The sequence below is a fragment of the Brevundimonas basaltis genome, assembly GCF_014202075.1.
GTDB lineage: Bacteria > Pseudomonadota > Alphaproteobacteria > Caulobacterales > Caulobacteraceae > Brevundimonas > Brevundimonas basaltis.
On sequence record NZ_JACHFZ010000006.1, the window covers coordinates 55,581 to 105,720 of the forward strand.

A 50,140-nucleotide genomic window follows, 5' to 3' on the forward strand; every position below is an offset into this window, starting at 1 on the left:
TGGCTCGATCGATCCCGCCGCGTCAGACTATCGGGCGCTGAAGGCGGACGGCTTCGCCGGCTACCGGCTGGTGCTGGACGGGCTGGTCGAGCGGCCCTTGTCGCTCAGCCTCGCCGAACTGCGGACGCGGCCGGCGCAGACCCAGATCACCAAACACGACTGCGTCGAGGGCTGGACCTCGATCGGCGAATGGACCGGGGTGCGACTGGAAACCCTGCTGGACGAGGCGGGGCTGAAGCCCGAGGCCCGCTACATCGTCTTCCACTGTTTCGACGCCCTCGATCAGCGCGAGGACGGCGAGCGCTATTACGAGAGCATCGACCTGATCGACGCCCGGCACCCGCAGACCATCCTCGCCTGGGACATGAACGGCGAGACCCTGCCCGTGCCGCACGGGGCGCCGCTGCGGCTCAGGGTCGAGCGCCAGCTGGGCTACAAACACGCCAAATACATCCGCCGCATCGAGGCGGTGGAAAGCTTCGCCCACATCGGCCGCGGCAAGGGCGGCTATTGGGAAGACCGGGGGTACGAGTGGTACGCGGGGATCTGAGTGACACCTGATCGACGCCAGCGGGTGTCTCGCTTGTCTTTCGTGTCGCGGAAGATGTCCCGATTGTAGCGAGCCAGGTGTCTCGGGTGTCTCGCGCGAATTGTCTTGGTCAGCCGGATCCGGATCCGCGGTCTGCAATCGGTCGCTTCAGCCCTCGGCCGGCTCTTCCGTGCGCTTTTTCATCATGGCGTCGAAGCTGTCCCAGACACCGGCGGCGCCGTGCCACGAGCCCTTGGTGGCGGCCTTGGAGTATTCGGTGGCGCGAGCCTCGAAGAAGTTGGCGTGTTCGACGCCCGACAGCATCGACTGGAGCCACGGCAGCGGATTCTCCTTCGCTCCGAACAACTCGGGCAGGTGCAACTGGCGCAGGCGCCAGTCGGCGATGAAGCGGATATAGGCCTTGATGTCCGAAGGGGTCATGCCGTTGACCGGCCCCATCTCGAAGGCCAGGTCGATGAAGCGGTCCTCCATCTCGACCACGGTGCGGCAGCATTCGACGATGTCGTCGGCCACGGCCTTGGTGACGGCCCCCGTCTCCTTGTTGAAGGCGTGGTACAGCTTGATGATGCCCTCGCAGTGCAGGCTCTCGTCGCGCACCGACCAGCTGACGATCTGGCCCATGCCCTTCATCTTGTTCTGGCGCGGGAAGTTCATCAGCATCGCGAAGCTGGCGAACAGCTGCAGCCCTTCCGAGAAGCCGCCGAACATGGCCAGCGTCCGGGCGATGTCGCCGTCGGTGTCGACGCCGAACTTGCCCATGAAGTCATGCTTGTCCCTCATGGCCTCGTATTCCATGAAGGCGCCGAACTCGCTCTCGGGCATGCCGATGGTCTCGAGCAGCAGGGCGTAGGCGGCGATGTGGATGGTCTCCATGTTGGCGAAGGACGCCAGCATCATCTTGACCTCGGTCGGTTTGAACACCCGACCGTAGCGCTCCATGTAGTTGTCCTGGACCTCGATGTCCGCCTGGGTGAAGAAGCGGAAAATCTGGGTCAGAAGATTGCGTTCGCTGTCGGTCAGATTGGCCGCCCAGTCCTTGCAATCCTCGCCGAGCGGCACCTCCTCCGGCATCCAGTGGACCTGCTGCTGCTTCTTCCACATGTCGAACGCCCACGGATAGCGGAACGGCTTGTAGGCCGCCGAGGCGGTCAGCAGGCCGGGGGTGGAGGTCTGGATCGGGGCGTGCGCGTTCATCGAGGCAACTCTGTCGGCGAATCCGGAAGGAGGCGTTCACCATGCGGGCGAGCCGCGCCGGCGCCAAGCCAGAATGCGGCTATATTGCGATCACTTTTTCTGAGACCGCTAGATGTGGTAGGCGCGGCACAGACTTCTGGGGAGAAGCTGGGGACGGAACGGCGGCGTCCCCCGGCCACGCTTCTCTACATACGGTGGCCTGCAGAGGATCACCGATATGTGAGTGGAGGTCCAACCTTGGCTGTGAAAGGTCGAAGGGGTTCGGCCCGCCGGACCGGCCCGCATCCGTGAGGGATACGGGCGACCCCCGATCACAGAAGGGCGACGCCGCAGCGGTTTCGGCCGGCGACGCCAGGCTTCTTAAGGCAAGGTGCAGTCATGAATTCGATCAAGATTTTAGCTCTGACGGCGGCATCCGGCGCGGCATTGCTCGGCGCGCCAGGCCCGGCGACGGCGCAATCAGAGCCCTTGATCGGTCAGGTCTCCCTGTTCGGCACCAATTTCTGCCCGCGCGGTTGGCTGGCCGCAGACGGGGCCGTCCTGCCGATCGCGCAGTATTCGGCTCTGTTCTCGCTGTTCGGCACGACCTACGGCGGAGATGGCCGGACCACCTTCGCCCTGCCGGACCTGCGGGACCGGGCGCCGGTCGGTGAGTCCCGAACCAATCGGCTCGGGTCGCGCTCGGACACGCGCGGCGCTGGTCAACCCAACGCCTCGCAGGGCGGCGTCCTGGCGATGAGATGGTGTGTGGCGGTACAGGGGGTGTTCCCCGGTCGCTCATAAGGTGGCGCGGTTTCGCTGACGCCCGGCCGCTTCGGTTCGGAAAACAACCATCGCCCGAAGGCGGGCCGGGCTCAGGCCGCGGCTTCGACCTCGCTTGCAGCCGGCAAATCCCCCGCGAGGGCGCGTGAGACGATAGCGAACAGCGACGCCTGGCTGACCGGCTTGGGCAGGTGGGCGTTCATGCCGGCGCCGAGGCAGCGGATGACGTCCTCGGGCATGGCGTCGGCGGTCATGGCCACCACAGGCACGGCGCCGTGGGCGTCGGGCAGGGCGCGAATGCGGCGCGTGGCCTCAAGCCCATCCATGCGCGGCATGCGGACGTCCATCAGCACAAGGTCGAGTTCATGGGCGGCGGCGGCGTCCACCGCCTCCTGCCCGTCGCAGGCCTCGACCACCTCGCAACCGAAAGCCCGGACCATGATGCGTGCGACCTCGCGGTTGACCGGATGATCGTCGACGACCAACACGCGGGGCGGACGGGACGGCGCGTCCGACCCCGCGCCGGCGGCAGGATCGGCGCCGTCGGCATAAGCTGGCTGGGCCGACGTCGGGGACTCCGTCGCCGCATCCGCAGCCCGGGTCAGCGGCAGGTGAAGGGTGAAGGTCGAGCCCTCGCCGGGACGGCTTTCGACCTCGATGCGGCCGCCGAGGCGGCGGACGTGGCGGGCCGCCAGCGCCAGGCCGAGGCCCACGCCGGCGTGCAATCGGCTGGTCGAGGCGTCCGCCTGGGAGAAGGCCTCGAACAGTTCGGCATGGTGGTCGGGTGCGATGCCGCAGCCGGTGTCGGAGACGCGAATGACCACCCCCTCGCCGGCGCGGTCGAGGCGAACGTCGACGCCGCCCTCGGTGGTGAACTTGACCGCATTGGCGATCAGCGGGTGCAGGGTCTGACGCAGGGCGCGGCCGTCACAATTGAAGCGCGACCGGGCGGGCAGGCGGTCGTCGATGGTCAGGACCAACCCCCGGGCGTCTGCAGCGGCGCGGCTGGGCACCATCGCGTCGCGGACGATAGCGGCGATCTCAAGCGGCTCGGGCGACACGGCATGTTCACCGCGGGCGAAGTCGAGAATATCCTCGACGAGCATCAGCAGACCGTCGCTCGACTCGCGGATCTGGCGCGCCTGGCGCACGGCCTCGGCGTCCAGGTCGGACCGGTTGGCCAGCAGGTCGGCGAAGCCCGCGACGCCGTTCAGCGGGGTCCGCATCTCGTGGCTCATCATGGCGAGGAACCGCGCGCGGGCGCAGGCGGCGTCCTCGGCGACGCGGCGTGCTTCCTGGGCGGCGGCGGTGCGGGCGCGGAGGCAGGCCTCGAGGCGTCGCCGCTCGGTCATCACCGTGCTGATCGGCAGGACGGTGATGACCATGGCCAGCAGGAAGAGATTGTAGACGCCCAGGCTGCGCACCATCGCGGGAATGCTCTCGAGGCCGGGCAGCTCGGCTAGCCGGGTCAGATGGACCGGGCCATGGCCCATCAGGGTGGCCGCGCCGCTGAGCACAGCGACGCCGATGAGGGCGGCGGCCGACCAGACCGGCGACAGGCGCAGGCTGATCAGGGTCATCGGCAGGAACACGAGGAACATCAGCGGCGTCTGATTCTGCCAGAACACCGCGCCGGTCACCGCCAGGGTCAGGGCGATCAGACCTACGCCCTCGGCGTTTGACGCCCGCGCCGATCCGGCGAAGCGATGGCGGCGGGCCAGCAGCAGCAGGATGGGCGTGACCAGGAGCAGGCCCAGCACCTCTATGGCGATGTAGTTTTGCAGTTCGAACAGCCAGATCGCCAACGACCTGGAGGGGCCGATCAGTGCCAGCAGAGCCGTGGTCGCGAGGCCCGCAGTCACTGTGGCCGGTAACACGGCCAGCAGGGCGAAACGGGCCAGGCGTCCGGGCCGGCGCAGATCGAGCGCGGCGCCGCAGACCCGCCGGGCCAGCACGGCGGCGGCAAAAGCCATGCCGAGATTGAGCACGACATTGGCGATCAGATAGAAGCCGGGAACGGCGCGCATGCCGTTCACCAGCATGTCCAGCGCGGCGCAGGCGCCCAGTACCGCGAGGGCGGGGCGCCGATGCAGCTGCAGCAGGGCCGCCGTCGCAACGCCATTGGCCAGCCAGATGGTGGCTGCGCCGAACCGGGCCATGGCCCAGTAGCCGACAGCGAGGGCCGCGGCGTAGAGGACGACATAGGCCAGGGCGGGCGGGCCGGCGACCCGACCCGCGTCATGCCTGAACAGACGCCAACGACCTTGCAAGAAGACCCCTCCGGTCACTCTGAACCATCATCGGTAAGGCCAACCCGTAAACAAATCAGATGCATGGCGCACATTCCACGAAGGAACCCCCGTCCAACCGCGACCGTTTCCATTCCCTCGCCGCGTGGGTCAGGAGACCATGTCAGACACCGTCACCGACCCCAGCTTTCATCCGCCCGAGGCGGCCGTCGCCTTCTACGAGGAGGCGTTGGGCCTGCTGAAGGAGAGCGGCATCCCCTTCCTGCTGTCCGGCACCTATGCGGTGACGGCCTATACGGGCATCCGGCGTCCGACCAAGGACCTCGACGTGTTCTGCAAGCCCGGGGACTATCCGCGCATCCTCGCCTTCTTCCAGGCGCGGGGCTTCCGCACCGACGTCGAGGACGAACGCTGGATCGCCAAGGTGTGGAAGGACGAGACTCACTTCTTCGACGTCATCTTCGCCATGTCGAACGGCACCATCGCGGTCAGCGACAGCTGGTTCGGCGAGGACACGATCGAGGTCTACGGCCACGAGGTCGGCATCACCCCGCCGACGGCCCTGATCCTGTCCAAGGTCTTTATCCAGGACCGCTACCGCTACGACGGTGCCGATGTGAACCATGTGATCCTGAAGCAGTCGGAGGCGATCGACTGGAAATTCCTGCTCGGCCAGATGGATCTCTACTGGGAGGTGCTGATGGCCCACCTGCTCAATTTCCGCTTCGCCTATCCGACCGAACGGGACCGGGTGCCGCGCTGGCTGATGACCGAACTGACCGGGCGGTTGCGGGCCCAGGTCGACCTGCCGGCGCCGCGGGTGAAGGTCTGTCGCGGGCGGTTGTTCAGCCCGCGCGACTATATCGCCGACATCACCGAATGGGGCTTCGGGGACATCGTCGGCAAGGGACTGGAGGAGCGCCATGAAGCCACGCATTGACGCCCATCCTGATCCACAGACGCCGCAGCCTGGACTCGGGGCGGGTCCGTCGAAGAAGCTGCGCGTGGCCGCGGTCGGCGATCTGCATGTCGGAGAGAACCACGAACGGCCGCATCGCGAACTGTTCGACCGGGTGCACGAGGACGCCGACGTGCTGTGTCTGTGCGGCGATCTGGTCAATTTCGGCAAGACCCGGGAGGTCGAGGTCCTTCTCGAGGACCTGCAGGGCTGCAAAATCCCGATGGTCGGAGTGCTGGGCAATCATGAGCACGAATGCGGTCGGCCCGACGAGGTCACGGAGATGCTGTGCGAGGCCGGCGTGAAGATGCTCACCGGGCAGGCCTATGAGATTGACGGGGTCGGGTTCGCCGGCGGCAAGGGCTTCATCGGCGGCTTTGGCCGCTACATGCTGAGCCCGTTCGGCGAGGCTTCGATCAAGTCGTTCGTGCAGGAGGCGGTGGACGACGCCAACCACATCGAGAACTCAATCCGCATGCTGAGGACTGAACGGTCGGTGGTGCTGCTGCACTATTCCCCGGTGGTGGATACGGTGATGGGCGAGCCGCCGGAAATCCACGCCTTTCTCGGCTCGTCGCGGCTGGGCGAGACGATCGACCGCTACGACAATATCAGCCTGGTGGTGCACGGCCACGCCCATCGCGGCGCCCCCGAGGGCCGCACCAATAAGGGCGTGCCGGTCTACAACGTGGCTCTGCCAGTGCTGAAGACACTGGGGGATAAGCCCTACCGGGTATTCGAGGTCTGAAACGCCGTCCGGGGCTCGAAGCGGCGCCAGATCGCCCACAGGAGCAGGGCGAACCCAACCCCCAAGACGTCCGCCAGGAGATCGCCCCAACTGGCGTCGCGGCCGACCAGCCCCTGAACCAATTCGACGGCCGCGCCGAGGCCGATGGCCGCCGCCGCCGCCCACAGGCGGGGCATACGGCGGATCAGGACGCCGAAGCTCCACAAGATCAGGCCGAAAACAATGAAATGGGCGGCCTTATCCCAGATCCCGCTGGCCGCCTCGACGCCCCCGAAGGGACCGATCATCAGGGTCAGAGACACCAGCAGTATGGCGACCGCCGCGAGGCGGAGAACAAAGGTCATGCGGGCCGTATCTGCAGGAGAGATGCTCGCTGTATATCAGCCCGCCCAACAACCCAAGCTTCCGTCACGGCGGGCTTCCACTCTTGAGGTCCGGGAGCGCAAGGTCAGCTAAAGGCGACGAAGATCAGGGCGACGACGGTGACGTCGACGGTGCGGGCGAGGAAGGTCAGCATGGCGGCGGTCCCGGAAGGCGGCGTTTGAGCCTTCCATCAGCAAGGACCGTGCCGGAGACTCAGGCGTCCGTATCGCTGGCCTTGCCGGGCTTGGGCCGCCGTTCAGCCGAGCCCGAATAGGCGTTTCCAAGGTAAGTCGAGCGGGCCGCGTCCAGGACAGGCGGCCCGCCCTTGAGGCCGCGCCGCTGGCCCGTCTGTCCCATCATCTGGGCGGCGAAGGTGGCGGCCGAGGCGTCGGACGTCGGGGCGGGGGCAGGTCTTGCCGGGGGCTCGGCAGGTTCGGCGGGGACGTCGACCGGCACGAGATTGCGGGACGCCGACGCGGCCCGGCGCTCTGCGGCGCGGCGGTCCCGTTCGCGGCGATCGTCGCGGCGCCGCACCGGGTCGACGGGGCGGATCTCGTCGGTCACGTCAGCCGCCCTTCTTTCCGGACAGGCTGTCCAGCTGGGCGCGCATCTGGTCCATCTGGCGGCGCATTTCGTCCAGCGGATCGGCAGCGGCCTGTTCCGGCGGCGGGGCGGCGGCGGGACGGCCGGCGCCGGCCGCGTTGAAACCGGGCCATATCTTCATGGCCTCGGCGAACATGGCCATGTTGCGCTTGACGGCCTCGTCCAGCAGGCCGGCCCCGGGCGCGGCGCCGAAGGCCTTCGAGAACTGGCCGCGCATCTGCTCCTGCTGGCGGGTGAAGGCGTCGAGCGACATCTCAAGATAGGAGGGCAGCACACCCTGCATCTGGCCGCCATAAAAGCCGATCAGCTGGCGCAGAAACTGGACCGGCAACAGGGCCTCGCCGCGGCTTTCTTCCTCGAAGATGATCTGGGTCAGGATCTGTCGGGTCAGGTCGTCGTTGGTCTTGGCGTCATAGACCACGAAGTCGACGCCCTCGCGCACCATGCGGGCCAGGTCCTCAAGCGTGACATAGGCGGATGTGGCTGTGTTGTAGAGCCGCCGGTTGGCGTATTTCTTGATGACGACGGTGTCGCCGGCTCCGGACTTCCTGTCGGCCACGCGCGGTCCCCGTTCCTGTTGCACCGCCGCACTATGCTGCGCTGCGCACTGGAATGTCTAGCCGAGTGCGGCGGGGGCCAGCACCACGCCGACCAGCACAGCCGCCCAGTGGGTCATCGCGCCGGTGACGACGAAGCCGTGCCATATGGCGCGGCGAAATTTCACCTTGGGGCTGATGAAGACGAAGACCCCGGCGGTGTAGATCAGGCCCCCGATGACGAGCAGGGCCAGGGCGATTGGATGAACCGTGTCGATCATCGGCTTCAGCGCCACAACCGCCAGCCAGCCGAAACCGATATAGACCGCGCTCCAGAACGCGTCGGAGATGCGCGGGGCGATCAGTTTGACGAACACGCCGCCGAGCGCGATGGCCCAGACCAACAGGGTGAAGCCCAGCGCCCAGCCGCCCTCGAAGCGCTGGGTGGTGAACGGGGTGTAGCTGCCAGCGATCATCAGAAAGATGGCGGCCTCGTCCATCCGGCGCAGGATGGGGCGAGCGGCGCACGGCCGGGTCTGGTTGTAGATGGTCGAAACCGTCAGCATGACGATCAGGCACAGGGCGTAAGCGGCCGTGGCGACGACGGCGCCGACGCCGGAATAGAGCGCCGCCAGGACGGCGAGGACAACCCCGCCAACCGCAGCGAGGGTCAGGCCGACAACATGGACCACGAGGTCGGCTGTCCTTTCGGCCGGCGTCCGGTAATGCTCGATCATGTCGAGTTCGTCGGGGACGCAGACCCGGCTGAGAATTTTCTTCATCCGCATGAGCATGGCCCCATCAAGCCTTTCGCTCCGTTTTTCGTTCCCGCGACTGTGCGCGAAGGGCCATGACCATTCGCTGAACGATGGGGCCGAGGGTGACGAAAGCTTCGGGATGCGGCAGAAACGGCACGAATTCTTTCCCGCGGCCTAACGCCTCCCCCTTCGCGGGGCCGCTTCCCCGAGGTCAGTCAAATGTCAGTTGAAGTAGTCATCGTCTCCGCGGCGCGCACGCCGGTCGGGTCCTTTCTCGGCGCCCTGTCGTCCCTGCCCGCGTCGAAGCTGGGCGAGGTCGCCATCCGCGCCGCGCTGGAGCGGGCGGGGGTCGAGGCGGCCGATGTCGACGAAGTCATCCTCGGGCATGTGCTGCAGGCGGCGGCGGGGCAGGGACCGGCGCGGCAGGCCGCCATGGCCGCCGGAATTCCGAAGGAGGTCCCGGCCTGGAGTCTGAACCAGATCTGCGGCTCGGGTCTGCGCGCCGTGGCCATCGCCGCCCAGCAGATCGCGCTGGGAGACGCCCGCATCGTCGTCGCCGGCGGGCAGGAAAGCATGAGCCAGGCGCCGCACGCCCAGCATCTGCGGACCGGCCACAAGATGGGCGATGTGGCGCTCGTCGACACGATGATCCGCGACGGGCTGTGGGACGCCTTCAACGGCTACCACATGGGCCAGACGGCCGAGAACATCGCCGACCGATTCGACATCGGCCGCGCCGATCAGGACGCCTTCGCGATGGCCAGCCAGAACAAGGCCGAGGCGGCCCAGAAGGCGGGGCGGTTCGACGCCGAGATCGCCCCGGTGACCATCGCCTCGAAGAAGGGCGACGTCGTCGTCGACAAGGACGAGTACATTCGCCACGGCGCGACGCTGCAGGCGATGGAGACGCTGCGCCCGGCGTTTTCGAAAGACGGATCGGTCACGGCGGCCAACGCCTCGGGCCTGAATGACGGCGCCGCCGCCCTTGTGTTGATGAGCGCCGACGACGCGAAGGCGCGCGGGCTGGAGCCTCTGGCCCGGATCGTGTCCTCGGCCACGGCGGGCGTCGATCCGGCGATCATGGGCACAGGTCCGATCCCGGCCTCGAGGAAGGCGCTGGAGAAGGCCGGCTGGACCGTCGCCGACCTCGATCTGGTCGAGTCCAACGAGGCGTTCGCGGCCCAGTCGCTTTGTGTGCTGCAGGAGCTTGGGCTCGATCCGGACAAGGTCAATGTCAACGGCGGCGCCATCGCCATCGGCCATCCGATCGGGGCCTCGGGCGCGCGCATCCTGACCACCCTGCTGCACGAGATGAAGCGGTCGGGCGCGAAGAAGGGCCTCGCCACCCTGTGCATCGGCGGCGGCATGGGCGTGGCGATGTGCGTCGAACGGCCCTGACACGGGCCGCCTCTGACAGCCTCAGGCGGCGTTGGCGGCCTTGCCGGCGGATTTCAGCTTTTCCTGATGCGCGCGCATGCCGGCGGCGATCAGTTCGGCGGCCTCGCCGGCGTCGCCCCAGCCCTTGACCGTGACCGACTTGCCCTTCTCCAGATCCTTGTAACGGGTGAAGAAGTGCTCGATCTGCTCCACGAGGATGGCGGGTAGCTGCCGGTAGCTGGCGATGTCGGTGTAGTAGGGGTTCAGCTTGTCGACCGGCACGGCGAGGATCTTCTCGTCGCCGCCCGCCTCGTCTTCCATCTTGAGCACGCCGATCGGGCGCGAACGAATGATGCAGCCGGGCACCACCGGCGTCGGGTTCAGCACAATCACGTCGCAGGGGTCGCCGTCGTCCGACAGGGTGTGCGGGATGAAGCCATAGTTGCCCGGATAGTACATGGCGGTGTGCAGGAAGCGGTCGACGAACAGCGCGCCGGAGGCCTTGTCCATCTCATACTTCACCGGCAGGCCGCCCTGCGGGATCTCGATGACGACGTTGACGTCCCAAGGCGGGTTCGGACCGGCGGGAATGGCGTCGATGTTCATGACGGACTCGTCTATGGTGCAGTGCGGCAACGGGGAGGCGGGCGTGATAGGCGCGCAACTTGCCCGAAGCAAGGCGCTCGTGTCCCGGACGGTTCCGCGGGCCGCGCCCGCTTCATCGGTCGGGAAGGAACGGTGATGACGATTTACGACGGCCTGGCGCTGGCTTTTTTCTTCATGTGCTGGCTGGGCTACGGGCCGTTGCTGGCCCTGCTGGCGCGGCGCAGCGGCTCGCTGAACGACGACATGCTGGTGGTGCGACGGGTCTGGATGACGGCGATGGCGCATCGCGAGATCCGCCTCGTGGACAGCCAACTGCTAGGACATTCGATTAACTCCGGCGGCTTTTTCGCCTCGACCAACCTGTTGTTGATCGCGGCGGTGGGCAGTGTCCTGTTCGGCGGCGACCAAGCTCTGCAGGGCGTCGCTTCGATCGGCGAGGCGGCTCCGACCCTGCTGCTGGAAGCCAAGCTGGCGCTGGTGCTGGTCTGTCTCGCGCGCGGCCTGCTCGATTTCATCTGGTCGATCCGTCAGATGAACTACGCCCTCGCCCTGATCGGCGCAGCCCCGGAACTGCACACGGAGGCGGACCGGGTGGCGCTGGGCGAGGCGGCCGGCAACCTGCTCAATCCGGCTCTCAGCGCCTTCAGCCAGGGCGTTCGTGGCTATTATTTCGCCCTCGCGGCGGCGGCCTGGCTGTTCGGACCGTTGTGGCTCGCGCTGGGCGTGGCGGCGGCCTTCTGCCTGCTGGTGTGGCGGCAGGCCGGGTCTCCGGCGGCGCGGGCGGTGCGCAACGCCCGCCGTCTGCTGGAACCGCATCTGCCGGAGCGGTGAAGCCGCTTCGCAGTCGCGTAGGCCCCGGGCACGATCTGACCGCTGGAAACGGTTACGACCATGAGATAGGGACGAAGATTGCCGTTACATTGCGTGAACGCAGGTGCGAACCAGGCAGTTGACGCATTGTGCAGCGCACACTAACTTGATCTTCGACGTCCTCGCGGCGTCATGCCCTTTCTGGGCGTTTCCTCCCTAAAGACTTTTATGCCGCGCCTTCGGGCGCGGCTTTTTTTATGCCCCGGCGACTACAGGCGGATCGACCAGCAGGGCTTCGATAACCCGCGCCACCCCGGCGGCGCAGCGCGACCAACCCACGCCCGGCTCCATCGTCGTCTCGTCGAGATAGAGGGCCCGGTTCAGCTCGATCTGAACGGCATGGAAGCCGTCATCCGGCCGGCCCCAGCGTTGGGTCGTCCAGCCGCCGGAATAGGGCTGGTTCAGCGCCACCCGCCAGCCCAGAGCCTCGAACGCGCGCCGCAGCTGCCGGGTCAGATCCGCCGTGCAGGACGCACCGTGCCGGTCGCCCAGCACCACGTCCGGGCCGCGCGCCCCGCCGACGCCCTGCGTCGCCCGCGCCGGCATCGAATGCCAATCGACCAGAAACGCCGCGCCGTGCCGCGCGTGGGCCGCCCGCATCAGCCCGTCCAGGGCGGCGTGGTAGGGCGCATGGACCCGGGCGATCCGGGCCGCGGCCTCGTCCGCGCCCAGACGGCGGCCGTAGAGCGGCCGACCGTCACCGGTCAGGCGGGGGATGACGCCGTAGCCGGCCGCGGCGCGGGGCGAGGCCGTCCGGCCATCCAGACCCTCGATCAGCACCGGATCGAGGTCGTCCGGGTCGCGGTTCAGATCGACCCAGGCGCGGCCCATTAGGCCCAACAGCAGGGTCGCGCCGCGGGCCTGTCCCGGCGCGATCAGCCGGTCGACGAGAGCGTCCTCGGCGCTGCGCAGGCTGGCCCGACCCAGGCCGGCCGCCGTTCCCATGTCGCCGGGATAGATGTCGCCCGAATGGGGCGAGGCGAACACGAACGGACCGGGTGTCGCGGGGGCACGCAGGATGAAGGGCGCCTCGTCTACCTCGACCACGCCCTGTTCAAGACTGTCCGCCATGGTCGAATCCATAGCCTGTTTCGCCGATCGATCCACAGCTTCGCGGGCGCCCGACGTCTCGCCATACCGGGGATTTTCATGGCGGGTTTACCGATCGCGTCGTAGCGTCGACCCAACAAGACGGGGCTGACACTTCATGGCGCGCATTCTTCTGGCCGAGGACGATCATTCGCTGCGCGGGTTCCTGACCCGCGCGCTCGAGCGGGCCGGCCATTCAGTGGTCGACTGCGAAAATGGCGACGACGCCATCGACGCCCTCGATCAGGGCCCGTGGGACCTGCTGCTGACCGACATCGTCATGCCCGGGGCCGACGGCATCGAGGTGGCCCGCGTCGCCGCCGCCCGCCAGCCCGGCATCCGCATCATGTTCATCACCGGCTTCGCCGCCGTGGCCCTGTCGGCCGCCCAGGCCAGCCCGCAGGCCAAGGTGCTGTCCAAGCCCGTCCACCTGCGCGATCTGGTCGGCGAGGTCGAGCGGATGGTCGCGGCCTGACACAAGAACGCTAACGCTCGCGACGCGGTCGCTCGCTGCTTGAGCGCGGTGTTGGTTTTGGGCCTTGCGAAAAGCGAAGGGGCCGGGTTATAGACCGCGCCTTCCTGCCCCCGGGGTGACCCGGGGCCGTCTCGGCGGACGCGTAGCTCAGCGGGAGAGCACTTCGTTGACATCGAAGGGGTCACAGGTTCAATCCCTGTCGCGTCCACCATCTTCCTCCCCTAGACTCTGGCGCATCGCCTTCGGGCCGCCGTCGATTCGGGGACGACCTTGCCCAGTTTCCATGAATTCTTCGCCGGCGGCGGCATGGTCCGGGCGGGGCTGGGTGACGGCTGGACCTGCCTGTTCGCCAATGATTTCGACGTCCGCAAGGGCTTCTCCTACCAGGCCAACTGGGGCGCGGGCGGCGAACTGACGGTCGGCGACATTCGCCGGATCGACGCGGCCGACCTGCCGGGCGAACCGGATCTGGTCTGGGGCAGCTTCCCTTGTCAGGACCTGTCGCTGGCGGGGGCCGGGGCGGGTCTTGGCGGCGAGCGGTCCGGCGCCTTCCACGCCTTCTGGGGCGTCATCCGCGGCCTGATCGAACAGGGCCGGGGGCCCCGGCTGGTGGCGGTCGAGAATGTCTGCGGGACCCTGACCTCGCGCGGCGGGCGTGATTTCGAGACCATCTGCCGGACCTTCGCCGATGCCGGCTATCGCTATGGGGCCCTCGTGATCAACGCGGACCTGTTCGTACCACAGAGCCGGCCGCGCCTGTTCGTGATCGGGGTGGCTGACGGGGTCGACGTCGCGCCGGAACTGCTGTCTCCGGAACCGGTCGAACCGTTTCACACGCGGGCGATACGGCGGGCGGCGGCGACGCTGCCCGAAGCCGTTCGGGACCGGCTGCTGTGGTGGAACCTGCCCACGCCGCCGCGCCGGACCGCGACCTTCGCCGACCTGATCGAGGATGAGCCCGACAGCGTCGGTTGGCACAACCAGGCCGAGACGAAACGACTGCTGGACCTGATGTCGCCGGTTAACGCCGCGAAGGTCGAGGCGGCCCGCCGCGCGGGGCGCCGCATGGTCGGCGGGGTCTATCGCCGCACACGGGTCGAGCACGGAGAGAAGGTCCAGCGCGCCGAAGTGCGGTTTGACGACGTGGCCGGCTGTCTGCGCACTCCGGCCGGAGGGTCAAGCCGCCAGATCATCCTTGTTGTAGACGGTCCCCGCGTCCGGTCGCGGCTGGTCTCGGCGCGCGAGACGGCGCGGTTGATGGGTCTGCCGGAAACCTATGTCCTGCCCCGCAACTACAGCGACGCCTATCACCTGACGGGCGACGGGGTCGCGGTTCCGGTGGTGCGCCATCTGGCCAGGCACCTGTTCCAGCCGCTGGCGGCGGCGCCGACGGTGTCGCGTGAGGCCGCCTGAGGCCCGGCCGTCGTGATCGCGACCCATGCCGGGGGCTCGGCCGCCCCGGCTTGATAGTAGGTCGCCTGCGGCGATGCGGGACCCAAAGGCGGCCGTGGCGGTTGTCCCATCATACATTGCGAGGAGAGACGACCATGGAAACCCTGTCCGGAGCCGACGTCCCCCAGGCGCCGGCATTCGCCCCCGACCTGTCAGCCGCGCCGGTCGCAGACGACCAAGTGCAGCAATTGGCCCGAACCTTCGCCGTCACCCCCGAGGCGGCCCGGCTGGCGGTGGCGCGCGTCGGAACCGATTTTCGCGCGCTGCAACGCGAGCTTGGAGGTCGTCGCTGATGAGCACGCGCAATGGAATCGACCAGGGCCGATCGGTCCATGACAATGCAGGGTTGGGCCAGCACAGGGTCGGGGAGGCGGGCGCCCCGCCGCGACAGAAAACTGCGCGGCCCCCCTCGGCCGGCGGACCGGGCGCCGGCTCCGGCGACGACGCGGCGAATAGTGTAAAAACCGGGCGCGACGCCTGACACCGGGGCCGGACCGCGCTGGTCCGCCGGTCCCACCCCGCCGCGGCAACGGCTGGCTCCGTCCCGCTCCCCCTGCCCCGACGCCAATCATCGGCGCGCCCCGCTGAGGTTCGCCGGGATGTCGGGCGCCGAATCCCACCGCAACTCTTCCAAGGGCACTATGTCGGGCGCGCCTCATCTGGACCCGAGGCGCTGGCGCGGGCATTGGAGGCCCATGACTTTTCCGACTCCCTCCCCCGCCGACTGGAAGGCGCTCGCCGAGAAGGGCCTGAAGGACCGGCCTATCGAGAGCCTCGTGCACCTGGATGCTGACGACCTGGCGGTGCGGCCGCTGTATGGGGCGGCGACCGGCGTGCAGCCGTTGTTCGCGCCGCGGCCGTCCGACGCCGACGGCCGGGCCTGGGACCTGCGCACCCTCGTCGAGGGTGATGACCCGGCGGCCGTCAATACGGCGCTTCTCGCTGATCTCGAGGGCGGCGCCGCCTCGGTAGTGCTGAGGGGCACCGTCCTGGCCGATTCCGAGCCGCTGTCGGCGGCGCTGGACGGGGTGGCGCTGGAACTGGCGGCGGTCGGCCTCGAGGCCGGGCTGGACGGCCCGGAGGCGGCCAATGCGCTCGCGGTGGCCGGCAAGGGCTCGCCGCGCGCCCGGCTGATGTTCCACATGGATCCGGTCTCGGCCTTCGCCGAGACCGGGGAGGCGCGGCGCTCGATGGAAGAGCATCTGGTGCTGGCCGCCAACACCGCCGCCCGGCACGCCGGCGCCTATCCCGAGGCGAGCTTTTTCCTCGCCGGCGGACGCGTCGTGCACGAGGCCGGGGGCTCGATCGGCCAGGAACTGGCCTTCGCCGCCGCCAACGCCGTGGCGCTGGTCAAGGCCGCCATCGATGCGGGCATGACAGCGGAGCAGGCGTTGAAGGGAACCGTGCTCGGCGTCGCCGTCGACCAGGCGTATTTCGACAGCCTCGCCAAGGTCCGCGCCCTGCGCCTGATCTGGCGTTCGCTCAGCCGCGCCTTCGGCGCCGAAACGCCCGCCGTCATCGAGGCGCGCTCGTCGCGGCGGATGCTGTCCGCGCGCGACCCGTGGCCCAATCTGCTCAGGCTGACGGCCGCCGGGTTCGCCGGAGCGGTCGGCGGCGCCGATGCGGTGGTGGTGGATGCCTTTTCCCGCTCCAACGGCCGTCCCGACGCCTTCGCCCGGCGTCAGGCGCGCAACACCCAGCTGGTGTTGATGGAAGAGGCCCACATCGGCCGGGTCGACGATCCGGCGGCGGGGTCGTGGTTCCTCGACCAGCGCACCCGAGAGCTGGCCGAGGCCGGCTGGGCCGAATTCCAGATGATCGAGGCCGAGGGCGGGATCGTCGAGGCTCTGCGCGGCCATGTGATCCAGCCGCGGGTGGCCCGCGCCCGGCAGTCGCTCGAGGCGGCGCTGTCCAACGGCGCGGCGCAGATGGTGGGCGTAACGAAATTCGTCGACGCCGATCCCCGTCCGGCCCCGGTCGAACCCGAGGCTTCGATCGTACCGGAGGGCGGCGGCGACGCCTGCGTGCCTCTGACCCCCATCCGCCTCGCCGCGCCCTTCGAAGCGAAGGAGGCCGGACGATGAGCGCTCCCGACTTCTCCAAACTCGACCTCGACCTGTCGCCAACCGGCGCCGGCCCCGACCGCGAGGCCTGGAAGACCCCCGAAGGCCTGACTATCGCTGCGTCCTACGGCGCTCCGGCGATCGAGGGCCTCGACTTCATCCATGGCCTGCCGGGCATCGCGCCCTATCATCGCGGCCCTTATCCGACCATGTACGCCTCCAATCCGTGGACGATCCGTCAGTACGCCGGCTTCTCGACGGCGACGGAGTCCAACGCCTTCTATCGCCGCAACCTCGCCGCCGGTCAGAAGGGCCTGTCGATCGCCTTCGATCTGGCGACGCACCGGGGCTATGACAGCGACCACCCGCGGGTGAAGGGCGATGTCGGCATGGCCGGTGTGGCCATCGACAGCATCTACGACATGCGCACCCTGTTCGACGGCATCCCGCTGGACCAGATGTCGGTGTCGATGACCATGAACGGCGCGGTTCTGCCGGTGCTGGCGCTCTACATCGTCGCGGCCGAGGAGCAGGGGGTCGCCCACAAGGACCTGACCGGGACCATCCAGAACGACATCCTCAAGGAGTTCATGGTCCGCAACACCTACATCTACCCGCCCGAGCCGAGCATGCGGATCATCTCGGACATCTTCGCCTGGACCGCCGAACACGCGCCGAAATTCAACTCGATTTCGATCAGCGGCTATCACATGCAGGAGGCCGGGGCCTCGGCCGACCTCGAGCTGGCCTACACCCTCGCCGACGGCGTCGAATACATGAAAGCGGGCGTCGCGGCCGGCATGCCGATCGACCGGTTCGCGCCCCGGCTCAGCTTCTTCTGGGCCATCGGCATGAACTATTTCATGGAGGTGGCCAAGCTGCGCGCCGGTCGCCTGCTTTGGGCCGAGGCGGTGTCGAAATTCGGCGCGACCAATCCGAAATCGCTGTCGCTGCGCGCCCATTGCCAGACCTCCGGCTGGTCGCTGGCGGCCCAGGACGTGTTCAACAACGTCAGCCGGACCATGGTCGAGGCTATGGCCGCCGCGGGGGGGCAGACCCAGAGCCTGCACACCAACAGCCTCGACGAGGCCCTCGCCCTGCCGACCGATTTCTCGGCCCGCATCGCCCGCAACACCCAGCTACTGCTGCAGATGGAGACCGGCCTGACCCGGGTCATCGACCCGTGGGGCGGCAGCTTCTACGTCGAACGCCTGACCCACGAACTGGCCGAAAAGGCGCGCGTCCACATGGCCGAGGTCGAGGCTTTGGGCGGCATGGCCAAGGCCATTGAGGCCGGGCTGCCCAAGCTGCGCATCGAGGAATCGGCGGCGAAGACCCAGGCCCGGATCGACACCGGCCAGCAGACCGTGGTGGGGGTGAACAAATACCTCGCCGACCACGTCGACGACATTCCGGTGCTCAAGGTCGACAACGCCGCCGTGCTGGCGACCCAGATCGACAAGTTGAAGCGGCTTCGGGCCGAGCGCGACGAGGCGAAGACGCAGGCTGCGCTGGACGCCCTGACGGCGGGTGCGAAGGGCAACGCCAACCTGCTGCAGCTTTCTGTCGAGGCGGCCCGTGCCTACGCGACGGTCGGCGAGATTTCCGACGCTCTGGAAGCCGCCTTCGGTCGCCATGCCGCCTCGGTGAAGACCGTGTCCGGTGTATACGCCCGGGAGGCCGGCGATGACCCGAAGATCGCCCGCGCCCGCGGCATGGTCGCCGCCTTCGTCGAGAATGACGGCGGCCCGCCGCGCGTGCTGATCGCCAAACTGGGTCAGGACGGCCACGACCGCGGCCAGAAGGTCATCGCCACCGCCTATGGCGACCTCGGCTTCGAGGCGACCGCCGGCGCATTGTTCCAGACCCCGGCCGAGGCGGCGAAGGAGGCGGTCGAGCGCGGCGTCCACGCCGTTGGAGCGTCGTCGCTGGCCGCCGGCCATCTGACCCTGGTGCCTGAGCTGAAGGCCGAACTGGAGAAGCTGGGCCGGCCCGACATCATGATCGTGGTCGGAGGGGTCATTCCGCCGTCAGACGTCCAGACCCTGATCGACATGGGGGCGGCCGCGGTCTACCCGCCCGGCTCGGTCATCGCCGACACCGCCATCGACCTGATCGACAAGCTCAACCGGCGCCTCGGCTACGCCCAGAAGGCCTGAGTATCAGGGACGGTGGGCGTCCGGCAGGGCGGCGATCTCTGCCTCGGTCAACACGCGGCTGACGCGCGCGCGGCAGCTTCTGACCGGGGCGGAGGAGGCGGGCAGGGTGATCCGCGCCCAGTCGCCGGTGCAGATGCGGCCGCCGGCCAGTCCGCCGACGTCCGGCGTGATCGCCAGCCGGTGGGTGAAATCCAGATCCGTGCAGCCGCCCGACGAGTTCAGTTCGAAAACCTGGTTGCGGATGGACCGGATGTAGAGCTGGCCGACGCCTCCGGCCCGGAAATTGCGCACCTGGTCGCCGTAGAAGCACTGGTGTTCCGGACCGGCGGCGGCGGGCATCCCCATGCCTCCGTTCGGCGCGCACGAGGCGGTCAGGGCGACAGCCGCGGTGACGGCGGGGTAGGTCAACAAGCGGGTCATGTTCGGTCTCCGGATCTCTGATTGCGGCCCCGTCCGATGTTAACCGTCTGCTTCCTGCGAAGGTTGCGCAAGGGGGCCGCGTCCCGGGAACCGCCCCGGTGCGACGCGTGCCGCCAGAGGCGCGGGAAGCGGCGATGGCGTCCCGGTCGCCAGCGCCGCGACATGTTCAGCCAGCAGCGGCGCCACGCAGAAGCCGCGCGAGCCGAGTCCTGTCAGGGCGAACAGCCCCGGGGCCAGTCGTCCAGCCAACGGGAGGCGGTCCGGGGTGGTGGCGCGAATGGCGGCCCGGCTGCGAATGCCCCCCGCTGCCGCGACGCGCGCCGCCAACCCCGGGAGGCGAGCGCCCAGAGTGTCCAGGTTGCGTGCGCTGGCGTTTTCCGTGACGTCGACCGCCGTCTCGCCCCGCTCGTGCGTGGCCCCGAACAGCAGGCCGTTCTCCGTCGGAGCGGCGTAGCCCCCCCACGCCGCGGCGGGGCTGGTGACCCCGACCATCCACTCGGCCTGTCCCCGCACCGGCGCCAGGGGCAGGGTCGGCTGCAGCGCCGCCGCGCCCCAACCGCTGGCTGCGACAACGACCTCCGTTTCGAGGATGTCGCCGCCGGCCGCATCGAGCAGCCGCCACCCCCCCGCCGTCGGCTCGATGCGGTCGACCCGCGCGGTGACGAGGTCCGCCCCGCCGAGCCAGGTCTGGAGCACCGCGGCCGGGTTCAGCGCCATGGCGTCCGCCATGAGCAGGCCCCCGGTGTCGACCGCCTCGCCCAGCCGCGCCGTGCAGCCGGCGGCGTCCAGCGGCGTCATCGCGCCCTCCGGCCAGAGGTCCTGCGCCGCCACCTTGGCGAAGCGCCCGGCGTCGCGCGGCGTCTGCTCGAGTTGCAGAACGCCATCGGCGATGATCGCGCCCGGAACGGCGGCGTAAAGAGCGCGGGCCCGGGACAACGCCTGGGCGTGCAGGGCCGCGATGCCGACATCTCCTGCGTCCAGCCGCGGCGTGACCAGGGCCGATGGAAAGCCCGAGCCGCCCTCCCCGGCCGCTGTCTCCTCGATCACGGTGCAGGTCAGGCCGAGGGCCGTGAAGGCTTTGGCTAGGGCAGCGCCCGCAATGCCCGCGCCGATGATGGCGACAGCGGGAGACGTCGATGGTTCAGGCTTGCCGGGGAGATGCGCTTCCAGCCGCTCGCGCTTGCGGCCGTGACCGGGGCGCTTCTCCACCACGAAGCCGCGCGCCGCCAGCCCGCGCCGCACCGCCCCCGCGACGGTGAAGGTGGCGACCCGCGCCCCCGGCGCCGATCGGGCGGCGACGCCATCCAGCACCGCGTCCGACCACATCCCCGGATTGGCCGCCGGGGCGAAGCCGTCGAGGAACCAGGCGTCGGCGCGTCCGGACCATTGCGCCAGGGCCTGGGCCGCCTCGCATACGGCGAGGTCGAGCGTGGCGTTGAAAGCCGGCAGGTCGAGGCGGTGGAAACCGGACGCCGCCGCAGGCCAGGCGTCCAGCAGGGCGTGCGCGGGTTCGGTCAGTTCCGGCCAGGTTCCGAGGGCCCGGGCGGCCTCGTCGCGGGCCAGTGGGAACCCTTCGACCGAAAAGATATGCAACCACCCCCCCGGGGGGGCCTCGCGCCGCCACAGATCCAGCAGGACGGCGATGTTCAGTCCGCTGCCGAAGCCCAACTCGGCGACGGTGAAGCGGGCGCGACCGCGCCACGCCTCCGGCAGACCGCAGCCGTTGAGGAATACCGCCCGGCTTTCGGCCAGACCGTCCTCGCGCGAGAAATAGACATCGTCGAACCGGCCGGATCGCGGGGCGCCGTCCTCGGTCCAGATCAGCCGGGGCGAGCGGTCAGTCATCGCTCAGGCCTTGCCCTGAATGCTGTCCAACGAAAAGGGGCCGCCCCGCAGGACGGCCCCGACGGCTTGTTTGTTTCGTCCGGGGTCAGTGACCCTCGACGGGCGTGGTCGGCGCGGTCGCGGGCTCGGTGGTCTGGGCGGCGGCCGAGGCCTCGGCGGCTTCGGCGGCCGCCTTGGCGTCCGCGGCGGTCTGCTCGAGGGTCGCGTCGACCGCGGCGGGATCGGCCACGCCGGAAGCTTCTGCGGCTTCGGACGCAGCGTCGGGGGCGGTGTCTTCGGACTTGTCGCCGCAGGCGGCGAGCGTCAGGGCGGCGGCCGAGGCGGCGATCAGGGCAGCGATGCGCATGGGGATATCCTTCGTTCGGTCGGACGACAGTGTCCCGGAACCCGAGATACCGACGCCGGCGGCGGGGCCGCAAGTGAATTTGCCGAAAGGGGTTGGGGTCAGCCCCTCACGCAACGAAAAAGGGCCGCCCGAGAGGGCGACCCTTTCCGAACGAACCCGAAGGTTCGTCAATCCGTCACGCTTAGTGAGCGGCTTCCGTGGCCGGGGCTTCAGCCGGGGCCACAGCGGCGTCGGCGGCCGGGGCTTCGGCGGTGGCGTCGGCGGCCGGGGCCATGGCGGCGTCAGCAGCCGGGGCTTCGACGGTGGCTTCGGCGGCCGGGGCTTCTTCGGTGGTCTCGGCGGGCTGGCAGGCGGCCAGGGCGAGGGCGGCGGCCGAAGCGGCGATCAGGGCGGTGATGCGCATAGTGTTTCTTCCTTCAGAAGGGTCATACGAGGGCATGAATCCTCGCAGTCCCGAGATAACGACTTCGTGAGCGGATACGCAAGCGAATTCTCACGGGTTCGTGAACACCCGTCATCGGATGAGCGACGGGGGCTGTCGTGCAGCCCCGTTCCAACCCGAATCCCCTACATCGGCGGCGGGGAAGAGGTCGCCGGCGAGGTCGAGCCGTTGGGCTCGGGTGGCAGGGTGGGCGGGGTCTTTGCAGGCGGGATGTGACCGTTGTCGGGATTGGCCGGCGCGACGCCCTCGGGCGTGGCGCCCATCCCGTCCGATGGCGCCATGGTTCCCTCCGTTGCGGGCGCGGCGGCCGAGGTTTCGGCGCCCGTCGCGGCCGCGTCGTCCGCTGTTTCGTCCGCGGCGGGGGCGCAAGCGGCCAGCGCCAGCGCGCCCAGGGCAGCCGTGGTGAGGATTATGAGCTTCATGGCGGGTCTCCGAATGATCGCCCGGGCGAAGAAGCCGCCCGCTCCCACGATCGGTCCGAAGGAAACCAGTGAGGCCGCCGGCTGTTCCCGGTCGCGTTATCCCCGGTGATACGCCGTGATGGGGCCGTGTCTTCGGGGTCAGGCGTCGGCGGGCGCGCCTTGTAGCGATTCTTCCATCTCGAGGAAGGAGGGCTGGGCGGAAGACGGGATGTCGCCGCGGCCGATTTCGACCGAGATCTGCGCCGCATTGCCGTGCAGGTGGGCGACCAGAACCGACTGGATGATCTTGTAGTAGGAAGCGTCACCGTCCGTGACGTCCTTGAGGCGCGCCGCCAGGGGTCCGACCAGACCGTAGGCCAGGAAGACGCCGAGAAAGGTTCCGACCAGGGCGCCGCCGATCATGCCGCCCAGAATCTCGGGGGGTTCGGTGATGGCCGCCATGGTCTTGATCACGCCCAGCACGGCCGCGACGATGCCGAGGGCCGGGAGGGCGTCCGCCATGTTCTGCAGCGCGTGGGCGGGTCCGAGAGCCTCGTGATGATGCTTCTCCAGTTGCTTTTCCATGACGTCCTCGATCTGGTGCGGGTCCTCGAGGTTCATGGTCATCATCCGCAGGGTGTCGCAGATGAAGTCGGTGGCGAAGTGATCCTTCAGCACCTTGGGATATTTCTGGAAGATGGTGCTCTCGGCCGGCTTCTCGATATGGCTCTCGAGGGCGATGACGCCCTTCGATTTCATAGTCTTGGTTAGTTGGAACAGCAGGCTGAGCAGGTCCTTGTAGTCCTGCTTCTTCCATTTGTTGCCGCCGAACATCCGGCCAAAGCTGCCCACCAGCCCCTTCAGGGTCGCAGGTGAGTTGGACATGACGAGCGCGGCGATCGCCGCGCCGCCGATCATCATCATCTCGTAGGGCAGGGAGTGCAGGATCACGCCCATCTTGCCGCCGGCGATGGTGTAGCCGCCGAACACCATGCCGAACAGGAGGACGATGCCGATGATCTGGAACATGAAAGGTCGGGCCGTCCTGAACGTGTGGGAGGCCGACCATCGCCGTTAATGATTAAGGGGCGGTTGCGACCGGCGGTTACAGTCGCGTCTCGCCGTTCAGGATCGCCGCGAGCGCCGCCTCGCTCATTTTCGTGTAGCCGCTGCGGCCGCCGCGGACGTAGAGCGGTCCATCGACCTTCGCCGGATCGAACCCGTCGGCCACGAGGTCCATCTTGCGGTACTTGAAGGTGCCGGTCGTATCCGCGGCCTTGATGATGCGCACGAACGCCGGCTGGGCATAGGCCGGCAACTCCTGCTCAGCCCAGTCGGCGAAGACGCGGGCCCCGAACTTGCCGTCGATGACCAGGGCGACCATGCCGGCCTTGCCGTCGTGGCCCGGCACCGGGACGCCGTAGGCGATCACCTCCTTCACGCCCGGCGCGTCGGCCAGCCGCTGCTCGACCTCGGCGGTCGACACGTTCTCGCCCTTCCAGCGGAAGGTGTCGCCGATCCGGTCGATGAAATAGGCGTAGCCCTCGCTGTCCTGCTTCATCAGGTCGCCGGTCCGGAACCAGCGGTCCCCGCGCACGAACACGTCGCGCAGGATTTTCTTCTCCGACGCCGCCTTGTCGGCATAGCCGGAGAAGGCGTGGCGGGTATCGTCACCGATGCGGCCGATGGCTTCGCCGACCTCGCCCGCCCTGGCCAGTTGGCACAGGCCGTCGGGGCCGCGCACCGGTTCCTCGGTATCGATGTCGAACCGCACCAGGCGGAAATTGATCTGTTTTTTCAGGAAGCCCGGCGCGCGCCCGATCGCCCCCGGCTTGCCGTCGAAATTGAACAGCGAGACATTGCCTTCCGTCGAGCCGTAGAATTCGAGGATATCCGGCACCGCGAACCGCTTCTGGAAGTCATTCCAGACATCCGGGCGCAGGCCGTTGCCGAATGCCAGGCGCAGCTTGTGGGCCCGTTCATCCGGGTTCTCGGGGCAGTTGACCAGGTAGCGGCACAGTTCGCCGATGTAGACAAACAGCGTCGCGCCCGAACTCTTCACGTCCGGCCAGAAACTCGAGGCCGAGAAGCGTTTGCGCAGCACCAGCTTGCCGCCGTTCAGAAGGGCGGGGCCGATGCCGACGAGGCCGCCGGTCGAATGATACAGCGGCAGGACGTTGAAAGTGATGTCTTTGTCCGTGGCGGCGGTGGCTCCGGCGAAGGCGCGCATATAGGTGCGGGCCCGGGCGTGGGTGACCTTGGCCGCCTTGGGCAGGCCGGTGGTCCCCGAAGTGTAGATGTACAGGGCGGTGTCGCGGTTGGTAAGGCCCGATCGCACCGACCGTGCCGGGCGCACCGAGGAGCCGCCGCGGACCGGCTTGTCGAGGCCGCGGCGCTCGTCGGCCTCGTCGGCGTCGGCGAGACCAAGGACCCAGAGCATCAGGTTGCGGCCGGCGTGCGGACGCGCCTCCTCGACCCGGCGCCAGCAGTCGGTGTCGGTGACCACCTGGGATGCGTTGGAGATCGACAGGCAGTGGGCGAGGGCGTGGCCGGTCAGGTTGGTGTTGATCAGGGCGGTGGCGACCCCGACTTTTGAGAACCCGAGCCAGGCCGCAAGGTATTCCGCCCGGTTCAGCATCACCAGGGCGATGGTGTCGCCCCGCTTCAGCCGCCGGCTCTGGGCCCAGTGGCCAAACCGGTTGGCCATGGCGTCGAGTTCTCGAAACGTCAGCGTCAGCCGGTCGTCCTGAATCGCGACGTGGTCGGGAAATTTGTCGACGGCTTCTTCCCAGTCGTCACAAACCAGATCGACGCCGTCGAGATCGATCGGCTTGATGCGCTTGAGCAGTCGGCGCAGCCCCTTCGCGAACCGTATGTCGCGCCGGATGTTCGCCAACAGCCCCATCGTTCCATCCACTCCGTCGCAAAAAACCGCCCTACCCGAAGGTGATGAACAAGCCGTGGGGCCCGGTCAACCGGCGGGGGAATCCTGAGAGGCGTTGCGGGCCGACTCATGGCGGTTTGTCCGCGAGCGTGGCGCCGAAGCGCCGGTTACGTGACGTCAGGCTCTCGATATATTGCGAAAGTATATCCGCGCCACAAAACAGTACCACAGCAGGCGAAACTGTGTTCACAACAGTGTTTCTTGGGGGCGTAGCGTGGTTAGTGGAACCGCGATCTTGCAAAATGGTTTTGCTTCCACCGAAATGGAGCAATCAGCATGACCATTACCTACCCCCATGATAGATCTATTCCGAACGGCGCCCTCTCCGAGGCTGCGCACGAGGAGCCCTACATCCCCGTCTACGCCCGCACCCGCTCCGTCCGGGGCCGCAAGGGCGGCGTGAAGTCGTGGATGATCCTCGCCCCGATCGGGGTGCTGGTCCTCGGCGGCGCCGCAGTCGCGCTGGTGATGGGCGAGAGCGAAGAAGTCGCCCCGGTTCCGCTGGTCGAGCCGGCCGCCACCGGACCCGTGTTGCCGACCCAACCGCTGGTCAACGAGATCGCGCCGGTCGAGACCCCGGCCGGCACGCCGATCGAGGCGGCCCCGACTCCCGCTGTGCGCGCCGCGCCCGCGCCGACGCCCGTTCGCCGCGCCGCGGCGACTCCGGCCCGCCGCGCTGCTCCGGCTCCGGCGACACGCGAGGCGCCCGCCGAACCCGCCGGTCCGCAGCCCTACACCTCGAGCCTGAACACGACCCCGCCGACGACCGCGCCCGCGACTCCGGCCCCGACGCCCCCGCCGGTGATCATCATCCAGCCCCAGTCCTGATACCGGTGCGATCCGATGACAGCCCCGGCGGAGCGATCCGCCGGGGTCTTTTCATGGCTGCCGGGGGAGCGAAGCCGGCGACACGCGCCAGATCACGTTGCCGACGTCGTCCGCCACCAACAGGGCCCCGCGCGCGTCGAACTCAACCCCGACCGGCCGTCCCATGGCCTGGTCCCGCTCATTGAGGAAGCCTGTCAGGATGTCCTCGGGCCCGCCCGCCGGGATGCCCTCGGAGAAGGGCACGAACAGGACGCGATAGCCGTTGCGCGGATTCCGGTTCCACGAGCCGTGCTGGCCGATGAAGGCGCCACCGCGGTAACGGGCGGGGAACAGGTCTCCCTCGCCGAACGTCAGCCCCAGAGACGCGGTGTGGGCGCCGAGGGCGTAGTCCGGCTTCCGGGCCCGGGCGACCATGTCCGGATTGGCGGGCTCGACCCGTTCGTCGACGGTCTGGCCGTAGTAACTCCATGGCCAGCCGTAGTGGCCCCCGGGCGTCACAGACGTCATGTAGTCTGGCACCAGGTCGTTGCCGAGCTCATCGCGCTCATTGACAGCGACCCAGAGTTGGCCGCTGTCCGGTTGCCACGCCATGCCGACGGGGTTGCGCAGTCCGGACGCGTAGAGGCGTCGGGCGCCGGTCGCGGGATCGATCTCGAGCACGGCGGCGCGATCGACCTCTTCGTCCATTCCGTTCTCGCCAATGTTGGAATTGGACCCGACGCCTACGTAGAGCCGTGATCCGTCCGCGCTGGCGACCAGACTCTTGGTCCAGTGATGGTTCCGGCCGGCAGGCAGTTCGGCGACCCTGCGCGGCGGGGCTGTGATCGAGGTCTGGCCGGTCTGGTAGGGGACGGCGACAATGGCGTCGGCGTTGGCGACGTAGAGGGTGTCGCCGACCAGCGCCATGCCGAACGGCGAAAACAGGTCCTCAAGGAAGGCGGTCTTCGTCTCGGCCACGCCATCGCCGTCGGCGTCGCGCAGCAGGGTGATGCGGTCGGCGCTGGGGACTCCGGCCCCGGCCTTCTTCATGAACAGGCCCTGGAAGAAGTCTCGCAATCCGCCCCTCCTATCCTCCGGTTTGGGCGGCGCGTTGGATTCCGCCACGAGAACATCGCCGTTGGGGAGGCGATAGAGCCAGCGGGGATGGTCCAGCCCGGTCGCGAAGGCCTGGACCCGGAACCCGGGCGCGGGCGTGGGCATGCGGCCCTCGGGCCAGCCCACCGCCTCGGCGACATTGACGACCGGGATCAGCGATCGTTGGGGCCGCGGCAGCACGGGATCGGGACCATACCCCGCCAGCGGATCGAGGGCCTCGCCGCCGCTGCAGCTGACAAGGGCCAGCATAAGGGTGGACGTGACGAGGAGCTTCAGGCGGACCATGGCGCCCTCCGGGGTTGGCTCGGACCAGACATTATACGCCTTCGTGGAGCCCGTGGCCCAATTCGGCGACTGAGCGTCAACGAACCCGGAGATCGCGCGGGGGGCGGATGCGCCGGAATCGGGCTTCGATGAAAGAGAACGTCCCGAAAGCGATGAAACCCAACGCGATAAGGCCGACGATCCACTCGCCGGCAGTGCGTTGTTCAACCACCTCCAGCGCCGCCCCGAAGCTGGTCACCTCCGCCGCGCGGGCCCGCCACCCTGCGAGCACCACCAGCCCGGCCAGCGGAAGGTAGGCCAGGCCACGCGCGACATGGCCGATGCGAGCCAGGGGGGTCACCCGGCGGCAAGTCGCGACTGAACAGTCGAGGTATTCACTGAAGTCTTCCCGCCATGCCTTGACGACATTGCCGACGCCGATGCCGAAGATGGTCAATCCGACCGCGATGAGCAGCCAGCGGCCGAACGGGAGATCGAGCACCATGCTGGCCCGCTCCTGACTGCGGGTCACGCCTTCGGAGGCCTCGGGCGCCCGGGGGCCCGCGAAGAGGGTGAAGGCGGCGAAGGTCAGGGCGGCGTAACTCAGCCCGCTGAACAGCTGCCCCGACCGGGTCCCCAACCCGTGCAGGGACAACCCCTCATGGTCGGCGTCGAACACCGACTGCAACATTCTCCACACGACGAAGGCCGCCAGGCCCAGACCGACCAGCAGCATCCAGACCCGCCCCAGCGGTTGTTGCGACAGCCACTCCAGAGCACCCCTGACGCCGACCGCGTCCCCCACCATGTCCAGGGTCGCGAACAGGACCAGAAGACCAACGGACAGATAGACGAAGCCGCGGGCGCCATAGCCGATGCGGGCCGCCAGCTCGAGCAGGTCCTGCAGCGGAGGGACCCGACGCAGCAGGGAGGAGCGCTTCCGGCCGGCGTCGCCGATGCGGGCCAATCGATGTCTGAGAGAGGAGAGGGGGCTTGGCATCGGGACGCTAACCCCTGAATTCGAATATGGCTCCGCTGGGACCTCGCCGCCCTTGAGGTGCGGCGGCCGGACGCATATCTGCTGCCGCTCAGGGAGGGCGCGCATGCAGCCTGTGATCTCAATCGAAGGTCTGACCAAGATCTACAAGTCGGGTCTTCAGGCCCTGAAACCCATCGATCTGACCATTCGAAAGGGCGAGATCTTCGCCCTGCTTGGTCCCAATGGCGCGGGCAAGACGACGTTGATCTCGGTGGTGTGCGGCATCGTCACCCCGACGACCGGAACGATCGTGGCCGACGGCCACGACATCCAGTCCGACTATCGCAGCGCCCGCGAGAAGATCGGTCTGGTGCCGCAGGAGCTGACCACCGACGCCTTCGAGACCGTTCTGGCGACGGTGACCTTCAGTCGCGGTCTGTTCGGCAAGCCCCCGAACCCCGGCCATATCGAAAAGACGCTGCGAGACCTGTCGTTGTGGGACAAGCGCAACGACAAGCTGATGACCCTGTCGGGCGGCATGAAGCGGCGGGTGATGATCGCCAAGGCTCTGAGCCACGAACCCGACATCCTGTTCCTCGACGAGCCGACCGCCGGCGTCGACGTCGAACTGCGCCGCGACATGTGGAATCTGGTGCGCCGCCTGCGCGACCAGGGCGTGACCATCATCCTGACCACCCACTATATCGAGGAGGCCGAGGAGATGGCCGACCGGGTCGGGGTGATCCTCAAGGGCGAGCTGATCCTCGTCGAGGACAAAACGGCCCTGATGAAGAAGCTGGGCAAGAAGACCCTGACCCTGAACCTGCAGGACCCGCTCGAGGCCGTGCCGCCGGAACTGGCCGAATGGAAGGTCGCCCTCAGGGACGACGGCCACGAGTTGGAATACGTCTTCGACTCCAACCTCGAGAAGACCGGCGTGCCGTCGCTGCTGCGCAAGCTCAGCGACCTGGGCATCGCCTTCAAGGACCTGAACACCCGTCAGAGTTCGCTCGAGGACATCTTCGTCAGCCTCGTCCACCGCGATACCGGAGCAGCCGCATGAGCCTGACCTTCAACGGCTACGGCGTCTGGGCGATCTACCGCTTCGAGATGGCCCGCGCCCTGCGCACCATCTGGCAGTCGCTGGTCACGCCGGTGATCACCACCTCGCTGTATTTCGTGGTCTTCGGCTCGGCCATCGGCAGCCGCATGACCGAGATCGACGGCGTGCCCTACGGCGCCTTCATCGTGCCGGGCCTGATCATGCTCAGTCTGTTCACCCAGTCGATCTTCAACGCCTCCTTCGGCATCTATTTCCCGAAATTCACCGGCACCATCTACGAACTGCTCTCAGCGCCTGTTTCCCCGCTCGAGATCGTCCTCGCCTATGTCGGTGCGGCGGCGACCAAGTCGGCGGTTCTGGGCCTGATCATCCTCGCCACGGCGTCCCTGTTCGTGCCGCTGCAGATCCTGCACCCGGTCGAGATGCTGGCCTTCCTGATCCTGATCTCGACCACCTTCAGCCTGTTCGGCTTCATCATCGGCATCTGGGCCGACGGCTTCGAACAGCTGCAGATGATCCCCATGCTGGTGGTCACCCCGCTGACCTTCCTCGGCGGCTCCTTCTATTCGATCGACATGCTGCCGGAGGCGTGGCGGACGGTGACCCTGTTCAACCCGCTGGTCTATCTGATCTCCGGCTTCCGCTGGACCTTCTACGGCAGCGGCGACGTCGGCATCGGGATCAGTCTTGGCGCGACCTTGGGCTTCCTGGTTATCTGCCTGGTGATCGTCGGATGGATCTTCAGGACCGGGTACCGGCTGAAGAACTAGGCGGCCGACGCGTCATGAAACCGGCCAGATCGGTCCGCACTCTGACCGGGTCTTCGCGTTACTGAAGCGCGCCGCGCCGGCGCGGGAGAGTTCATGTCCACCGACAATCAGACGCCCGACGGGTCACCCGTTCCCTTCGCCCGCCGACCCGTCACCTGGGGCCGCGCGCCGCAGACGGTGTTCCGGGCCGGACCCCTGCCGAGGGGCGAGCGGCTGCCGCCCCTGCCCGAGACCCCCAAGCCGGTTCCGGGGCCAACGGCCCGGGCGGGCATTTTCAGCGGCTCGATGATTCCCCAGGCGGCGCCCCGAACCGCCCCGAAGCCCACCCCGGCTCCGGCTCCGGAAACGACGATCTTGGCTGAAGCGCCGGCGCGGCCCGCCGTTTCGCCGACCGTTGCCGGACCTGACCTGACCGTTCGACCGCTGCCTTCGGCTGAGCCGACGCCCATGCTCCCACCCGAGCCGATCCCGCGCCTCGCCCCGGTCGCGGCGACGGTCGAGCCTGCCCCGGCCTCCGCCTCCGTCCGGGGTCGCCCTTCCGGTCGCGCGCCCCTCTACGCCGGGATCGCCGCCGCCGTGATCGGCGTGATAGCTGTCGGCGGATGGATGCTGACCCGTCCGGCTCCGGCTCCGACTCCGATGGACGGCGCACCCGCGACGGTGTTGGCGGCCGAGGCCGGCCCGGCCACACCGGCTCCGTCCCCGACCGAGGCGCTCCCCGCTGAGGCCGCGCCGGTTTTGGAGACCCCGGCGCCCGCCTCGCCCGCGCCCGCAGCCCCGCGACCCGCGTCGGATGCCCCCGAGCGACCTGCCGCGACCCCGCCGACGGCCCCGAATCGACCCGCCGCGGCGCCCGTGCAGACGGCGGAGCCCGCCCCGGCGGCGACCGCCCCTGTCCCTGTCGAACCGCGTATCGAGGTCGTTCCGGCCGCGCCTGTGGGTCCCCCACCGACCACGGCCGAGCGTCCGCCCTCGGACCCGGACGCGCCGATCGCGACCCGGCCCCAGCCGCTCGAGATGGCGGTGGACTAGAGCGAAACCGGTTGCGTTGAACGCAGTTCAACCCGGCGCAGAGGTCGCTCCTGCATTGAGTTTGGATCGTTCTCTGGATTCAGGTCCATTCGACCTGAAGCACAAGTGGTCTAGGGGGTCTTGATCGTCAGGTAGTTGCGCTCGACCATACGCCGCAGACCCTCGTAGGCCTCGGCCAGTTCCTCATAGGCCGTGCGCGCCGACGTCAGGCGCGCGATCTGGTCGGCGGTGGAGGGCGCGCCGGACTCGCTCTGGCGCAGGGCCTCGCCGACCCATTTGACTCGCGCCGTGGCGGTCTGCACCGCCAGCCGCTGGAACACCGCCGCGTCGATACCGGGCAGCGCGGCGGCGATCACCTCCCGGTTCGCCACGAAGGCGGAGTAGTCGATCTGCTCCAGCAGTCCGCGCAACCGGCGCTGGTCATGCGGATCGGTGTCCTGCGGCTCGAAGTGGTCCCGCTGACGACGGTAGGTGGAGGTCTGGATGGTCGACATCGCGCCGCTCCAATGGTGGTTGGGACGGAGGGTGCGCCTCGCCGATTAACGAGGGGTTGCGGCGCGGGCTTGCCGCAGGGTCGAAACCCGATTGATCTGGCGACCCGACCGTCTATCGGTTGTTTGTGGAGACCGACCATGTCGCTGATCCTGTGGTCCCACCCCTATTCGGCCTACGGCCAGAAGGCCCTCGTCGCCCTCTATGAACTGGGTCTGCCTTTCGAACCGAGGCTGGTCGACCATGCCGATGAGCCGGTGATGGCCGCCTTCCGGGCGCTGTCGCCGTTCGCCAGGATGCCGGTGCTTGTCGATACAGCGGCGGGCCGGACCATCCACGAGTCCAGCATTGTCATCGAATATCTGGACCGGCTGGGGGACGGCGGACGGTTGCTTCCGGCCGATCCGGAGGCGGCGCTGGAGGCCCGCTGGGTCGACCGCATCATTGATACCTACGTCGGCGCGCCGATGAACCGGATCATCTTCCATCGGCTCGGCCGGGCCGGGCCGCCGCCGCCGGAGGCGATCACGGCGTTGGATATGGGCGACATCCGGAACGCCTGGGATCTGCTGGAAAGCCGCCTCGCCGACGGCCGCATATGGGGCGCGGGGGAGAGCTTCACCCTCGCTGACTGCGCCGCCGCCCCGATCCTGACCTACGCGCGGCGGCTGGTCCCGTTCGGCGAGCGGCCGCGGCTAAAGGCCTGGCACGGCCGGTTGATGGCCCGGTCGTCGTTCCGACGCGCCCTGGAGGACGCCGCTCCGTTCGGCGATCTGATGCCGGCGCCGCCTGCGACAGACTAAATCGCGGCGATCAACCGTGGGCGATGTCGAGCGCTCGCGTACCGCCAGGCGTCGCCGCCACTTCGAGGAGCTTGAGCCGGAAGATCAGCACGCTGTTAGGCGGGATCTCGCCGGCGCTGTCCTCACCGTAACCCAACGCCGGTGGGATGTAGACGAGCCATTCGTCACCGACGGTCATGTGCTGCAGCGCGTCGCGCATGCCCGGAATGATGGATCCGGAAATGCCCTCCTCGATGGTGAACACCGCCGGTTGGCCGCGCTGGAAGGAGCTGTCAAACACCGTCCCGTCGATCAGCGAACCTTCGTAGTCGACACGGACCAGATCGTTGCCGTCCGGCCGTTCGCCCCCCGGCGGCCCCGCCTGCAGCACCTTGTACTGCACACCTGACGGCAGGGTCCGGACGCCGTTCGCCCTTTCGTTGGACTGCATGAAGAATTCTGCGGCGCGAAGGTTCGCGGCCGCGTCCGCGTCGACGCCGGGCGCAGCTTCCCGTCCGCACGACGCGAGCGCCGCCGCCATGGCCAGCACGGCCGCCGTCCTAGCCCATCCGTAGCGCATATCCCGCCTCTTCCAGTCCGTGTCTGATCTCGTCGGCATGCGCCTCGCCGCGGGTCTCAACCATGATGTCGAACTCCGCGCCCTTGGCCGGCACATCCAGCGCCAACCGGTTGTGCACCACGTCGATGATGTTGCCGCCGAGGCCGCCGATGACGGCGCTCATCTTCGACAGCATGCCGGGGCGGTCGTCGCCGAGGATGCGATATACGACCAGCCGCTTCTCGCGCACCAACTCGCGGTTCAGGACGACGGCCAGCATTCGTGAATCGATGTTACCGCCGCACAGGACCAGACCGACCTTCATGCCTCGGAACCTGTCGGGGTAGGCCAGCATGGCCGCAAGCCCGCCTGCTCCGGCGCCCTCGGCGACGGTCTTCTCGAGCGTGGCGTAGAAGGCGACAGCCTTTTCGAAATCCGCCTCCCCGCAGACGAGGACGTCCTCAACCAGCGGATCAGCCAGGGCGAAGGGAATGTCGCCAACGGCCTTGATAGCTATGCCCTCGGCGATGGTCTGGCCGCCGCACCTGGGCGTCTCGCCCCGGCGTCTGGCCGAGAAGGACGGGTACATGGCCGCCTCGACGCCGAAGATGCGGATCGACGGCTTGAGGCCCCTGGCCGCGATGGCCGTGCCCGCGATCAGACCGCCGCCGCCGATCGGCACGATCAGGAGATCGAGCTCGGGCGCGTCCTCCAGGAACTCCAGACCGCAGACGCCCTGGCCCGCTACGATGCCGGCGTCGTCGAAGGCGGAAACGAAGACAAACCCTTCTTCATCGCGCAGCCGGTGGGCCTCTTCGGTCGAGCCCGAGAAATCAACTCCCTTGATGACCACGGTGGCGCCGTGCGCCCGCGTGCCGTCGGCCTTCACGAAGGGGGTGCCCTCGGGCATGACGATCGTCACCGGGATGCCGAGCCGGCCCCCGTGATACGCCAGCGCCTGGGCATGGTTGCCCGCGGACGCCGCCACCACCCCGCGCTTCCGCTCATCCGGCGTCAGCTGCAGCAGCCGGTTCAGGGCGCCGCGCTCCTTGAAGCTACCGGTAAAGTGCAGATTGTCGTACTTGACCCAAACCTCGGCGCCGGTCAGCTGCGACAGCTTCCGGGAATGGCGCACCGGAGTGCGGTCGACCTGGCCGGTGATCCGCTCCCGCGCCGCCAGAATATCGTCAAACGTGACTGTCATGGCCTTCCCTATACCCGGTCTCGCGCCGGGTTGCCGCGAGGTTCTGGACCACCGTCCGGGCAGTCGCAACCGCAACCTTGACCTTGCCGTGGCGTTCATCGTCTCATCAGGACGTTCGACCCGCGCCGCCCACGGAGAGAGCCCATGGCCGCCCCTATGATCCCCCGCAAGCCTATCCTCGCGCTGATCGCCGCCGTAAGCCTCGGCGGGCTGGCGGCCTGCGAGACCGCTCCGATGGACAGGGGCTTCGGCGCGCCGTGGCCCCGACCGGCCCCGCCGCCGGCGCCGGCGGTGTTCAACGCGGACGATTTCGCCTGGTCGACCCGGGCGGGTCGCGCTTCGATCGACGGCCGGATCGACTATCGCCGAAACGGGCGGGCGTTCGACTGTACCGGCTCGGTCGGTCTGACGCCGGACACCCCATACACTCGCGCCCGTATCCGCACGCTCTACGGCTCGACCGAGCGGGCGGCCGTGAACGAAGCTATCGTCCGTGCTCGGACGGTGGCCGACCCGAGTGCCGACTATCGCTCCTACGTCCGCTCCACCACCTGCGAGAATGGCCGTTTCAACTTCTCCGGCCTGCCGGACGGGGGTTGGTTCATCATCGCCCCCGTCAGCGCTGGCGGCGACGACCGGGTCGTCCTGATGCGCCGGGTCAACACCCGCGGCGGTCGGATCACCGTCACCCTGTAGCGTCTGGCGTTCGTCTTTTCAGGCCGCGTACCGGGCCGCTCTGGAGGAACAACCATGCATCGCCCGCTCCCGATCCGGTCAGCCCTGATCCTCGCCGCCGGTCTCGCGCTGGCGGCGACCCCTGCGGCGGGCCAGTCGTGGGAACGCAACAGCGGCTACGGCCATCAGCGCGGCGCCTCCCACTGGGCGCCCTCGGCCTTCGATTGGCGCAGTCAGCTCGACCGGCCCGGTGATTACCGGTGCGACGCCTTCTGGGACGCCAACCGCACCGACTGCGGCGCGCGCTGGCGTGATCAGCGGCACAGGGCAAGCCCGCAGGCACGGCGGGACTACCGGGCCCTGGCAGGCTATGGTGGAAACCACGGTCGCTACGGGCGCGCCTACGGCTACGGCCATGGACACGATGGCCGCTATTCGACCCGGCAGCGTGGCTACGGGTACGGGTACGGCTACGGGCAGGGCTCCGCGGGAACGGCCTATCACGGCGCCTATGGACGACCCGATCTGGTCTATCCAGGCGGTTATGGCGATCCGGCCTATGGCGGCGGTCGCGACCCGGGTCGGATCGACTGGTGCCGCGCGCGCTACCGCTCCTATGACCCGCGCAGCGGCTACTACCGCGCCTACAGCGGCCGCCTGATCTTCTGCGGCTGAAGGCGAACCGGGTTCATCTGATCACGGAACGGTGGGTGAGCGACGTTCGCCATCGTTTCGCCTTGTCCGCACCGCTTGGCTCACCTGACCCGCAAGGGGTGGTGGATCAGGGAGCGCGTTCATGTCCCAGCACAATATTTCCGGTTCGGAAGTCTTTGGACCCAAGCCCGGCGTCATGCTGCGGTCGGTCAAGACCAGCGGCCTTCGCCGCCAGCGCGCGGCGCGCACGTGGGCGGCCTTCATCGCAGGCGCGGTCGTGGCCGTGATCGGCGGCGCCGTGGCCGTCGCGGCGATTTTCGGACCCACGGCTTTCGGCTGATCGCGCCGCCCGGTCAGGCCAGCCAGACCATCCGTCGTGTTTGCGCCTCGTCGGACCGCGCCTTGCTGAAGCCGCGCCGCACCTCGCCGGTGTAGAGGAAGCCGGCCTTCTCCAGCACCCGGCCAGAGGCCGGATTGTCGGTGAAATGGCCCGCCACCAGCGCGCGCCGCTTCCAGCGCTTCGCCGCCCAGACCAGCGAACCCTGCAGCGCCTCGGTGGCATAGCCGCGACCCCAGAACGGCCGACCGATCCAGTAGCCGACCTCGGGAGCCGGATCGGAGTCCTCGAACAGGCCGATGACGCCGACCGGGCCGTGATCCTCGTGTTCGATCAGGAAGGTGGCGGCCCTGGCCGGATCCTGTCCGGCGACGCCGAGCACAAAGGTCTCCGCGTCGTCGATCGAATAGGGATGCGGCATGCGCAGCGTCATCCGCGCGATGTCGGGGTCGTTGGCGAGCGAGGCCAGCCGGCTGACGTCCTGCGGGCGCGGGGCGCGCAGCGCCAGGCGCCGCGTCTCGACGACAGGGGAAGGTTCGATCACGCACATGAGGCGGCCTCGGTGTTCGCGCCGCCTCCTTGGAGGGCTCGGACGGCTTCGAGGCGGGGAAACGAAAACGGGGAGCCTGGTGATCCAGACTCCCCGCGGAAATATTTCCCTTGGTCCGGATCGCGGCTCTTGAGCCTTGCGCGATCCGGAGTGTTTCCGTTCGCGCTACTCGGCGGCCATAGCCTGGGTGTCGTTGGCCGGAAGGATCGACACGTAGCAACGGCCGCCACGCTTGGTGGTGAATTTCACCGAGCCGTGGACGGTGGCGAACAGGGTGTGATCGCGGCCGAGGCCGACGTTCTCACCGGGGTGGAAGGTGGTGCCGCGCTGACGCACGAGGATGTTGCCGGCCAGCACGCGTTCGCCGCCGAACTTCTTCACGCCGAGGCGCTTCGACTCGGAGTCGCGACCGTTGCGCGACGAACCACCGGATTTCTTGTGAGCCATGGGTTGCTCCTGCTCTCGATCTTGTTCTTACGCTTCGTCGGTCTTGGCGGCCTTGGCCTTGGCCGGCGCCTTCTTGGCGGCGGGGGCCTTGGCTTCAGTCTTGGCGGCCTTCGGGGCCGGAGCCGCCTTGGCTTCGGTCTTCGGCGCGGCGGCCTTTCTCGCGGGCTTGGCCTCGGTCTCTTCGACACGCGGAGCCAGGCCGCGGGCGCGGGCGTTCATCTCGGCCTTGGTCATCAGCGAGGTCTCGCCGTCCCACTTGGCCTTTTCGCCTGCGCCTTCGATGCCAGTGATGCGCAGGACCGATTCCATCTGACGATGGCCGTTGGTGCGGCGATAGCCCTGGCGGCGGATCTTCTTGAAGATCTTGATCTTCTCGCCCTTACGGGTTTCGACCAGCGTCGCCGCGACGGTCGCGCCGGCGATCATCGGGGCGCCGAGGGTCACGCCCTTGTCGCCGCCCAGCATCAGCACGTCGCCGAACGACACATTGGAGCCGGCCTCGCCGTCGAGCTTCTCGACCACGATGACGTCGCCCGGTTGAACCCGGTACTGCTTGCCGCCGGTCTTGATCACCGCGTACATGTTGAAGCCTCAGCGAAACGCAAAAAGAATAAGCCCGACGGGGGTCCCCCTCGGGCGAAGAGCGGCGACATATACGGAACGACCCCCCGGAGTCAACGTGAAACCCGGCGCGCCGGGGCGTTTCCGGTGCTTCCTGCCCTCGCTGCAGATAGTCATGTCTACACCCGGGACCATTCTCCGGCGACCCATGCTGTTCTGACCGAGGGATTCCCACTCGACTGTTATAAAGTAACACGCTACAGGGGCCGGGATGACGCCGCCCGGACCCGACCAGACGCTGCTCCTGTCCCTTCTGGGTGCGGGTTTTGCGACCGCCTTCCTGCACGCGGCGCTGCCCACCCACTGGCTGCCGTTCGCGCTCGTCGGTCGCGCCCAGCGCTGGACGGTGGATCGTGTCCTGGCGGCGGTCGTGGTCGCGGGTCTGGCGCATGTGGCCGTGACCGCCGTCGTCGGCAGCCTGATCGTGGTGGCGGGACTGGCGCTGGACCAGTGGATCGCGGGCTTGCTGCCGTACCTGTCCGCTGTCCTGCTGTTCGCGTTCGGCGGCTTCTATCTGATCCGTTCCGTCGTCCGCCGGCCGCAACTCGCCGGGGGGGCGCCGCTGGAGACCCCCGCACCGGCCGTGTCCAACGCCGCCGCCTTCGGTGCGCTGGTCGCGACGATGGCGATCTCGCCCGGGGAGGTCCTGCTGCCCTTCTATCTGAACCAGGCCCAGGGCGGCGTCGCGGTGCTCGCGGCCCTGACCGTCGTGTTCGCGCTCGGCACGGTCCTCGGCATGACCCTGTTCACCCTTCTGGCCCGCGCCGGCTGGTCGGTGCTCAGGCTCGAGCGTTGGGCGCGCTATGAGGGCGCCGTGCTGGGCCTCGCCCTGATCGCCGTCGGCCTTTTCGTCGTCCTGTATCGGCACTAAGGCTCAGCGGATGGCGCACCACCACGGCCCCGCCCACGACCATTCCGGCCACGACCACGGCGGTCATGGCCATGCCCACGGCCACCACCACGGACCGGTCAACACCGGCGACTGGCGCTACGCCGTCGGCCTGATCATCAACCTGGCCTTCGTCGGGATCGAATTCGGGGCCGGCGTCATCAGCGGCTCGACCGCCCTGATGGCCGACGCCGGGCACAATCTGTCAGACGTGATGGGCCTGGCCATGGCCGGCGGCGCCGCCTGGCTGGCCCGTCGCGCCGCCGGCCCCGGCAAGACCTATGGCTACGGCAAGGCGACCGTGCTGGCGGCCCTCGGCAACGCCCTGCTGCTGATCTTCGCCTGCGGCGCCATCGCCATCGAGGCGGTGCGCCGCCTCGCCGAGCCCGCGCCGGTGATGTCGGGCCTGATCATGGGAGTCGCCGCCGTCGGCTTCGTCATCAATCTTGGCACCGCGCTGCTGTTCATGCGCGACCAGCACTCGGACCTGAACGCCCGGGGCGCCTATCTGCACATGATGGCCGACGCGGCTGTGTCGATCGGCGTGGTCATCGCGGGGGCGGTCATCCTGTTCACCGGCTGGTCGATCGTCGATCCACTGGTCAGCATCGTCATCGTCGGGGTGATCCTGTGGGGCACCTGGGGGCTGCTGAAGGACTCGGTCAATCTGGCGCTCGACGCCGCGCCGCGCGGCGTCGATGTCGCGGCGATCCGCGCCGCCTTCCTCGCCCTGCCGGGCGTCAGCGCGGTGCACGACCTGCATGTCTGGGGCCTGTCGACGACCGACACGGCCCTAACCGCGCATCTGGTCCACGACCGCCTGGACCCCGAGACCCTGCTGGCCGAGGCCCACGCCCTCGCCCGCGCCCGTTTCGCCATCCGCCACACCACGCTTCAGCTCGAAGCCGGTCCCCTGCCGGATTGTCCGGACTGCTGACTTCACAACCGGCCTCGCAGCCGCCATCTAGCCGATCATGACCGACACCGCTTCCGGCAAAATCCCCGTCACCGTCCTCACCGGCTATCTTGGCGCCGGCAAGACGACGCTGCTGAACCGCATCCTCACCGAGGATCACGGCAAGCGCTACGCCGTCATCGTCAACGAGTTCGGCGAGATCGGCATCGACAACGACCTCGTGGTCGGCGCCGACGAGGACGTGTTCGAGATGAACAACGGCTGCGTCTGCTGCACCGTGCGCGGCGACCTGATCCGTGTCGTCGCCGGCCTGATGAAGCGCCAGCGCCCCGGCAAACCGGCCTTCGACGCCATCATCGTCGAGACCACGGGTCTCGCCGACCCCGGCCCGGTGGCCCAGACCTTCTTCGTCGACGAGGACGTCAAGGCGAAGACCCAGCTCGACAGCGTCACCGCCCTCGTCGACGCCAAACACGTCATGGCCCGGCTCGATGACTCGAAGGAGGCGCGCGAGCAGGTCGCCTTCGCCGACCGCATCATCCTCAACAAGGTCGACCTGGCTTCGGATATCGAACTGGCCGAAGTCGAGCGTCGGCTGCGCAAGCTCAATCCCCTGGCCCCGATCACCCGCGCCGAACGCGCCGACGTGCCGCTGGATCAGGTGCTGGGTCTCGGCGGTTTCGATCTGGAGCGGATCCTCGACATCAATCCGCAGTTCGCCAACCCCGCTCACGGCGAGGAAGGCCACGTCCACGACGAACACTGCGGCCACGACCATGACCACGACGCCCATTCTGCGGGGCCAAGAGGCCACGCCCACGAGGACGACATCAAGGGCGTCTCCCTGTCGTTGGACCGGCCGATGGACGGGACCAAATTTACCGCCTGGCTCGACCGGCTGCTGGGTGAGCAAGGTCAGAACATCCTGCGCGCCAAAGGCATCATCGATGTCGCCGGCGAGGACCGCCGTCTGGTCTTCCAGGCCGTCCACATGATCCTCGAAGGCGAGTTGCAAAAGCCGTGGGGCTCGATCGAGCGCCGCTGGTCCCGCGCCGTCTTCATCGGCCGCGACCTCGATGAGGCGGCGTTGACGGCCGGGTTCGAGGCCTGCGCGGCATGAATCTGTGACCGTCCCGGAGATGCAGTGTTGAACCCGCCCCCCAAACCCCTTCCGGTTCACGGCCGCGAGGCGGTGCTGCGCTACAACCGGGCCGACTTCGACATCGTGCAGGGCGGCGATCACGTCCGCTGCGCCGTCTCGGGCAAGCCCATCCCGCTCGACCGCCTGACGTACTGGAGCGCCGAGCTGCAGGAAGCCTACGCCAACGCGGCCATGATGACCCGGCGCTGGGTCGAGACGCACGGTGCCGACTAACCGGCCGGTGAGATTGACGGTCCCGCCCCGCGCTCTAAACGGACCTCATGAAAACCCACGCCTTCGACGCCCAGGTGACCGCCGCCCTGTTCGACGCGACCGGCGCCATGTTCGCCCTCGGCGACGGCTCGGTGCGGTTCGAGGGCGGCGAGTTCAGCGCCGCCCATGACGGCGCCATCCTGTGCGCCGCAGTCCACCCGTCCGGCGACGGCGTTGTCACCGGCGGGGACGATGGCCGCGTTGTCTGGCACCGCCGTACCGAGGCGGGCGTGTTGGCGACCGCCAGGGGCCAGTGGATCGACGCCATCGACGCCTCGCCCGAGAGCGGCCTTATCGCCTTCTCAGCGGGAAAGACCCTGTCGGTGGTCGATGCGAAGGATGCCGGCTTTCGCCGTGATTTCGTGCACGAGCGCACCGTTTCAGGGGTGGCCTTCGAGCCGAAAGGCCGCCGGATCGCCACCTCCACCTACGGCGGCGCGGCCCTGTGGTTCGCCCGCATCGCCGACCAGAAGCCGACCCTCCTCAAATGGGCGGGATCGCACACTGGCGTGACCTGGTCGCCCGACGGCGCCTTCGTCGTCACCGCCATGCAGGACAACCAATTGCACGGCTGGCGGGTCAAGGATCAGAAGAACCTGCGCATGGGCGGTTATCCGTCCAAGGTCCGCGCGATGAGCTTCCTCGCCAACGGCCAGCTGCTGGCCACCTCCGGCGCGCAGGGCGCGGTGCTGTGGCCCTTCATCGGCTCGAACGGACCGATGGGCCGCGAAGCCACCGAGATCGGCTTCGACGAGGGCAGCCTCGTCGCCCTGGTGGCGTCGCGCCCGAAACATCCCGTGGTCGCCGCCGGTCTCAACGACGGCCGTGTCTGGCTGGCCCATCCGGCGGGTCAGGGCCTCAACTTCCTCAAGGCGGAGAAGGGGGCCCCGATCACCGCCCTGGCGATGAGCGCCGACGCGAGCCGGGTGGCCTGGGCGGACGAGGACGGTCAGGCGGGCGTGGCCGAGGTCTGACGGGGGGCGACTTGCTCTCGTCCTTCGCGCGCCCCACCATCCCGTCATGACCGAGCACGCGAAGATCCGGAAGCGCGGACGACCGATCCTGACGGTCTTCGCCGGGCTGGTCCTGCTGCTGCTCTCCAGCGTCGCCATCCACCGCATCGTACCGCCGCCGACGACCTTTCTGATGGTCAGCCGATCCGTCGAGGGGGAGGGGCTGTCCTACCGCTGGCGTTCGCTCGACGACATCTCGCCGCGTCTGGTCGAGGCGGTGATCGCCTCCGAGGACTCGAATTTCTGCGCCCACCGGGGCTTCGACATGAAGGCTATCGAGAAGGCGCTGAAAGCCAATGAGCGTGGCGGGCGCGTCAGGGGCGGTTCGACGATCAGCCAGCAGACCGCCAAGAACGTCTACCTCTGGCCGGGCCGCGACTGGATCCGGAAGGGGCTGGAGGCCGGCTACACCGTCCTCATCGAGACGCTGTGGGGCAAGCGGCGGGTCATGGAGGTCTATCTCAACGTCGCCGAATGGGCCCCCGGCGTCTACGGCGCCGAGGCGGCGGCGCAGCACTGGTTCGGCAAGTCCGCAGCCGATCTCAGCCCGCGCGAGGCGGCGCGATTGGCGGCCATCCTGCCGTCGCCCCGGCGCTACAACGCATCCTCGCCCGGGCCCTACGTCCGGCGCCGCGCCTCGCGGGTGCAGGCGGCGATGGGCACGGTGCGCAACGACGGCCTCGCCGCCTGCGTCCTGGATTAACCGTCAAGCTTGACCTGTCGGCTCCGCTGGCCTCCCTTGCGCGCCGACAAGGCGGAGCAACCGCCTGATGAGAAACGCCCGGGAGACCTCCATGAAACGCACCCTGATGACGGCCGTCGCCGCCTGCGCCCTGACCGCCAGCCTCGCGGCCTGCGCGAGCATGGAGGCGAACGCCCAGGCGCCCGCGCCGGCGCCTGCGGTGACCGCCTTCGCCTTCCCGGCGACGCCGGAAGGCGCGCGCGCCTTCGTCGAGGACGCCGAGACCCGTCTGGCCGAGCTCAGCGAATATGCGGGCCGCGTCGCCTGGGTGCGCAACACCTACATCACCCACGACACCATGTGGCTCGAGTCCCGGGCCAACGCCGAATACACCGAACTCGGCGTGCAGCTGGCCACCGACGCGGCCCGCTTCAACGACGTTCAGGCCGATGCGGACACCCGCCGCAAGCTCAATATCCTGCGCCAGAGCCTGACCCTGCCGGCGCCCAACCGGCCGGGCGCCGCGACCGAACTGGCCGAGATCGCCACGCGGCTGGACTCGACCTACGCCACCGGGCGGTTCGAGCATGAGGGCGAACAGATCACCCTGAACCAGGCCGAGGAGATCATCGCCGAGTCTCGCGATCCGGCGGTGACACGGGCCGTCTACGAAGGCTGGCGGACAATCTCTCCGGGGATGCGCGACGACTACGCCCGGCTGGTTGAGGTCGCCAACGAGGGCGCACGCGATCTCGGCTATGCCGACACCGGCGCCATGTGGCGGTCCGGTTACGACATGGACCCGGACGCCTTCGCGGCCGAGACCGACCGCCTGTGGAACCAGGTCCAGCCCTTCTACGAGAACCTCCACTGCTATGTGCGGTCGCGCCTCAACGCGAAATACGGCGACGCCGTCCAGCCCGACACCGGCCCGATCCGCGCGGACCTGCTGGGCAATATGTGGTCGCAGCAGTGGGGCAACATCTATGACGTGGTGGCGCCCGCCAACCTGCCGGACTCCAGCTACGACCTGACCGAACTGCTGGTCGAGGCGGCTTACACGCCCGAGAAGATCGCCCGGACCTCGGAGCAGTTCTACACCTCGGTGGGTCTCGCTCCCTTGCCGGAATCCTTCTGGGAGCGTTCGCAGATCGTGCGCCCCGCGGGTCGCGAGGTGGTCTGCCACGCCTCGGCCTGGAACGTCGATAATGTCGAGGATCTGCGCATCAAGATGTGCACCCGGGTCAACGCTGAAGACTTCCAGACCATGCACCACGAGCTGGGCCACAACTATTATCAGCGCGCCTACAACCAGCAGCCGTTCCTGTTCCGCAATGGAGCCAACGACGGCTTCCACGAGGCGATTGGCGACTTCGCCGCCCTGTCGGCCCAGACCCCGACCTACCTGAACCAGATCGGCCTTCTGGACACGATCCCGGGCGAGGAGGAGGACATCCCCTTCCTGCTCAAGACCGCGCTCGACAAGATCGCCTTCCTGCCGTTCGGCCTGATGGTCGACCGCTGGCGCTGGGACGTCCAATCGGGCGAGACGACGCCGGCCCAATACAATGACGCCTGGACCGCCAACATGCTGCGGTATCAGGGGCTGACGCCTCCGGGACCGCGGCCATCGGACGCCTTCGATCCGGGCGCCAAATACCACATCCCCGGCAACGTTCCGTACACGCGCTACTTCCTCGCCCACATCTACCAGTTCCAGTTCCATCGGGCCGCCTGCGAACAGGCGGGCTGGACCGGGCCGCTGCATCGCTGCTCTGTTTACGGCGACGAGGAGGTCGGCCGCCGCTTCAACGCCATGATGGAGATGGGCCAGTCGCGCCCCTGGCCCGAGGCGATGCAGGCCTTCACCGGCCAGCGCGAGAACGACGCCTCGGCCATCGCCGCCTATTTCGCGCCACTGGACGCCTGGCTGACCGAGCAGAACCGGGACGAGGATTGCGGCTGGGAGGCCTGATCGCCGTTCCGGCCGGCCGTTAACTTTTGCTGTTGGGCCTTCTCTTAACCGGATTGGGCCAGAGTCGGGTTTGACGACTGTGGGTGGCTTGCGCCCGCAGCGAGCGCGGCTGGGAACGGCGAAATGGGGCTCAAGACCTGGATGGACGGTGTCGTGGGCGGCGCATGCGGCCTTGCGCGGCGCTTCGCCGGGGACGTGCGCGGCAACGTGGCTATGCTGTTCGGCCTCAGCTTGCCGGTCCTGATCCTGATGGTGTTCGGCGGCGTCGATATCCACCGGATGTCGACCGTGCGGATCAATCTGCAGGATGCCCTGGACGCAGCGACCCTGGCGGCGGCGCGATCTCCCTACACCCAGGAAGCCGACCTCCGCCGCGTCGGCCTCGCCGCATTGAAGGCGAACCTGCAGGCCTATCCCAACGTCACCCTCGAGGAAGATCAGACCCGTTTCGTGCTGACCGGCGACGACGTGGTCGTCGCCGACGCCCGGGTGCAGGTGAAGACCCTGGTCGCCAATATTTTCCTGCCGCCTTACGGCCAGCTGATGGACGACTACCTGCCGGTCGGCAGCCATTCCGAGGTCGATCGCTCGTCGCGCAACCTCGAGGTCGCCCTGGTGCTCGACGTCACCGGCTCGATGGGCGGACAGAAGATCACTGACCTGAAGAAGGCCGCCAAGGAGTTGGTCGACATCATCGTCCAGCCGACCCAGACGCCCTACTATTCCAAACTGGCTCTGGTGCCCTATTCGATGGGGGTCAATCCCGGCTCAAACGCCAACGCCGTGCGCGGGACGCCGATCGGTTCGACCAACATCAGCGGCGCGGCGATCAACTTCACTGGCTCCGAGAAGTCGATTTCGGCGGCGACGAAAGAACGCCCGGTCGAGATCACGTCGAACAGCCACGGCTTCAGCAACTACGACGTCGTCTGGATCACCGGCGCGTCCGGCATGACCCAGCTGAACAACAAGGCCTACCAGGTCCGCAACAAGACCAACCACACCTTCGAGCTCTACACTCTGGGCGGCAGCCGCGTGGATGGGCGATACTACAGCACCTACAACGGCAATGCGAAGGTTCGACGGTGCCAGAACAACGACTGTTCGGTGACCATCACCTCGAACGGTCACGGGCTGAGCAACAACCAGTACGTCTTCATCAACGGCGTCAACGGCATGACCCAGCTGAACAACGGGACCTATCTGGTCGGCAACGCCACCAGCAACACCTTCACCATCGACCCGGACCTCTCGGCTCTCAATCCCTACACGTCGGGCGGCAAAGCCTGGTGCGCCCAGCAGGGTTGCACCTATTTCGCCTTCGAGAACATGTACGGCGACCTGCAGACCCACCAGATCAGCAGCTGCGTCACGGAACGGACCGGCGCCAACGCCTATACGGACGTCGCTCCGTCCACCACCAGGGTCGGCCGCAACTACCCCAGCGCCTCGAGCAATACCTGCCTGAACGCCCCGATCCTGCCGCTGTCCAGCAACAGGAGCACGTTGAAGAGCACCATCGACGGCTACGATGTCGAAGGGTCGACCGCCGGCCAGATCGGCATCGCCTGGGGTTGGTACATGGTCTCGCCCAACTTCAACTATCTGTGGCCGTCCAGCGCCGCCGCCGCCTACAACACCGCCAAGACCCTGAAGGCGGTGATCATCATGACCGACGGGGAGTTCAACACGCCTTATTGCTCCGGGGTGATCTCGCGGCAGGCTGGTAGCGGTTCGGGCAGCAACACCGGCAAGATCGACTGCGACGCCGACAATGGTGATCCGTTTGAGCAGGGCAAATCGATGTGTGCAGCGATGAAGGCGCGCGGCGTTCTGGTCTACACCGTCGGCTTCCAGATCGAGTCCGGCAGCAACGCCGCTGACGTTCTCAGAAGCTGCGCCTCAACGCCGGCGAGCTTCTTCCTGCCGGCCAACGGCGGGGACCTGTCCGAAGCCTTCGCCGCCATCGGCCGCGACATCACCCAGCTGCGCATCTCAAAATAGGCTGCGGCCAATTCAGATCAGCCGGATTTCCTTGAGGCGTTCGGTAAGGAAGTCTTCGGCCATGATCGCCTTGCCGACGTAGCGGTCGGGATTCTCGTCCGACACCATGGCCGGCAGCGTCTCGATGACGAAGTCCGGATTGAAGTGCAGGAAGAACGGCGTCGAATAGCGGGCGAAGCTGGCCCGTTCCGGCGCGGGGTTGATGACCCGGTGGCTCGTCGACGGCAGGACGTGGTTGGTCAGCCGCTGCAGCATGTCGCCGATGTTGACCACCAGCGCCCCCGGCGGCGGCGCTATGTCCAGCCATTCGCCGTCGGCGTCCTTCAGCTGTAGCCCGGCCTCCTCGGCCCCCAGCAACAGGGTGATGACATTGATGTCCTCGTGCGCCCCGGCTCGGACGCCCGAGGCGCCCGCCGGCACGGGCGGATAGTGCAGCATGCGCAGGATGCTGTTGCCCAACTGGACCTTGTCCTCGAAGAAGTCGTCCCCAAGCTCGAGATGGCGGGCGATGGCCCTCAGGATTTTGCGCCCCAGTTCGTCCATCGCGGTGAACATGCCGTACAGGTGCTCGCGAAACCCTTCGACCTCGGTCGGCCAGAGGTTGTCCCGCATGTATTTCCGGTAGGGATGGCCCTCCGGCAGCTCGCGGCCGACGTGCCAGAATTCCTTCAAATCGACCGTCGCCGCGCCCTTGGCCGCCTCGACGCCGAAGGGAGTCAGGCCCCGGGCCCCGCCTGTCCCCGGCTGGTGGTACCGGCGCTTTACGTCCTCGGGCAGGGCGAAGAAGGCCTTGGCGTCGTCCAGCGCCGCGCCGATCACCGCCTCGTCCAGCCCATGGTCGGCGATCACCGCGAAGCCGTAACGCTTGAACGACCGCCCGAGCCTGTCGGCGAAGGCCTGGAAATCGGTGTCGTACAGCGTCATCGACACGGGTTCGATGGCGCGGCGGGCGTCGGTGGAGCTCAGGCTGTCGGCCATGGGGACCTCAAATGGACTTTCGGGCGTTTCCATACGCCCTGCGGACCGATCTTGGCAAAGCGAGGGCGCGGGTTGCGGTCCGCGACAGCGCCGCGCGATGGCCGTTCACCCGCCATACATGCAGGAACCTTGACTGTCGGGGCTGCGTTCCGCCGTCAACAGGAACTGGAAGGACCATTCCATCATGCACGCCAAACTTCTCCTCACCGGCATCAGTGTCGCCGCCCTGCTGGGCGCCTGCACCACCACCGATCCCTACAGCTCGCAGCCGCGCCGCAACAACACCGCCACCGGCGCTATCGCCGGGGCCGTCGGCGGAGCGTTGCTGGGCTACCTGACCAACACCTCCAACTCCGAGGAAGGCCGCAAGAACGCTCTCATCGGGGCCGGCATCGGAGCCCTGGGCGGCGCGGCGGTCGGGGCCTACATGGATCGGCAACAGCGCGATCTGGAAGCCGAACTGTCCGGCTCGGGCGTGGGCGTGGCGCGCCAGGGCGACAATCTGGTGCTGCGCATGCCGTCGGACGTGACCTTCGCCTCCAACCAGTCCTCGATCAATCCGGGCTTCTACTCCGTGCTCGACGATGTCTCGGCGGTCCTGAATCGCTACGACCAGTCCGTGGTCGACATCATTGGCCATGCCGACTCCGACGGCGCCGACGACTACAATCTCAACCTGTCGCGCCAGCGGGCCTCGTCGGTGGCCCAGTATCTGGTCAGCCGCAACGTCCTGGCCGACCGCCTCTATGTCGACGGCCGTGGCGAGAGCCAGCCCGTGGCGACCAACGCCACCGCAGCGGGCAAGGCGCAGAACCGTCGCGTGGAAATCCTTATCCGTCCGTTCCGCGGCTAGGGCTCAGTCGCAATCCGACAAGAAGGGCGGGGCTTTGGCCCCGCCTTTTTTATGGTCGGACACCGTTCCGTGACTTGCGGCCCCGCGCTGTGGATGCTGGATAACAGACAGGGTTTCTGCAGGGAGAAGCGCGTGCGTCCGGACCACGAATTCACCGATGGCGTCAGGCTCGGCTCGATCGCGGTTGTTTCGGCGGTGGTGACGGCGATGCTGGTGATCGGCGCCGGACGGGCGTTTCTGCCGCAGGCGGAGGCCCGGGCGAGCGATCAGTCCACTCTGGTCCGCGCCTCCCTGCCCTGATCAGCTCCGCCCGATCGAGGTGTAGCGGAAGCCGCGCGCCCGCATGTCCCCGGGCCGGTAGACGTTGCGCAGATCGACCATCACGGGCTGCCGCATGAGCGATTTGACCCGGTTCAGGTCGAGGGCCCGGAACTGGTCCCACTCGGTCAGGATGACGACCACGTCGGCCTCCGCCACGGCGTCGTAGGGCCCGTCCTTGAACACCACGCCGGGCAGCAGGTGGGCCGCCTCGGCCATGCCCTCGGGATCAAAGGCGTGGACCGTGGCGCCCATGGCGAGCAGGGCCGGCGCCACGTCCAGCGAGGGCGCGTCGCGCATGTCATCCGTATTCGGCTTGAAGGTCAGACCCAGCAGGGCGACGGTCTTGCCCGTCAGATCGCCTTCGAGGGCAGTGGACACCCGCGCGGCCATCGCCTTCTTGCGAGCGTCGTTGACCTCGACGGTGGTTTCGATCAGCCGTACCGGCGAGCCGGCGTCGACCGCCGTCCGGACCAGGGCGATGGTGTCCTTGGGGAAGCAGGATCCGCCGTAGCCCGGACCCGCGTGGAGGAATTTCGAACCGATCCGGTTGTCCAGTCCGATGCCGCGAGCAACCTGCTGCACGTCCGCGCCGACCTTTTCGCACAGGTCGGCCATCTCGTTGATGAAGGTGATCTTCATCGCCAGGAAGGCGTTGGCGGCGTATTTGATCAGCTCCGAGGTGCGCCGTCCGGTGAACAGGATCGGCGTCTCGTTCAGGTTCAGCGGGCGATAGAGCTCGCGCATCACCGCCTGGGCGCGATCGTCCTCCGCCCCGACCACGATCCGGTCCGGCCGCTTGAAATCCTCGATGGCCGCGCCCTCGCGCAGGAACTCCGGATTGGAGACCACGGCGAAGTCGGCGTCCGGCCGGCGCGCCCGGATGATGGCCTCGATCTCGTCGCCCGTGCCGACCGGAACCGTCGACTTGGTGACGATCACCGTGAAGCCCTCGATCAGGCCGGCGATCTCCTCGGCGGCGGCGTGGACATAGGACAGGTCGGCATGGCCGTCGCCGCGGCGCGACGGGGTGCCCACGGCGATGAACACCGCGTCGGCCTCACGAATGGCCCCGGCGCCGTCGAGGGCGAAGGACAGGCGGCCATCGCGCACGTTGGACGCGACCAGGTCGTCGAGGCCGGGCTCGAAGATCGGGATCTCTCCCCGCTCCAGCCGTTCGATCTTCGACGGATCCTTGTCGACGCAGGTCACCTCGTGGCCGAAGTCGGCGAAACAGGCCCCTGAGACCAGGCCCACATAGCCGGTTCCGATCATCGCCACGCGCATGTGGATTCGCCCTTCTGACAGTGGCCGGGAGATAGCGGGCGGTTCGGTCTTTGGCCACCCCGCGCTCGCCTGCCGCGCCGGACAAAACAAAACCGCCGGCCCCGTGAGGGACCGGCGGCTCTGTCTTTTGCCGTGCCCGTGCCGACCCGAAGGCCGGAACGGTCGATATCAACCTAGAAGTTGATGCCGATGGTGGCGCGGCGGTTCAGAGGCTCGCGAACGCCGTCGGCGGTCGGGCGGGCCAGGGCG

General features: G+C 68.1%; 54 protein-coding genes and 1 tRNA gene (1 of these 55 running past the window's edge). 30 read left to right on the forward strand and 25 right to left on the reverse strand.

Going from position 1 to position 50,140, the window contains the following annotated elements; translation table 11 throughout:
* Positions 1-550, forward strand: the 3' portion of a protein-coding gene (locus tag HNQ67_RS12740; RefSeq protein WP_183256035.1) for a molybdopterin-dependent oxidoreductase. It extends 209 nt beyond the left edge of the window; 550 of the gene's 759 nt are visible here — the last part of the coding sequence; the start codon falls outside the window, past its left edge; the stop codon is at positions 548-550.
* 147 nt (positions 551-697) lie between these two features.
* Here HNQ67_RS12740 and HNQ67_RS12745 read toward each other — a convergent pair whose 3' ends face one another.
* Positions 698-1,744, reverse strand: coding sequence for a ribonucleotide-diphosphate reductase subunit beta (locus tag HNQ67_RS12745; RefSeq protein ID WP_183256037.1), 1,047 nt, complete (start codon positions 1,742-1,744; stop codon positions 698-700).
* Positions 1,745-2,122: 378 nt separating this feature from the next.
* Here HNQ67_RS12745 and HNQ67_RS12750 point away from each other — a divergent pair, with 378 nt between their 5' ends.
* Positions 2,123-2,527 carry a phage tail protein gene (locus tag HNQ67_RS12750; protein ID WP_183256038.1) on the forward strand — a complete coding sequence of 135 codons (405 nt, stop codon included), beginning with the start codon at positions 2,123-2,125 and terminating at the stop codon, positions 2,525-2,527.
* A gap of 71 nt (positions 2,528-2,598) precedes the next feature.
* On the opposite strand, the gene HNQ67_RS12755 is transcribed toward HNQ67_RS12750, so the two are convergent.
* On the reverse strand, positions 2,599-4,776 hold the full coding sequence (locus tag HNQ67_RS12755; protein ID WP_183256040.1) for a response regulator: 2,178 nt from the start codon (positions 4,774-4,776) through the stop codon (positions 2,599-2,601).
* Between the two features lie 139 nt (positions 4,777-4,915).
* Here HNQ67_RS12755 and HNQ67_RS12760 point away from each other — a divergent pair, with 139 nt between their 5' ends.
* Together HNQ67_RS12760 and HNQ67_RS12765 are read left to right on the forward strand one after the other, a co-directional pair.
* Complete coding sequence (locus HNQ67_RS12760; protein ID WP_183256042.1) at positions 4,916-5,695, forward strand: nucleotidyltransferase family protein; 780 nt, start codon at positions 4,916-4,918, stop codon at positions 5,693-5,695.
* Positions 5,679-6,461, forward strand: coding sequence for a metallophosphoesterase family protein (locus HNQ67_RS12765; protein WP_183256044.1), 783 nt, complete (start codon positions 5,679-5,681; stop codon positions 6,459-6,461). Before HNQ67_RS12760 ends, HNQ67_RS12765 begins: the two co-directional genes overlap by 17 nt.
* Here the strand turns inward: HNQ67_RS12765 and HNQ67_RS12770 are convergent.
* The 4 genes from HNQ67_RS12770 to trhA form a co-directional block, all read right to left on the reverse strand.
* Positions 6,440-6,805, reverse strand: a complete 366-nt coding sequence (locus HNQ67_RS12770) for a VanZ family protein (protein WP_183256046.1) — start codon at positions 6,803-6,805, stop codon at positions 6,440-6,442. The two genes, HNQ67_RS12765 and HNQ67_RS12770, sit on opposite strands and share 22 nt — an antisense overlap.
* 232 nt (positions 6,806-7,037) lie before the next feature.
* Positions 7,038-7,388, reverse strand: coding sequence for a hypothetical protein (locus HNQ67_RS13845; RefSeq protein ID WP_183256048.1), 351 nt, complete (start codon positions 7,386-7,388; stop codon positions 7,038-7,040).
* Position 7,389: 1 nt separating this feature from the next.
* Positions 7,390-7,986 (reverse strand): polyhydroxyalkanoate synthesis repressor PhaR, encoded by a 597-nt coding sequence (phaR, locus tag HNQ67_RS12780; protein ID WP_183256050.1) that lies wholly within the window; start codon positions 7,984-7,986, stop codon positions 7,390-7,392.
* Positions 7,987-8,043: 57 nt separating this feature from the next.
* Positions 8,044-8,745 carry a PAQR family membrane homeostasis protein TrhA gene (trhA, locus tag HNQ67_RS12785; protein WP_425486350.1) on the reverse strand — a complete coding sequence of 234 codons (702 nt, stop codon included), beginning with the start codon at positions 8,743-8,745 and terminating at the stop codon, positions 8,044-8,046.
* Between the two features lie 195 nt (positions 8,746-8,940).
* On the opposite strand from trhA, the gene HNQ67_RS12790 reads away from it, so the two are divergent.
* Positions 8,941-10,119 carry an acetyl-CoA C-acetyltransferase gene (locus HNQ67_RS12790; RefSeq protein WP_183256055.1) on the forward strand — a complete coding sequence of 393 codons (1,179 nt, stop codon included), beginning with the start codon at positions 8,941-8,943 and terminating at the stop codon, positions 10,117-10,119.
* Positions 10,120-10,140: 21 nt separating this feature from the next.
* Here HNQ67_RS12790 and ppa read toward each other — a convergent pair whose 3' ends face one another.
* Complete coding sequence (gene ppa, locus HNQ67_RS12795) at positions 10,141-10,704, reverse strand: inorganic diphosphatase (protein ID WP_183256057.1); 564 nt, start codon at positions 10,702-10,704, stop codon at positions 10,141-10,143.
* Positions 10,705-10,839: 135 nt separating this feature from the next.
* On the opposite strand from ppa, the gene HNQ67_RS12800 reads away from it, so the two are divergent.
* Positions 10,840-11,535 (forward strand): DUF599 domain-containing protein, encoded by a 696-nt coding sequence (locus tag HNQ67_RS12800; protein WP_183256059.1) that lies wholly within the window; start codon positions 10,840-10,842, stop codon positions 11,533-11,535.
* A gap of 234 nt (positions 11,536-11,769) precedes the next feature.
* Here the strand turns inward: HNQ67_RS12800 and HNQ67_RS12805 are convergent, their stop codons facing one another.
* Positions 11,770-12,645, reverse strand: coding sequence for an N-formylglutamate amidohydrolase (locus HNQ67_RS12805; RefSeq protein WP_183256061.1), 876 nt, complete (start codon positions 12,643-12,645; stop codon positions 11,770-11,772).
* 136 nt (positions 12,646-12,781) lie between these two features.
* On the opposite strand from HNQ67_RS12805, the gene cpdR reads away from it, so the two are divergent.
* The 6 genes from cpdR to scpA all read left to right on the forward strand — a co-directional run bounded on the left by cpdR (position 12,782) and on the right by scpA (position 18,812).
* On the forward strand, positions 12,782-13,138 hold the full coding sequence (gene cpdR, locus HNQ67_RS12810) for a cell cycle two-component system response regulator CpdR (RefSeq protein WP_056616494.1): 357 nt from the start codon (positions 12,782-12,784) through the stop codon (positions 13,136-13,138).
* 136 nt (positions 13,139-13,274) lie between these two features.
* Positions 13,275-13,349: transfer RNA gene (locus HNQ67_RS12815), tRNA-Val, on the forward strand.
* A 59-nt stretch (positions 13,350-13,408) separates the two neighbouring features.
* A complete protein-coding gene (locus tag HNQ67_RS12820) occupies positions 13,409-14,551 on the forward strand; it encodes a DNA cytosine methyltransferase (RefSeq protein WP_183256063.1) in 1,143 nt (380 codons plus the stop codon).
* A 134-nt stretch (positions 14,552-14,685) separates the two neighbouring features.
* Positions 14,686-14,883, forward strand: a complete 198-nt coding sequence (locus HNQ67_RS12825; protein WP_183256065.1) for a DUF3606 domain-containing protein — start codon at positions 14,686-14,688, stop codon at positions 14,881-14,883.
* Between the two features lie 402 nt (positions 14,884-15,285).
* Complete coding sequence (locus tag HNQ67_RS12830) at positions 15,286-16,674, forward strand: methylmalonyl-CoA mutase family protein (RefSeq protein WP_183256067.1); 1,389 nt, start codon at positions 15,286-15,288, stop codon at positions 16,672-16,674.
* Complete coding sequence (gene scpA, locus HNQ67_RS12835; RefSeq protein ID WP_183256069.1) at positions 16,671-18,812, forward strand: methylmalonyl-CoA mutase; 2,142 nt, start codon at positions 16,671-16,673, stop codon at positions 18,810-18,812. The genes HNQ67_RS12830 and scpA overlap by 4 nt, the downstream gene beginning before the upstream one ends.
* A 3-nt stretch (positions 18,813-18,815) precedes the next feature.
* On the opposite strand, the gene HNQ67_RS12840 is transcribed toward scpA, so the two are convergent.
* The 7 genes from HNQ67_RS12840 to HNQ67_RS12870 form a co-directional block, all read right to left on the reverse strand.
* Positions 18,816-19,232 (reverse strand): hypothetical protein, encoded by a 417-nt coding sequence (locus tag HNQ67_RS12840; protein WP_183256071.1) that lies wholly within the window; start codon positions 19,230-19,232, stop codon positions 18,816-18,818.
* A 39-nt stretch (positions 19,233-19,271) separates the two neighbouring features.
* Positions 19,272-21,077, reverse strand: a complete 1,806-nt coding sequence (gene mnmC2 / locus HNQ67_RS12845; protein ID WP_183256073.1) for a tRNA (5-methylaminomethyl-2-thiouridine)(34)-methyltransferase MnmC2 — start codon at positions 21,075-21,077, stop codon at positions 19,272-19,274.
* Between the two features lie 85 nt (positions 21,078-21,162).
* Positions 21,163-21,423 (reverse strand): hypothetical protein, encoded by a 261-nt coding sequence (locus HNQ67_RS12850; RefSeq protein ID WP_183256075.1) that lies wholly within the window; start codon positions 21,421-21,423, stop codon positions 21,163-21,165.
* Positions 21,424-21,604: 181 nt separating this feature from the next.
* Positions 21,605-21,826: a hypothetical protein gene (locus HNQ67_RS12855; protein WP_183256078.1), complete on the reverse strand. Its 222-nt coding sequence runs from the start codon at positions 21,824-21,826 to the stop codon at positions 21,605-21,607.
* Between the two features lie 164 nt (positions 21,827-21,990).
* Entirely contained in the window at positions 21,991-22,287 is a 297-nt protein-coding gene (locus HNQ67_RS12860; RefSeq protein ID WP_183256079.1) for a hypothetical protein, read from the reverse strand.
* 138 nt (positions 22,288-22,425) lie between these two features.
* Positions 22,426-23,295, reverse strand: coding sequence for a flagellar motor stator protein MotA (gene motA, locus HNQ67_RS12865; RefSeq protein WP_183256081.1), 870 nt, complete (start codon positions 23,293-23,295; stop codon positions 22,426-22,428).
* A gap of 76 nt (positions 23,296-23,371) precedes the next feature.
* The gene (locus HNQ67_RS12870; protein WP_183256083.1) at positions 23,372-25,171 is read right to left on the reverse strand and encodes a long-chain-acyl-CoA synthetase; all 1,800 of its coding nucleotides are present in this window, start codon (positions 25,169-25,171) and stop codon (positions 23,372-23,374) included.
* Positions 25,172-25,486: 315 nt separating this feature from the next.
* Between HNQ67_RS12870 and HNQ67_RS12875 the strand changes: the two genes are divergently transcribed.
* Positions 25,487-26,038: a hypothetical protein gene (locus HNQ67_RS12875; RefSeq protein WP_183256085.1), complete on the forward strand. Its 552-nt coding sequence runs from the start codon at positions 25,487-25,489 to the stop codon at positions 26,036-26,038.
* Positions 26,039-26,089: 51 nt separating this feature from the next.
* Here HNQ67_RS12875 and HNQ67_RS12880 read toward each other — a convergent pair whose 3' ends face one another.
* A complete protein-coding gene (locus HNQ67_RS12880) occupies positions 26,090-27,418 on the reverse strand; it encodes a PQQ-dependent sugar dehydrogenase (RefSeq protein WP_183256087.1) in 1,329 nt (442 codons plus the stop codon).
* Between the two features lie 76 nt (positions 27,419-27,494).
* Positions 27,495-28,364 (reverse strand): DUF1206 domain-containing protein, encoded by an 870-nt coding sequence (locus HNQ67_RS12885; RefSeq protein WP_246347604.1) that lies wholly within the window; start codon positions 28,362-28,364, stop codon positions 27,495-27,497.
* Between the two features lie 136 nt (positions 28,365-28,500).
* On the opposite strand from HNQ67_RS12885, the gene HNQ67_RS12890 reads away from it, so the two are divergent.
* From HNQ67_RS12890 to HNQ67_RS12900, 3 genes are all read left to right on the forward strand, one after another.
* Positions 28,501-29,439 carry an ABC transporter ATP-binding protein gene (locus HNQ67_RS12890; RefSeq protein WP_183256091.1) on the forward strand — a complete coding sequence of 313 codons (939 nt, stop codon included), beginning with the start codon at positions 28,501-28,503 and terminating at the stop codon, positions 29,437-29,439.
* Positions 29,436-30,209 carry an ABC transporter permease gene (locus HNQ67_RS12895; protein ID WP_183256093.1) on the forward strand — a complete coding sequence of 258 codons (774 nt, stop codon included), beginning with the start codon at positions 29,436-29,438 and terminating at the stop codon, positions 30,207-30,209. Before HNQ67_RS12890 ends, HNQ67_RS12895 begins: the two co-directional genes overlap by 4 nt.
* Positions 30,210-30,302: 93 nt before the next feature.
* Positions 30,303-31,241 (forward strand): hypothetical protein, encoded by a 939-nt coding sequence (locus tag HNQ67_RS12900; protein ID WP_183256095.1) that lies wholly within the window; start codon positions 30,303-30,305, stop codon positions 31,239-31,241.
* Positions 31,242-31,351: 110 nt separating this feature from the next.
* Here the strand turns inward: HNQ67_RS12900 and HNQ67_RS12905 are convergent, their stop codons facing one another.
* Positions 31,352-31,735 carry a hypothetical protein gene (locus tag HNQ67_RS12905; RefSeq protein ID WP_183256097.1) on the reverse strand — a complete coding sequence of 128 codons (384 nt, stop codon included), beginning with the start codon at positions 31,733-31,735 and terminating at the stop codon, positions 31,352-31,354.
* Between the two features lie 138 nt (positions 31,736-31,873).
* On the opposite strand from HNQ67_RS12905, the gene HNQ67_RS12910 reads away from it, so the two are divergent.
* Positions 31,874-32,536, forward strand: coding sequence for a glutathione S-transferase family protein (locus tag HNQ67_RS12910; RefSeq protein ID WP_183256099.1), 663 nt, complete (start codon positions 31,874-31,876; stop codon positions 32,534-32,536).
* Between the two features lie 10 nt (positions 32,537-32,546).
* On the opposite strand, the gene bamJ is transcribed toward HNQ67_RS12910, so the two are convergent.
* Positions 32,547-33,056 (reverse strand): BamJ family beta-barrel-assembly machinery protein, encoded by a 510-nt coding sequence (bamJ, locus tag HNQ67_RS12915; RefSeq protein ID WP_343054925.1) that lies wholly within the window; start codon positions 33,054-33,056, stop codon positions 32,547-32,549.
* A gap of 19 nt (positions 33,057-33,075) precedes the next feature.
* Positions 33,076-34,278, reverse strand: coding sequence for a threonine ammonia-lyase (locus HNQ67_RS12920; protein WP_183256103.1), 1,203 nt, complete (start codon positions 34,276-34,278; stop codon positions 33,076-33,078).
* A 144-nt stretch (positions 34,279-34,422) separates the two neighbouring features.
* Between HNQ67_RS12920 and HNQ67_RS12925 the strand changes: the two genes are divergently transcribed.
* The 3 genes from HNQ67_RS12925 to HNQ67_RS12935 all read left to right on the forward strand — a co-directional run bounded on the left by HNQ67_RS12925 (position 34,423) and on the right by HNQ67_RS12935 (position 35,947).
* Positions 34,423-34,974 carry a hypothetical protein gene (locus HNQ67_RS12925; protein ID WP_246347605.1) on the forward strand — a complete coding sequence of 184 codons (552 nt, stop codon included), beginning with the start codon at positions 34,423-34,425 and terminating at the stop codon, positions 34,972-34,974.
* Positions 34,975-35,028: 54 nt separating this feature from the next.
* Complete coding sequence (locus tag HNQ67_RS12930) at positions 35,029-35,628, forward strand: BA14K family protein (protein WP_183256105.1); 600 nt, start codon at positions 35,029-35,031, stop codon at positions 35,626-35,628.
* 121 nt (positions 35,629-35,749) lie between these two features.
* Positions 35,750-35,947, forward strand: coding sequence for a hypothetical protein (locus HNQ67_RS12935; protein WP_183256107.1), 198 nt, complete (start codon positions 35,750-35,752; stop codon positions 35,945-35,947).
* A 13-nt stretch (positions 35,948-35,960) separates the two neighbouring features.
* Here the strand turns inward: HNQ67_RS12935 and HNQ67_RS12940 are convergent, their stop codons facing one another.
* The 3 genes from HNQ67_RS12940 to rplU form a co-directional block, all read right to left on the reverse strand.
* Positions 35,961-36,494, reverse strand: coding sequence for a GNAT family N-acetyltransferase (locus HNQ67_RS12940; RefSeq protein ID WP_183256108.1), 534 nt, complete (start codon positions 36,492-36,494; stop codon positions 35,961-35,963).
* Between the two features lie 165 nt (positions 36,495-36,659).
* Complete coding sequence (gene rpmA, locus HNQ67_RS12945) at positions 36,660-36,941, reverse strand: 50S ribosomal protein L27 (protein ID WP_183256110.1); 282 nt, start codon at positions 36,939-36,941, stop codon at positions 36,660-36,662.
* 27 nt (positions 36,942-36,968) lie between these two features.
* Complete coding sequence (gene rplU / locus HNQ67_RS12950; protein ID WP_183256112.1) at positions 36,969-37,523, reverse strand: 50S ribosomal protein L21; 555 nt, start codon at positions 37,521-37,523, stop codon at positions 36,969-36,971.
* A 250-nt stretch (positions 37,524-37,773) separates the two neighbouring features.
* On the opposite strand from rplU, the gene HNQ67_RS12955 reads away from it, so the two are divergent.
* From HNQ67_RS12955 to HNQ67_RS12990, 8 genes are all read left to right on the forward strand, one after another.
* Complete coding sequence (locus tag HNQ67_RS12955) at positions 37,774-38,433, forward strand: hypothetical protein (protein ID WP_183256114.1); 660 nt, start codon at positions 37,774-37,776, stop codon at positions 38,431-38,433.
* Positions 38,434-38,443: 10 nt separating this feature from the next.
* The gene (locus HNQ67_RS12960) at positions 38,444-39,388 is read left to right on the forward strand and encodes a cation diffusion facilitator family transporter (protein ID WP_183256116.1); all 945 of its coding nucleotides are present in this window, start codon (positions 38,444-38,446) and stop codon (positions 39,386-39,388) included.
* A gap of 37 nt (positions 39,389-39,425) precedes the next feature.
* Positions 39,426-40,487: a CobW family GTP-binding protein gene (locus tag HNQ67_RS12965; RefSeq protein ID WP_183256119.1), complete on the forward strand. Its 1,062-nt coding sequence runs from the start codon at positions 39,426-39,428 to the stop codon at positions 40,485-40,487.
* A gap of 27 nt (positions 40,488-40,514) precedes the next feature.
* Positions 40,515-40,742, forward strand: coding sequence for a DUF2093 domain-containing protein (locus HNQ67_RS12970; RefSeq protein WP_183256120.1), 228 nt, complete (start codon positions 40,515-40,517; stop codon positions 40,740-40,742).
* A 47-nt stretch (positions 40,743-40,789) separates the two neighbouring features.
* A complete protein-coding gene (locus HNQ67_RS12975; RefSeq protein WP_183256121.1) occupies positions 40,790-41,755 on the forward strand; it encodes a WD40 repeat domain-containing protein in 966 nt (321 codons plus the stop codon).
* Positions 41,756-41,801: 46 nt separating this feature from the next.
* Positions 41,802-42,497: a monofunctional biosynthetic peptidoglycan transglycosylase gene (mtgA, locus tag HNQ67_RS12980; RefSeq protein WP_183256123.1), complete on the forward strand. Its 696-nt coding sequence runs from the start codon at positions 41,802-41,804 to the stop codon at positions 42,495-42,497.
* Between the two features lie 91 nt (positions 42,498-42,588).
* Entirely contained in the window at positions 42,589-44,451 is a 1,863-nt protein-coding gene (locus tag HNQ67_RS12985; protein ID WP_183256125.1) for a M2 family metallopeptidase, read from the forward strand.
* A 123-nt stretch (positions 44,452-44,574) separates the two neighbouring features.
* Positions 44,575-46,455, forward strand: coding sequence for a TadE/TadG family type IV pilus assembly protein (locus tag HNQ67_RS12990; protein WP_183256127.1), 1,881 nt, complete (start codon positions 44,575-44,577; stop codon positions 46,453-46,455).
* A gap of 12 nt (positions 46,456-46,467) precedes the next feature.
* Here HNQ67_RS12990 and HNQ67_RS12995 read toward each other — a convergent pair whose 3' ends face one another.
* Positions 46,468-47,433 carry an isopenicillin N synthase family dioxygenase gene (locus HNQ67_RS12995; protein WP_183256128.1) on the reverse strand — a complete coding sequence of 322 codons (966 nt, stop codon included), beginning with the start codon at positions 47,431-47,433 and terminating at the stop codon, positions 46,468-46,470.
* 184 nt (positions 47,434-47,617) lie between these two features.
* Between HNQ67_RS12995 and HNQ67_RS13000 the strand changes: the two genes are divergently transcribed.
* Positions 47,618-48,286 carry a YiaD family glycine zipper/OmpA-like lipoprotein gene (locus HNQ67_RS13000; protein WP_183256130.1) on the forward strand — a complete coding sequence of 223 codons (669 nt, stop codon included), beginning with the start codon at positions 47,618-47,620 and terminating at the stop codon, positions 48,284-48,286.
* Positions 48,287-48,418: 132 nt separating this feature from the next.
* Positions 48,419-48,586, forward strand: a complete 168-nt coding sequence (locus tag HNQ67_RS13005; RefSeq protein ID WP_183256132.1) for a hypothetical protein — start codon at positions 48,419-48,421, stop codon at positions 48,584-48,586.
* On the opposite strand, the gene HNQ67_RS13010 is transcribed toward HNQ67_RS13005, so the two are convergent.
* Positions 48,587-49,891 (reverse strand): UDP-glucose dehydrogenase family protein, encoded by a 1,305-nt coding sequence (locus HNQ67_RS13010; RefSeq protein ID WP_183256134.1) that lies wholly within the window; start codon positions 49,889-49,891, stop codon positions 48,587-48,589. It lies immediately after the preceding gene.
* Positions 49,892-50,140 lie beyond the last annotated feature (249 nt).

What these genes read in the sequence shown, in the direction of transcription:
- bamJ (WP_343054925.1), bottom strand. Translation starts at nt 33,056, where the DNA reads ATGGCGGCGGCGCTCGCGTCGTGCGGACGGGAAGCTGCGCCCGGCGTC.
- HNQ67_RS12910 (WP_183256099.1), top strand. Translation starts at nt 31,874, where the DNA reads ATGTCGCTGATCCTGTGGTCCCACCCCTATTCGGCCTACGGCCAGAAG.
- HNQ67_RS12900 (WP_183256095.1), top strand. Translation starts at nt 30,303, where the DNA reads ATGTCCACCGACAATCAGACGCCCGACGGGTCACCCGTTCCCTTCGCC.
- HNQ67_RS12870 (WP_183256083.1), bottom strand. Translation starts at nt 25,171, where the DNA reads ATGGGGCTGTTGGCGAACATCCGGCGCGACATACGGTTCGCGAAGGGG.
- HNQ67_RS12860 (WP_183256079.1), bottom strand. Translation starts at nt 22,287, where the DNA reads ATGAAGCTCATAATCCTCACCACGGCTGCCCTGGGCGCGCTGGCGCTG.
- HNQ67_RS12745 (WP_183256037.1), bottom strand. Translation starts at nt 1,744, where the DNA reads ATGAACGCGCACGCCCCGATCCAGACCTCCACCCCCGGCCTGCTGACC.
- HNQ67_RS12875 (WP_183256085.1), top strand. Translation starts at nt 25,487, where the DNA reads ATGACCATTACCTACCCCCATGATAGATCTATTCCGAACGGCGCCCTC.
- HNQ67_RS12905 (WP_183256097.1), bottom strand. Translation starts at nt 31,735, where the DNA reads ATGTCGACCATCCAGACCTCCACCTACCGTCGTCAGCGGGACCACTTC.
- HNQ67_RS12850 (WP_183256075.1), bottom strand. Translation starts at nt 21,423, where the DNA reads ATGCGCATCGCTGCCCTGATCGCCGCCTCGGCCGCCGCCCTGACGCTC.
- HNQ67_RS12750 (WP_183256038.1), top strand. Translation starts at nt 2,123, where the DNA reads ATGAATTCGATCAAGATTTTAGCTCTGACGGCGGCATCCGGCGCGGCA.
- cpdR (WP_056616494.1), top strand. Translation starts at nt 12,782, where the DNA reads ATGGCGCGCATTCTTCTGGCCGAGGACGATCATTCGCTGCGCGGGTTC.
- HNQ67_RS12825 (WP_183256065.1), top strand. Translation starts at nt 14,686, where the DNA reads ATGGAAACCCTGTCCGGAGCCGACGTCCCCCAGGCGCCGGCATTCGCC.
- mnmC2 (WP_183256073.1), bottom strand. Translation starts at nt 21,077, where the DNA reads ATGACTGACCGCTCGCCCCGGCTGATCTGGACCGAGGACGGCGCCCCG.
- mtgA (WP_183256123.1), top strand. Translation starts at nt 41,802, where the DNA reads ATGACCGAGCACGCGAAGATCCGGAAGCGCGGACGACCGATCCTGACG.
- HNQ67_RS12790 (WP_183256055.1), top strand. Translation starts at nt 8,941, where the DNA reads ATGTCAGTTGAAGTAGTCATCGTCTCCGCGGCGCGCACGCCGGTCGGG.
- motA (WP_183256081.1), bottom strand. Translation starts at nt 23,295, where the DNA reads ATGTTCCAGATCATCGGCATCGTCCTCCTGTTCGGCATGGTGTTCGGC.
- HNQ67_RS12760 (WP_183256042.1), top strand. Translation starts at nt 4,916, where the DNA reads ATGTCAGACACCGTCACCGACCCCAGCTTTCATCCGCCCGAGGCGGCC.
- HNQ67_RS12925 (WP_246347605.1), top strand. Translation starts at nt 34,423, where the DNA reads ATGGCCGCCCCTATGATCCCCCGCAAGCCTATCCTCGCGCTGATCGCC.
- HNQ67_RS12985 (WP_183256125.1), top strand. Translation starts at nt 42,589, where the DNA reads ATGAAACGCACCCTGATGACGGCCGTCGCCGCCTGCGCCCTGACCGCC.
- HNQ67_RS12805 (WP_183256061.1), bottom strand. Translation starts at nt 12,645, where the DNA reads ATGGCGGACAGTCTTGAACAGGGCGTGGTCGAGGTAGACGAGGCGCCC.
- HNQ67_RS12960 (WP_183256116.1), top strand. Translation starts at nt 38,444, where the DNA reads ATGGCGCACCACCACGGCCCCGCCCACGACCATTCCGGCCACGACCAC.
- ppa (WP_183256057.1), bottom strand. Translation starts at nt 10,704, where the DNA reads ATGAACATCGACGCCATTCCCGCCGGTCCGAACCCGCCTTGGGACGTC.
- rpmA (WP_183256110.1), bottom strand. Translation starts at nt 36,941, where the DNA reads ATGGCTCACAAGAAATCCGGTGGTTCGTCGCGCAACGGTCGCGACTCC.
- HNQ67_RS12940 (WP_183256108.1), bottom strand. Translation starts at nt 36,494, where the DNA reads ATGTGCGTGATCGAACCTTCCCCTGTCGTCGAGACGCGGCGCCTGGCG.
- scpA (WP_183256069.1), top strand. Translation starts at nt 16,671, where the DNA reads ATGAGCGCTCCCGACTTCTCCAAACTCGACCTCGACCTGTCGCCAACC.
- HNQ67_RS12895 (WP_183256093.1), top strand. Translation starts at nt 29,436, where the DNA reads ATGAGCCTGACCTTCAACGGCTACGGCGTCTGGGCGATCTACCGCTTC.
- HNQ67_RS12990 (WP_183256127.1), top strand. Translation starts at nt 44,575, where the DNA reads ATGGGGCTCAAGACCTGGATGGACGGTGTCGTGGGCGGCGCATGCGGC.
- HNQ67_RS12935 (WP_183256107.1), top strand. Translation starts at nt 35,750, where the DNA reads ATGTCCCAGCACAATATTTCCGGTTCGGAAGTCTTTGGACCCAAGCCC.
- HNQ67_RS12890 (WP_183256091.1), top strand. Translation starts at nt 28,501, where the DNA reads ATGCAGCCTGTGATCTCAATCGAAGGTCTGACCAAGATCTACAAGTCG.
- HNQ67_RS13010 (WP_183256134.1), bottom strand. Translation starts at nt 49,891, where the DNA reads ATGCGCGTGGCGATGATCGGAACCGGCTATGTGGGCCTGGTCTCAGGG.
- HNQ67_RS12920 (WP_183256103.1), bottom strand. Translation starts at nt 34,278, where the DNA reads ATGACAGTCACGTTTGACGATATTCTGGCGGCGCGGGAGCGGATCACC.
- rplU (WP_183256112.1), bottom strand. Translation starts at nt 37,523, where the DNA reads ATGTACGCGGTGATCAAGACCGGCGGCAAGCAGTACCGGGTTCAACCG.
- HNQ67_RS12800 (WP_183256059.1), top strand. Translation starts at nt 10,840, where the DNA reads ATGACGATTTACGACGGCCTGGCGCTGGCTTTTTTCTTCATGTGCTGG.
- HNQ67_RS12975 (WP_183256121.1), top strand. Translation starts at nt 40,790, where the DNA reads ATGAAAACCCACGCCTTCGACGCCCAGGTGACCGCCGCCCTGTTCGAC.
- HNQ67_RS12855 (WP_183256078.1), bottom strand. Translation starts at nt 21,826, where the DNA reads ATGCGCATCACCGCCCTGATCGCCGCTTCGGCCGCCGCCCTCGCCCTG.
- HNQ67_RS13000 (WP_183256130.1), top strand. Translation starts at nt 47,618, where the DNA reads ATGCACGCCAAACTTCTCCTCACCGGCATCAGTGTCGCCGCCCTGCTG.
- trhA (WP_425486350.1), bottom strand. Translation starts at nt 8,745, where the DNA reads ATGAAGAAAATTCTCAGCCGGGTCTGCGTCCCCGACGAACTCGACATG.
- HNQ67_RS12965 (WP_183256119.1), top strand. Translation starts at nt 39,426, where the DNA reads ATGACCGACACCGCTTCCGGCAAAATCCCCGTCACCGTCCTCACCGGC.
- HNQ67_RS12930 (WP_183256105.1), top strand. Translation starts at nt 35,029, where the DNA reads ATGCATCGCCCGCTCCCGATCCGGTCAGCCCTGATCCTCGCCGCCGGT.
- HNQ67_RS12995 (WP_183256128.1), bottom strand. Translation starts at nt 47,433, where the DNA reads ATGGCCGACAGCCTGAGCTCCACCGACGCCCGCCGCGCCATCGAACCC.
- HNQ67_RS12840 (WP_183256071.1), bottom strand. Translation starts at nt 19,232, where the DNA reads ATGACCCGCTTGTTGACCTACCCCGCCGTCACCGCGGCTGTCGCCCTG.
- HNQ67_RS12765 (WP_183256044.1), top strand. Translation starts at nt 5,679, where the DNA reads ATGAAGCCACGCATTGACGCCCATCCTGATCCACAGACGCCGCAGCCT.
- HNQ67_RS12770 (WP_183256046.1), bottom strand. Translation starts at nt 6,805, where the DNA reads ATGACCTTTGTTCTCCGCCTCGCGGCGGTCGCCATACTGCTGGTGTCT.
- HNQ67_RS12830 (WP_183256067.1), top strand. Translation starts at nt 15,286, where the DNA reads ATGACTTTTCCGACTCCCTCCCCCGCCGACTGGAAGGCGCTCGCCGAG.
- HNQ67_RS12880 (WP_183256087.1), bottom strand. Translation starts at nt 27,418, where the DNA reads ATGGTCCGCCTGAAGCTCCTCGTCACGTCCACCCTTATGCTGGCCCTT.
- HNQ67_RS12955 (WP_183256114.1), top strand. Translation starts at nt 37,774, where the DNA reads ATGACGCCGCCCGGACCCGACCAGACGCTGCTCCTGTCCCTTCTGGGT.